Below are 48,813 nucleotides of genomic sequence, written 5' to 3'. Positions count from 1 at the left end.
GCCGCCCCCGCCACTGCCGCCCAGGCTGGGGCCGCCTTCGGCGCCTGCGCCGCCGCCGCCGCCGGCCTTGATCGAGCCGCCCTCCATGACCACCACGGTGATCGGCGCCTGGGCCACCACGGCATCGCCGCCTCGACCGCCATCGGTCGAGCCCGGCAAGTCGCCGCCATTACCGCCACGGCCACCGCCGCCATAGACATGGCCCGAGACCACCACCCAGACTTCCGCGCCATCCGGCCACTTACCCGAAACGATGGCAGCCCCGCCATTGACATTGCCACTGCGGCCGCCGGGCGCCCCCAGGATGACCACGCCTTCCGGCACTTCGAACAGGTACTCGGCCGCCGAATTGCCGTCATAACCGGCCTTGTCGGCCAGGTCGCGCAGATTGGCCGGGCCGGTCAGCTTCACCACGATCGGATCGAAATCCTCCTCGGCATCGGCCGGAGCGTCCTGTGCAAAGGCTGGCATGGCCACGGTCAGAGTGGCCAGCAGGCCGATCATTGTGAGTCGTCGTATCATCATCTCATCCTCCCTCAGTGTGAGATAAAAAAGCCCCGCTGCAGGCAGCGGGGCTTCGGTTTAGGTAAGGTCCGGCTCAGTAGCGGAAGCGGGCGCTGAGCTGGATGGTCCGCGCCTGGACCCGGATGCCTTGCGGCAGCAGGTTGTCGACGCCCCAGGTCATCTGGGTGTTGTTCTGCAGCAGGTTGGTGCCTTCCACAGACAGGGTCAGTTGCTTGATCGGCGTCCAGTTCACCGCGGCATCGAGGCGCGAGGTGGCCTCGACATAGGGCGAATACTGCGGCAACCAGTGCGTCCAGGCACGATAGCGGTCGCGGAAGTTGTAGGCGATACGGGCGCTGAGCTGCGGGGTGTCGTAGTACAGGATCGCGTTGTAGGTGTATTTCGAGTTGCCGATGGCGTTGTCGTCGTCACCGGGATAGTCGATCTTGGCCACTTGGTTGTAGCTGTAGTTGAACTGGCCGCCCAGGTTGGCGAATTTGCCCGGCAGGAAGCTGAAGAAGCCCTGGGCATTGAATTCGTAGCCCTGGAAGGTGCCTTCGCTGGCGTTATGCGGACGCCAGACATTGTATTGCTTGCCGTTGATGGTTTCCAGCTCCTGCGCATCATAGATGAAGCCGTCGGGCTTCTTCAGATACGCGGCGAAGGAGACCACACCGCCACGGCCGAAATAGTATTCCAGCGAGGTGTCCCAGTTGGTTTCCTTGTTGGCCTTCAGGTCGGCATTGCCGCCCCAGCCATTACCGATGCCCGAGGCGCCGGAGTCGAGGAAGGTAAACGACGTCGCCTGATCGAAACGCGGACGCTGGACGTTCAGCGAGTAGGCGACGCGGAGTTGCAACTTCGGCGTGAAGTGCACCACAGCGTGGGCGCTGGGCATGAAGTCCTTGTAATCGCCTTCAAATGGGGCAGGCACCATGATTTGGTCTGGCGTGCCGATGACATTCGGCGTCGCCGGATTGTTGTCGTTGTCGATCCAGTTGATGACGCGGTTGTACGAGAAGCTGGTGCCCCAGGTGTGGACCTGACGGGCGCCGATGACGCCGTCAACCGGGATGCCGGCCACGTCGAAGCCGTAGAAGACCTGGGCAAACAGGGCTGCGGTGTTTTCATCCGTGGTAAAGGTGCCCATCATGCGCTCGGTCTGAACGCCTGGGGTCGACCATTGCTGAGTCGCCGGAACGAACCCGGTCACAGGATCCCACGCGCCGCCGCCGCCGTAGGACAGGGTGGCGGAGTTGGAGGCCAGGCCGCGGATAGCGTCGAAATTGGCCAGGTAGCTGTCCAGCGACAGGCGCTTCCAGTGCAGGGAGTCGAAGCCCGGCACATCGGCATAGACGTCGGTCAGGCCGCTGCCGCCCGGGAAGTTGGCCAGCTTGATCGCCTTGGCGCCTTCAAAACCGGCATAACGGTAGCCATACAGGCGTTCGGCGTCGCGATGGCTTTTGCGGGCGCCGACCTGGACGCTGCGGATCAGCTTGTCGTCGCTGACACGGTAGGTGGTGTCGAAGGCGAAGACGGTTTCCTTGCTGTATTCGTAACCCTTGCCGTTTTCGATTTCGCGGACGTAGTAGTTATTGATGTTGTTGAAATCGAGGGGATTTCCGGCGGCGTCGAAGAAGGCGAGCGTCGGGCCGGGCTCGGCCATTTTGTCCGAGGCGAAGTCGTACTTGACGGTCGCCAGGCCGTCCATGCGCAGCATCTGCTGATACCAGTCGAGATCCAGGCGGTTTTCGTCGGTATAGGCGCTGAAATTGGTCGTCCAGCGTTCCTTGTTGTAGTGCGCTTCAAAGTTGACGCGGCTGTTGCGGGTGGTGATGACGTTGTCGCGCGCGAACGGACCGACCGGCAGGATGGCGCCGTCAGCCATGTTCGGATCGGTCTGGGTCGCGCTCTTCAGAGTTACGCCGTCCGGCATGTAGGTGATGTTCGACAGGGTGCCGACGCTGTCCTTCAGGCGGGCTTCCAGGAAGTCCGTAGAACGGTTTTCGTCGGCATTAAAGCCCGACGCTTCCAGCAGGAAGTCGAGATTGTCGGTGGCGCGCCATTGCAGGGCGACATTATAGGAGTTGCGCTCGACCGAGCCGCTTTCGATACCGTTCTGAATCTTATAGGCGGCGATGGCGCCCTTGTCAGCGGCGGGCAGGCTATCGATCTGGGCGCCCCAGAAGCCGTCAGGCGATTCCGACGTGACCCACTGTTCCTTGTAGTTGTTCTTCTGGTACGACAGGTTGGCCAGGAAGCCGATTTCACCGATCGGGGTGTCCCAACGCTTGGCGATCAGGGCGCTGGCATAGGGGCTTTCGGTGCTGCCGACATCGGCATAGACGTTACGGACGCTGCCGGCCAGGGTCCAGCCCTTGGGCAGGTCGAACGGACGGCGCAGATCGACGTTGACGGTGCCGGCGATGCCGCCTTCGACCTGGTCGGCGGTACGGTTCTTATAGATCTGCACCGACTTCAGCAGCTCGGCGGGAATGTCGTTCAGCGAGGCGCTGCGACCGACGCCGGTATTGTTCGGCGCACCGTTCAGCGTGGTCTGGACGTCTTCCATGCCGCGGATCTTCAGGCCGCTGCCTTCGCCGCGGGCGCGTTCGATCTGGACGCCGGTGATGCGGGCGATGGCTTCGTTGACGTTGTTGTCCGGCAGCTTGCCGGCGTCTTCGGCGTCGACTGAGTCGACGATCTGCGACGACTTGCGCTTGCGGTCGGCGGCGGTCTGCAGAGCTTTCCGGATGCCCTTGACGACCACGACCGTATCATCAGCGGGCGGTGCCGCCGTCGTGGTGGCCGTGTCCTGGGCGAACACCGGCGAGCACATCATAGCGACGGCGAGGCCGGACGCTGTCAGCAGAATACTCTTACGCTTCATTTTCATCTCACAAGTCCCCTTGGAAAAACCGTGTGGCCAAGTGGCCATGAAAATGCCTGTCCGTCAAAATATTTTATACGATATACGACGGTTATGTGTCGATTTCATTAGCATGACAATTGAATGTTGCAAATCAGCAACAAAGTTATTCGCAACTGCAGCAAATTTAGACACATTATAGACTCAAACCGCATTGATAAGAAAAATCATATAAATCAACAACTTCCTTGAAAACTCCGTGAGTTTCACGTGATTTCAAGACTCGCGTTCTTCGAAACACGGCAACCAAGCCCCTTTCGCGGGCGACAATCGCTTCCGTTGTGAGTCGCAATATTTCACCATGTGAAACTTTTGCCTTGTTGAAAGTTTGTATATTGTATACTAAATTGTCCGACAACATGGAGCGTTACATGGTACGGTTTTCGGGTCATCGCCGGCAATTTCTGACGACCACTGCGGCTTTCACGGGGCTGGGCTTCGCCCCGGCTGCGGTATGGGCCAAGACATCGGGGGATCGTGCGACGTCCCTTCCCCTGAGCGATGTACGCTTGCTGCCGTCACCGTTCCAGACTGCATTAGACGTCAACCATACCTATCTGCTGACCCTGGAGCCCGACCGCTTCCTGCACAATTTCCGCCTGGGTGCGGGTTTGAAGCCCAAGGCCGAAAAGTACGGCGGCTGGGAAAACGACACCATCGCCGGCCACAGCCTGGGGCACTACCTGTCGGCCATCTCGCTGATGTACGCCCAGACCGGTGACGCGACTTTGAAAGCGCGCGCATCCTACGTCATCGACGAACTGGCCCTGATCCAGGGCATCCAGGGCGACGGCTATGTCGCCGGCTTTACCCGTAAGCGTCCCGACGGCACGGTCGTCGACGGCAAGGAGCTGTTCGCTGAGATCAAGGCCGGCGATATTCGCTCGGCCGGGTTCGATCTCAATGGCTGCTGGGTGCCGCTCTATAACTGGCACAAGCTGTATACCGGCCTGTTCGACGCCCAGACCTTCTGCGGCCTGAACAAGAGCATCGTCGTCGCTACCGGTTTGGGCCACTATATCGACGGCGTGTTCGGCGCATTGAACGACGAGCAGGTCCAGCAGGTGCTGAACTGCGAATTCGGCGGGTTGAATGAAAGTTTCGCCGAACTGCATACCCGCACCGGCGACGCGCGCTGGCTGAAGCTGGCCGAACGCATGCATCACCACCGCGTCCTCGATCCGATGATCAAGCGCGAGGACAAGCTGGCCAACAACCATTCCAACACCAACATCCCCAAGGTGCTGGGTGTGGCACGGTTGTTTGAGATCACCGGCAAGGCCGACTATCAGACGGCGGCCACCTTCTTCTGGGAGCGGGTCACCGGTCACCACAGCTTCGTCATCGGCGGCAATGGCGACCGGGAATATTTCTTCGAGCCCGATACCATCTCGAAGCACATTACCGAGGCGACCTGCGAACATTGCGCCACCTACAACATGCTGCGTCTGACGCGGTTCCTGTATGCGTGGCAGCCGGACGCCTCGCGCTTCGACTATTTCGAGCGCGCGCATCTGAACCATGTGCTGAGCCAGCAGAACCCGAAGACCGGCATGTTCAGCTATATGACGCCATTGTTCACCGGCGCCGAGCGCGGCTTCTCCGATCCGGTCGACAACTGGACCTGCTGCCACGGCACCGGCATGGAAAGCCATGCCCGCCATGCCGAATCCATCTACTGGCAATCGGCCGACAGCCTGTTCGTCAATCTCTATATTCCGTCGACCGCCCAGTGGAAGGCCAAGGGCGCGGCGGTGCGGATGGATACGGGCTATCCCTATGACGGCGGCGTCAAGCTGGCCGTGACGTCGCTGCGCCGGCCGACGCGGTTCAAGCTGGCCCTGCGGGTGCCCGGATGGGCGAAGTCGGCGGCCGTGACCTTGAATGGCAAGGCGGTTCAGGCGATGCGCGACGGCGGTTACCTGGTCATCGACCGGGTCTGGCAGGCCGGCGACAAGGTTGGTTTGGATCTGCCGCTGGATCTGCGCCTGGAAGCCACCTCCGACAATCCCGGCATCGTCGCCGTGCTGCGCGGGCCGATGGTCCTGGCGGCCGATCTCGGCCCCGTCGAGACGCCGTTCAAGGCGACCGATCCCGCCCTGGTCGGCGACAATATCCTGGCCGGGTTCGAAGCGGTCGATGCGTCGAAGGCGCACTATCGGACGGTCGGCATCGGCCGGCCGGGACAGCTCGACTTCGTGCCCTTCTACAGCCAGTACGAACGCCGCAGCGCGCTCTATTTCAAGGCCTTCTCCGACGCCGACTGGAAGGTCGAGGAAGCCGCCTTCCTGGCTGAACAGGAACGCCAGCGCGACCTGGCCGCCCGGTCGGTCGACGTCATGTACCTCGGCGAGATGCAGGCCGAACGCGACCATAACCTCGAATCCGACGTGTCATGGCCCGGCACCTATCGCGGCCGCAACGGTCGTGACGCGCGCCAGGGCGGCTTCATGTCCTTCACGATGAAGGTCAAACCGGGTCCGCTGGTATTGCAGGCGAGCTACTGGGGCGACGACCGCCGCGAATACGACATCCTGATCGATGGTGAAAAGTTGACCACGGTGACGCACAAGGCGGCACCCAAGCCCGGCGTATTCTTCGACGAGGAGTATCCCGTGCCGGAGCGTTTCACCGCCGGGAAGTCCCAAGTTCTGATCCGCCTGCAACCCGGCGAACGCTCCACCGGCATGATCTTCGGTATGCGCCTGTTCACCGCCGCCCCTTTGAAAGTCGAAGCCTGATGCGTTCCCTGTTGAAGACCGGTGTTTCCCTGTCCCTGTTGGCCTTGACCGTGTCCCTGAGCGCATGCGGCGGCGGCGGTTCGGCCAATGCCCAGACACCTCCGCCCTCCCCGCCCGTGACGCCGCCGGTCACCACCGGCTGCGTTGCCGGCACCTGGACGGTGGTTTCGGGTACGCCGGAAGAACAGGCCGTGCAGTACGAGACCGACCACTTCGCCTTCCGCTGGAAGGCGGGCGACGTCAACCGCGCCGATGCCGTTGCCGCCGGCGAGTATCTCGAGATGGTATGGAAGCTCTATATGGGTCCGGTCGCCTTCCCTGAACCCTATTGCGATACGGCAGCCAAGAAGAAGGCCAATATCAATCTGGACCCGAGCTTTGGGTTAAGCGGCGGTCCGACCGGCGAACGTGATATGGGCATGTGGATCGCCCCGCCGGCGCTGAAGGACCACTGGGGTCTGTCACACGAATTCACCCACGCCCTGCAGGGCTCGACGCGTAGCCTGCGCGACGGCGTCTATACCGGCTGGCTGTGGGAAAGCCACGCCAACTGGATGTCGCACCAAATGCCGGAATACCGCGGCGAGGTCCATTGTTCGGAGTTGCTGGTCAACTTCCCGCACCTCTATTACGGCTCGACGCGCGACCGCTACTGTAACTGGCAGTTCCTCGAATATCTCAAGGACAAGTACGGCTATGCCGCCGTCAGCGCCATCTGGGCCAAGGGACTGAAGCCCGGCGAGCCCGGCTATATGGATGAGAGCTTCTTCACCATCCTGATGCGGACGCAGAAGTGGTCGGTCGCCGATCTGAACGACGAGTTCGGCGAATGGGCGATGCGTAACGTCACCTGGGACTATGTCGACGACAAGGACAACGACCAGGGACCGGTCTATCGCGCCAAATATGGTTCCTACGACGACAAGAGCGGCATCCGCCCGCTGCGCACGACGTCGTTGGAGCCGCTGGACCTGGGTAACCGCCGCTTTGCCGTACCGGCTTTGTGGGCGCCGCAGCGTTACGGCTACAACCTGGTGCGGCTGATGCCCGATGCCGGAGCGACCAAGGTTTCCGTCCGGTTCCGTGGCGTCGTCCAGACGACGGCCGGCGCGACCATGACGGGGCTTAACAACGAGCCGGCCTCTGTGCCGGCGCCAGCGTCCGACTGGCGCTGGGGGATTGTCGCGGTCCAGGCTGACGGTACGCCGCGCTACAGCCCGCTGATGGGCGGGGCGGATGGCGACCTGGCCTTCGACCTGAAGGTCGGCGACACAGCCGTCTATATGGTGGTTGTGGGCACGCCGACCGCGCATCACCCGATCATGTGGGACCAGGCCTATTATTCCATCTACCGCTTCCCGTGGATGGCCCAGTTCAGCGGCGCCATGCCGCAGGGCTTCGAAGCCGGCGCAGCCAAGCCGACGGCCGACGGCCACGTTCATCCCAATGGTGGCGGCTGGGTCGGCAAGGACGCCAAGGTCGATGCCAGCGTCTATGTCGGACCCTATGCCCAGGTGCTCGGTGGCACAGTCAAGGACCATGCCCGAATCGAGGATCACGCCATCGTCCGCAGCGGTACCATTTCGGGTGACGCCGTGGTCGGCGGCATGTCGATCATCGACAACAATGTGGTCATTAAGGACAAGGCCGTGGTTCGCACCACCTTCATGGGTATCGGCGCCTTCGAACCCGGTACGGAGCTGTCCGGTACGGCCCAGATCTGGGGCGATGCCGAGGTCCGCGGTGGACCTAAACTCAACAAGGGCGTCTATACCGGCTTTGTCGACCAGGCGTCGCAGGATGACCCGAAACAGGGCGGCGATCTGACGGCGCCAGCACCGGAAGTGACGTCGTTTACCTATACGTGGCGGCCGTGAGATGAACGAGCATACGCGTTTCCCCGAGGACAATCCCGACCTGCGGTTTATCCATGGTCATGCGGCGCATATGCTGGGCCGGGCGATCGTGGCCGGGGAATATCTGCCAGGCCGGCGGCTGCCAACCGAGATGGAATCGGCCGAGCACTTGGGGATTTCGCGCAGCTCCTACCGTGAGGCGACGCGCATCCTGACCGGCAAGGGCCTGCTAATCAGCCGGCCGCGCATCGGCACGGTGGTCAATGCCCGCTCGGCGTGGAACATGCTGGATCCGGATATCCTGGCCTGGATGTTCCAGGCAGCGCCGGTGTGCGACAACCTAATCCGTGACCTGTTCGAGCTGCGCATGGTGGTCGAACCGGCCGCCGCCGGCATGGCGGCGCGCCGGCGTTCGCCGCAGCAACTGGCTTTGATGACGGCGGCTCTGGGGGTGATGCGCGAACGCACCTTGGCCAGCGAAGACGGCCTGGCGGCCGATAAACAGTTCCATACCCTGATCCTGGAAGCGACCGGCAATGCGACCTTCATGTCGCTGGCCAACGGTATCGGCGCGGCGGCGCGGTGGGCAACCATCTTCAAGAACCAGGAGCGGGAACTGCCGCGCGATCCGATCCCGGATCATCAGCGGTTGCTGGACGCGATTGCCGCCCAGGACCCCGACGCCGCCCGCCATGCCGCGACGACCCTGCTGTTGCTGGCCCAGGAAGACGCCATGACGGCGATCAGTCCCCCCGCTCGCCATCCCTGAAAACAATCGTCGAACCCGGCGGCACCACCGTCCAGGTTTCATCGCGCGTCAGCGGCGTCGAGGCGACGATGATCACCTTGTCGTCCGGCGTGGTTTCCTGGGAGAAGTCGACTTCCAGGTCCTCATCGATCAGCCGCGCCCGGCCGAAGGGCGCCGCGCGGCGGATGTAGCACAGCTTGGTCGAACAGCTGGCGTAAAGGGCATGGCCATCACCCAACAGGGCATTGAACACGCCGAGTTCGCGCAAGGAGGCAAAGGCCTCCGACACGATGCGCTTCAGTTTGGCGTCCGACGGCCGTTTGGGACAGGCGATGCGGATCTGGTCCAGCAGCCAACAGAAGGCATGTTCGCTGTCGGTGCTGCCGACGGGTTGGTAGTGGACCAGGGGCCGCTTCTTGATGCCCTTGAGCTGGCCGTTATGGGCGAAGCTCCAGTACTGGCCCCACATTTCGCGGATGAAGGGGTGGGTGTTTTCCAGCGCCACCCGGCCGCGATTGGCCTTGCGGACATGGGCGATGACCAGGCGGCTCTTGATCGGATAGGCCTTGAGGAACTTGGCCAGTTCCGAATGGGCGCTGGGGTTGGGGTCGTGCAGGCTGCGGCAGCCCTTCTGTTCGTAGAAGGTGATCCCCCAGCCGTCCGTGTGAACGCCCGTCGCTCCGCCGCGCTGGACCAGAGCGGAAAAGCTGAACCGGATATCGGTCGGCACATTGGCGCTCATCGCCAGAAGTTCACACATTTAGGGCCGCTCCTTGTGACCCTGTCTTTGCGCATTCGCAGGGTTCAGCGCAACCGGAATTTACAGGGTCTCAGCGCGGGTGTCGTAAGCGTCCTGGGCTTGCAGGATTTCGGTAATATTGGTTTCGGCCCACAGCGATATCTGCGCCACCGTGCCCGACAGGGTCTCGCCCAGCGGCGTGGCCCGGTATTCGACCGTCACCGGCACCGTCGCAAAGGCCTGGCGCGAGATCAGGCCGTCACGTTCCAGCTTTTTGAGGGTTTGCGACAGGACCTTGTGCGAAATGCCCTGGATGTCGCGATGCAGCTGGTTGAAGCGCGTCGGCCCGTCCATCAGCCGGCGCAGCAGCAGCATGGCCCATTTGTCGGCCAGCCGGTCCAGCACCATCCGGGTCGGACAGTTGAGCGAGAAGACATCCGGAATATCGTGAAAACGCTGAAGCATGGCGGTTTCCTTGAGGTAACCTACTGAGTTTAAAGTGCATTCTTTCGCAGTTACGCGCGAATGTATATCTTCTAACTCGTGGAAAGCAGATTTCCAACAGAAACCTATGGAGATAGTCATGAGCGGAAAGATTCTTGTTGTCGGCGCCACCGGTACGGTCGGCCGTCATCTGGTAGCGGCCCTGGTGGCCAAGGGCGAAACCGTCAAGGCGGCGTCGCGGACTCCCGTTGCGATCGCGGGCGCGGAAAGCGTCGCCTTCGATTTTGCCGATCCGGCCCCGGCTCTGGACGGTGTCGACCGGCTGTACCTGCTGTCGCCGACGGGTCATCTCGATCCGGTTGGGCTGCTGACGCCGGTGATTACTGAAGCCGCCAGGCGCAAGATCAAGATCGTGTTGCAGACCGCCATCGGGGTGGATGCCGATGACAATATCCCGCTGCGCCAGGTCGAACTGGCGGTCGAGCGGTCGGGCGTGCCCTTCGTTATCCTGCGGCCGAACTGGTTCGCCGATAATTTCGAGACCTACTGGAAGGGTGATATCCTCAACGGCGCGATCCGGGTGCCGGCTGGCGATGGCGCGAGCAGCTTTGTCGATGCCCGCGATATCGCCGACAGCGCGGCAGGCGCTTTGACGACCGACCGTTTCGACGGCCAAGCCTTTGCCCTGACAGGACCGGAGGCGGTGAGCTATGGCCAGGCGGCGGAGTTGCTGTCAGGGTATTATGGCCGCACGATCAGCTATCAACCGATCGATGATGAGACGTTTGTGGCTGCCATGATCAAGGCGGGCCTGAGCGAAGGTTACGCCGGTTTTCTGGCGATCATCTTCCATCCGGTCCGCGAAGGTTGGACCGCTGGGGTGACGGATGCGGTGGAAACCCTGTCGGGTCACGCGCCACGGAGCCTGGAACAATGGGCCAGAGACAACCTCAAGGCGTCGGTAGCGGGATAAGCCTTCACCGGAAACCGGCGTCGATGTCCTGGAACAACACCAGGTCCGAAGGCGCCGGTATCTTCGTCTGGGGCAGGTCGCGGTTTGGTGGCAGGGTCGGCCAGGCCAGGGTGAAGACCCGGCCGTCCGGTCCCGTCGCCTGGACCGTGTTGGTGCGCTCACCATCGGCGACATCCAGGCGGGTCGCGGCTTTGTCCGCCACACTGGCGACCTTGCGTTCCTCGATTAGTTTCAGGGTCTTGGCGTCAAGCACGAACTCCAGCGACTGGCCCAGGCGCATGACCGGCACGATCAGTTGACCCGCCGCGCCGGGCTTAGCGCCGTCGACAAAGATTTCGCTGTTCAGCGATCCGCCGCCGCCGAAATCCCAGCGATAGTCCTTCCAGGCGCTGATCTGGCGGCGGTTCCAGGTCTTGCCTTCACGCCGGGCCAGCCAGATCTGGGTGTTACCGGCGGCGTCGTACTTGTGGTAGGTGATGGTCACCCGGCCGTCAGCGTCAAAGCCGATAATCGTGTTGTTGTTGATCATCCCGCCCTTGACCGGCACGGGATCAACAATCTCTACGTCCTTGAATTTTATGGGTAAAGGCAAGGGAGAACCGTCGGCCTTTTGCCAGGTCACCAGGTCGCGGCTTCTGGCGTAGCTGAGGTCGTGGTTGGTTTCGGCCATCGGGGTTTCACGCCACACCCAGGCGATGTGGAACCAGCCGTCGCCCCCCAGGACCGGGCCCATGAAATAGGCGTTGCGCTCGCCTTCGCCGTCGACCAGGGGCGCCGAGGTCAGGGGTTTCCAGGTCCGGGAAGCGTCGTCGTAAATGTTGTAGATCTCGTCGCCCTGGCCGCTGGAGCCGTCGCGATATTTGTAGACCAGGCGGCCCGCCGGATCCTTCATGAAAACTGGATATGTCATGTGCGACTCGCGCTCCGGCGAGACCATGACGGGGATGCGTTGTAACGTTCGTATGTCGCCGGATGGGTCGCTGCGGAAGTAGGTCAGCGGATCGACATGCATGTTGCCGGCGACATGGATCGCGCCAGCCGGATCGACCGCCATGGCAATGTAGTTGTGGCTGTCCCAGCCCAGCCAGGTATCGAGCTTATGGTAGATCCAGTGGGCGGGATTGTTCAGCGGCCGCTGGGCGACGGTGAGCTGACGGTTGGCGTCGTAATAGGCGACGTAGAGGTGGGTCTTGGTCGTCACCATGGCGAAGCGGGCGCTATGACCGGCCCAGACCTTGTCGATGGCTTCGGGCGCCGGTTGCGCCGACACGGAGGTGGCAAGCAGGAAAGCGGCGGCGACAAGACCCAGAAGGCGCATTCGGCAAATCCAAAAAAAGGGGGGCCGTCAGAGCAAACGACGGCCCCCAGGCACGGGACTTATATCAGAAGGACGCGCGGACGCTGACCTGGAAAGTGCGGCCGTCATAGTCGACGCGGCGGACCTTACGCTCATCGCCTTCGTATTCCGTCCGGCGTTCGTCGCTCAGGTTGAAGGCGTCGACGCCGAGGGTGATGCGGTCCGACAGGTTGTACGACGCCGAGACGTCGAACTGGCCGCGGGCCTTCACCGAACGGGCGGCGCCGGCAAAGGTGCCGCCTGCCGCCAGGTCGTACTTGTCGCGATAGTTATAGACGGCGCGGATGCCGAACTTCGTCGTCTCGTAATAAACGATCAGGTTGGCCGAGTTGCGCGACACGCCGGGCAGGACGGCCGAGGCGCCGGCGACGGTTCGGCCATTGACGTCGGCATAGGAGTAGTTGAACGCGCCGCCCAGATTGTTCCATGGCGCCGGCAGGAAGTCGAAGTTCTGCTGGATCGACAGTTCCGCACCGGTGACGGTCAGCGGCAGGGGCGAGTTGATGGCGCCGTTGACGTCGATACGGGCGCGGCCGCCGGTATTGGTGGTCAGGGTGCTGTAGCAGATGTCGCCGTCGACAGACCAGGTGCCCAGGCCCAGGCCGTAGCCCTCGGCCGGACACAGGACGGCGTCGCGGGTCTCCGCCTGAATCTGACCCAGGATCTCCTTCTTGTAGATGGCGAAGGCGATCAGGCCGCCCGGGCGGTTATACCATTCCAGCGACAGGTCGTAGGAGTCGGAGGTGTAGGGCTCAATATCGACCCGGCCCAGGGCCACCGTATAGCCGTCGGTCGTCGAGGTGACCGTGGTGGTCAGCGGCGAGATGTCGCGCGGATTGGGCCGCACGAAGGTTTGATAGGCGCCCAGACGCAGGACCAGCTTATCCGACAGGTCGGCGGCCAGCAGCAGGGACGGCAGGGTGTTGGAATATTCCGTCTCGCGCGTGTTCAGCTTGAAGGTCGCAGTCAGGCCCGAGCCGGTGCGGTCCAGCGAGGTGATGACCTGTTTGGTGGTTTCCTGGCGGACGCCGGCATGGCCGCGGACGCGGACGCCCAGCACTTCGGTATCGATCTTGGCCATCAGATAGGCCGAGGTGATGTCGTCCTTCTTGGTGTAGTGGCCGTTGGTGAAGGTGCCATCGGCGGGATCGTTGACCCAGCCGCCATAGGTCAGGCGCTGGCCGGGCAGGAGCGTGACGGGCTGGAGTTTCGACAGGGCGTAGTCGAAATCGACCGTCTGCCAGTTGCGCTGGTAGTTGACGTCCTCGCCGAAGAAGTCGCCGGCGAATTCGCTCTGGACGACGAAGCGGCTGTCGATGTTCTGGGCCTGGACGCCGACGACGCTGCCGCGGTAGCCGGTCGAGACATATTCGTCCTTTTCGGCGCGCAGGCCGAACTGGAGGCTCGACATCCAGGCGTTCTGGAAGAAGCGCTCGACATCGACCTGGACGTTACCGACCGAGTTGTCCGCGGCATTGTCGCTGCCGGCGACAATGAAGTTGTTGCCGTTGGGATTGACCAGGACCGGGCCTGACGGGGTGGCGTTCGGATTGGTCCACGGGCCGCTGGTGTCGGTGACCAGGGCTGTGCTCTGGTTGAACTTGAAGGCGAAGTTGTCGATGTTATCGCCGCCGCTGTAAAAGGACCCGGTCAGGCCGTTGCCGGTACCGGAGCTGCCCAAGGGCTTGGCGGTGTTGCGGACGTCGAGCTGGCTCTGGTAGCCAAAGTTCTCGGCTTCGGACCAGGACAGCGCGCCGCTGATGCGCCAGTCGTCATTGCGGTATTCGGCCGTCAGGTTCAGGCCGTTGGTCATCTGCTTGAAGGCTTCCTTGCGATAGGAGGCGAAGACGCGCGGATTGGTGAAGTTGTACTTGTCGACATAGTAGCGGCCGTCGGCGGCCAGGTAAGGCGCCGTTTGCGGGTCGATGATCGTATTGCCGTCTCGCATATCCATATCGAGGATATCGGTGGCGGTCAGCGGCATGTCGCGGTTGCTGTAGAAGTACATGGCGCCGACCTTGAGGTTGTCGGAGACCTTGTAGTCGGCGGCAAAGACGCCGGTCAGAAGGTTGCCTTCGTTATATTTAACACCCTGGCGGATGTCCGACGGCAGCAGGATGCCGGTGGTCGACTTGGCGCCTGTGCCCGAGGCTGCGCAGACCTGGCCCGAGGCGCAGGAACCGTTCGACTGGAACGGGGCGTAGTAGTCGGCAAAACGGCTGGCAAAGTTGGGCGTCGTGGTGGTGTTGAGGGTGGTATATTGCGGGAAGTGGATCGAATCGCGACGGAAGTTTTCCTCGCGATAGGCGACCGTGCCGAACACGGCCAGGCGGTCGCCGAAATGGTGGGTCCCGGACACGGTGACCGACGGGGTGAAGTACTTGCCCAGCGTATTGTATTCGCTGCTGACCTTGACCCAGGCGCCGTCCTTGCGGCTTAAGGCCGGCTGGATCTGCAGGTCGATATTGCCGCTGATCCCGCCCGGCTGGTCGGCGGCCGAGACCGACTTGATGACCGAGATGGCGCTGAAGATGTCGGAGTTGAAGGCGCCCAACGGCGCGCTGCCGCCCAGGACGGGTGAGGCGAAATTCATGCCGTTCAGAGTGATCTTGGCGTAGCTGCCCGGCAAGCCACGCAGGTTGATCGAGGCGTTGCGCGAGTCTTCTTCGCGGTTGACCTGGACGCCGGGGATGCGTTGCAGCGCTTCGCCGACGTTCAGGTCGGGAAAGCGGCTCAGGCCGTCGGAGGAGATGCTGTCGGAGACGCCGACGGCGGCGCGCTTCATGCGCAGGGCGTCGGCATAGCTTTTCTTGAAGCCGGTGACGACGATGGCTTCGTCCTTGGGGGCTTCGGTTGTGTCCTGGGCGAATGCGGGAGCGGCGATGATGGCGAACAGACTCGCGGTCGCCATAAGGGCGAGTGCGCCCTTGCGGTAGGCATGTGTCATGTGGCGTTCCTTCGGGTTATATTTTTATGAAGTTATGCTTTTTTGGGGGCTGCCTGTTTCAGCCCCCTGATGAACCCAACGGACATGCGGATTTTTTCCGCCAAAATTTTTCCTATCCTCCACCGTTTGCGGGGGAGGTGCTGAGCAAGCGAGCTTGAAAAGCGAAGCGCGTCGAAGCGGAGGGGGAGCCGGAAGCTCGGAGCTTGTAACGCCCCCTCCGTCTCGACGCGTTTCGGCCCATAGAGGGCCTCACTTGCTCGACACCTCCCCCGCAAGCGGTGGAGGATAATTTTTAAAACACCGCTCTTAGGTTCAGCGTAAACGTCCGGCCGTCGTAGTCGTTGGCGCGGGGGATGCGGGCCTCGCCCTGGAACTGCGAGCGGCGGGCGTCGGTCAGGTTATAGCCGTCAAGGGAAACCGTGTAGCGGGTGCCGATCGCGTAAGACATCGACGCATCGACCTGGCCGCGCGACTTGACCCGGCTGGTGCCGCCGGTGAAGGTCCCCGTCCCCGCCAGGGTATATTCGTCGCGGAAATTGTAGATCACCCGCACCCCGAACTTCGGCGTCTCGTAATAGCCGATCAGGTTGAACGTCGTGTCCGACACCCCGGGCAGAACCGGCTCGGACCCGTCGCTGTTGCGGCCCGATACCCGCGTATAGGCGACATTGGCCACCCCGCCGAAGTGGCGCCAGCTCTGTTGCAGGCTGAACTCGACACCTTCCAAAGTGACCGGATTGTCCTGGTTGAAATTGCCGGTGGCGGTGATTACCGCCGGCTGGCCGCTGACCAGAAGATCGCTGAGGCAGGTCTGGCCTTCGATGCGCAGATGGCCCAGGCCGAAGGCGGTGGCGTCTTCCGGGCACAGCCGGTCCTGGCGCATTTCCGGCGCCACCAGGTCGGTGACGTCCTTGCGGAACAGGGCCAGCGACACCAGCCCACCCGGGCGGTTGTACCATTCCAGCGACAGATCCTGAGACGTCGCGGCATAGGGTTTCAGGTTGAAGCCGCCATAGGCGATGTGAAAGCCGTTGGCTGTGGCGGTCACCGTGGTCGCCGGGCTGAGGTTGCGCGGCTGGGGCCGGGCATAGGTCTTGCCGGCCGCCAGGCGCAGCACGACATCGTCGCGCAGGTCGGCGGTGACCAGCAGCGACGGCAGCCATTGGCGGTAGGTCTGTTCGAAGCGCGCCGTGTCATAGGTGATGCTGCCATCGGCAGCGTTGCGGCGGTTGAGGGTATCGATGGTCTGGGTGGTGTTTTCGAAACGCAGGCCGGCCAGGGCGCGGACGGGAATGCCGGCTAGACTAGCGGTGTATTCGCCTTGCAGCCAGGCCGCCGCTGTGGCGTGACCGACGCTGAAATTGTTGGCGCTGTAGGTGTTGTTGGACGGATCGTTGATCCAGCCGGTGGCGGTGACGACGTCTCCGTTCTCGACCGTGACAGGCTGGAGGTGACCGACGGCATAGGCGTAGTCCAGGCGCATGACCCGGTCGAGGCTGCCATCTGTGACGCCGCCGAAAAAGCCATCATCCGAGATCAGGTGCAGCAGTTCCGGCCCGATGCCGTCGGCGCGCACGCCCTTGGCGCTGGTGCGATAACCTTGGGAGACGAAGCGGGTCCGTTCATAGCGGAGGCCGGCGCGCAACGAGCCTGAGGTAAAGCTACGCACGCCGTCGAATTGCGCCGCGGTCAAGCGGTTTTCGGCATAGCCGGAACTGCCGGCGACCACGATCTGGTCGCCCAGGGCGTTCTGCTGAAACGGCGGATTGGCTGGACCGACCCAGGTCCACGGTCCGGAGGTCACGTCCAGCTTTGCGGTATTGAGCGCCAGTTCGTAGTCGCGAATGTCTTCGCCGCCAGAATAGAAGCGGCCGTTGAGGCCGTTGGCGCGGGCGGCGGTACGCCAGTCGATCTGGGTCTGTTCGAGGTCGTTGCGCGCCTGGGAGGCGGTCAGTGACGCGGTCAGTTGCCATGCCGCGCCGGCCCAGTCTGCCTGGCCAGTCGCGCCCCAGGTTTCCTGCCGCGCCGGTTCCGAACGCGAGGAAATGTTCACCTGCGGCGCCGAGAAGGCGAAGCGGTCAATATAGGCCGTGCCGTCGGCGATGCGGAACACCGGCGCCGACGGCGTGACTCTGCTGTTGACCGGGCGCAGGTCGACCTCGATCATGTCGGTGGTGTTGCGGTCCAGGGTCCGGCGGGTGGCAAAGCCGTTCAGGCTGAGCCTAACCGCTTCGCGCGGGCGGTATTCGATCCCGCCCGAGGCGCTGACCAGCCAGCCTTCGTTGTATTTGACGACCTGGCGGATGTCGGAGGGGAACAGGACGCCGGTCCGGCCGGCTTCACCCGTGCCCAAAGCATGGCAGACCTGGCGCGTCGGGCAGGTGCCGTCGGCGGCGAACGGCGCGTAGTAGTCGGCATAGAGGTCGGCGAAGCCCGGGGTGTCGCCATTCAGCGGGGTATATTGGGCGAAGTTGATCGAGTCGCGGCGGAAGCGTTCCTGTTTGACCGCCACCACGGCAAAGGCGGCCAGGTCGGGCGTCGGTTTGACGTTGTAACCCAGGCTGGCGGCGGGACTGGTCAGGCCGCCCAGTTCGTTGAACTCGTAGGCGACCTTGTAAAAGCCGCCCGGCTTGCGCGCCAGGGCCGGCTGAATCTTCAGGTCGACCATACCGCTGATCCCGCCGGAGGGATCGCGCGCCTGGGGGGTTTTTTGAATAGCGACGGCGCTGAAGATATCGGAGTTGAAGGCGCCCAGGGGCGTCGACTGGTCCAGTATGGGTTCGGCGAAGACCTGGCCGTTGACCGTGGTGCGAACGAAGGTGCCAGGCAGGCCGCGCAGATTGATGGTGGCGTTGCGCGACTCGGCTTCGCGGTTGATCTGGACGCCGGCGATACGCTGGACGGCCTCGCCGACATTGAGGTCGGGAAAACGGCCCAGGCCGTCGGAGGACAGCCAGTCGCTGACGCCAGGCGAGGCCTGTTTCAGGCGGGCAGCATCGGCATAGGCCTGGCGAAAGCCGGTGATGACCACCACCGGCGGCGGTTCGGCTTCAGGCGGAGCCGAGGGTGTGACCGGTGTAGGGTAGATGAGCAGGGTGCCGCCGGGCTTCGCGCGGAAACTGAGGCCGGTGCCGGCGAGCATTCGCGTCAAGGCTTCTTCGGGAGTCATTTTGCCAGAGACCGCGCGGGTGGTGAGGCCTTCCAGCTCGGCGGTTTCGGCCAGAATCTGGGCGTCCGACTGGCGGATGAATTTTTTGACGGTTTTGGTCGCCGGGCCGGCCGGAATGTCGAACCGTTTGGCCGTGGCCGCCTGGGCCTGGAAAGCAGGCACGGCAAGGCCGGCCGCGCACAGCAGCCCAAGCCAGACCCTTCCGTCCCCGGCGGCAGTCATTCGGCCTTTCACCCCGTTTCTTTTTTATCGTTGGCCGCAGGTGGTCCTGCTGCTTTTATCTTCTTAGAGAACTATGTTTTTACCGGAAACGTGCCGTCCTGGTCCGTAAGATACCCCTCCACCGCTTCGCGGTCCCCCTCCCCACTTCGTGGAGAGGAGTAGAAAGGACGATCTCATTTCCCTTAGTTCATAAGGCTCTAGGCACCTTTCCAATCTTGATTGTGTCGGGGCCGACCGTGACCGGCACCTGCATCAGGTCCTGGACCGTCATGGCGAAATCGGCCGGCTGGTCCAGCCGGTACTGCCCCACCAGGCGGCGACCGCGGATCGCCGGATCGGCGATGGCGATCTTGACGCGGTTGTAGCGGTTGAACTCGTCGACGGCCTCGGCCAGGGTCTGGTTATCCAGCACGATGCGGCCTTCGCGCCAGGCCAGCCTGCGCGTGATCTCGGCTTCGGCGGGGGCGACTTTCACGTCCGCCTGAGCCGAAACAACAGCACTGTTGCCGGCGGCAACGCGGTGGGTGGTGATGCCCTTGCCCGAAATTTCGACCACGCCTTCGGTGACGAGGACGTCGGCGCCACCGTCGCGGCGGCGGACGCTGAACGCCGTGCCGACAGCGCGGACGCGGATATCGCCGGCTTCAACGACGAAGGGACGGTTGGGGTTCTTGGCGACCTCGAACAGGGCCTCGCCCTCAACCAGGACGATGCGGCGCAGGGACGGCGTCATCGCCACCTCCATGCGGCTGGCGCTGTTCACCGTGGCGATCGAGCTGTCTTCGAGTGGCACCTTGCGGATTTCGCCCAGGGCGGTTTCGAAGACCATGGCCGGGCGTTTCATGGCGTTGTAAGTGACCAGGCCGACGGCCGCGGCGGCAACGCCAGCCGCCATCCCTCCGAACAGGACGCGGCGGGACACGGGACGCGCTTTGACGGGTTGCGGGCGCAGATTGGGCTGGGTCGTGGCGGCATCCAGGCTGTGCCAGATGGCCTGGGCGCGCAGATAGGCGCCCTGCTGGCGCGGACCGGAGTCGTACCAGGCTTCGAAAGCCAGGCGGTCGGCATCGGACAGCTCACCAGCCGCTTGCCTTACCACCCACTCCAGAGCTTCGTCGTCAATCCCGGCCATGATCCACCACTCTATCCGCGACGTCACGTCCCCGGCCTTTTCTTTCGGCATTATAGCCGGTTACACCCACCCGCGCCACCATGTCGGAAATGACGCGCATACCCTTCATCGTCTCTTTTTCGACGACGTTTTCCGAAAGGTTCAGGTTGCGCGCCGTCTCCGCCTGGGACAGGCCGAAGATCTTGCGCAGGCGGAAGACCTCACGGCAGCGGTCGGGCAGGTTGGCGATGACGCCCAGCACCCATTTCAGCTCGGCCCGGGCCAGGGTCTGGCGTTCAGGCGACGGGCCGGTATCGGCCGCCAGGTCATCGAGATCCTGCATCGCCTCGAACCGCACGACGCGGTCGCGCCGCACCTGGTCGATGATGATGTTGCGCGCCATCTGGAACAGATAGCCGCGCGGATCGGTGATGTGATCGGTGGCCGTCAGTTTGAGCAAGCGGAAATAGACCTCCTGGATCAGGTCATCCAGCTCGTCCTGGCCGCGGCAGAAGCGCCGGACCTTTTGCCGGAGTTCTGCCTCGAAGGGCAAGATCTGGGAACTGACCCACGCAACGATTTCAGGATCGGCGCCGCGCATGTGAACACCTCCTGTATTTCGCAACGAAGGGACATGATTTTTCCGCCGTAAAAACCACTGCCCGCCCCTCTTTATTTCGGTTCGATCGTGAAGCTGTAGCTCTGGGGCTCCCGGCGGATACGATACTTCGCCAAAGGCCGGCCGTCGAGAGACCAGCCGGTATCGCCGCCAACGCCCGCCTGGGCCAGGTCGATCAGCAGCGAACCGTCGCCATGCGGCGCGATATCCGACGACTTCCAGGTACCCTGAGGCCGCAAGTAGAGGTCCTCATACGGGAAGGCTAGGGCGTTGACCGACAGGGGCTGGTCGCCGACCACGCGCACGCCCGAACCGGTGTCACCGGTCAGGGCCAGCCAGCGGACATCGGTCTTGTTGCCGCTTTCCTGGGGCCGGGAATAGTCGTGGTACTGCGCCGCCACCTTGCCTTCGTAGAGGCCGATAGCCGCGCCGGTCTGGCGGTCGACATAGGATTCCTGCGGGCCGCGGCCGTACCATTGGACGTTGCTCAAGGAGGGCGCGGTGTTAAAGCGCAGCCCCACCCGTAAAGGATCGGGCAGGTCGTCGCGCAGCGGGGTAAAGGTCGAGTCAACCTTGAGCCCGCCATGACCATCGAGCATGTAGGTGACTTCGTAATGGACCGAACCGGTGCCGAAATTGAACAGGACCGTGACGCTGGTCTCATCCGCCGTCACCGAGCGCACCTGGGGGTTTTCGGTGAATTTGCGCCAGATGTTGTGCGATTTGGCCACGCCCGTGCCTTCGTCATTGTCGGTCAGGCCGCGCCAGAAGTTGGGGGCGCCGCCCTTCAGCAGGACCTTGCCGTCGCGTTCATAGGTGATCAGGCCGGTCTTGCGGTCGATCCTCACCTTCGTGCCCTCGCCTTCGAGGGCGAAGGCGTCCGATGAGGCGATCACCGGCATAACCCGGTGCGCCGCGCGGGCCGGATCGGGCGATTTGACGATGAACTGGGTGAAGCCGACGACCTGGCCCGCCGGCACGCCGGGAATGGCGCCGGCCTTGGCCTTCGCCCGCAAGGTGATGATCTGCTCGCTGTCGGGGGAAGCCTTCAGCATCGGCAGGGCGATCGGCACATCGGCCTTTTCACCAGCCGCGACATTGACGCCGTTCAGTTGCCCGGTCGTCACGACATTGCCGTTGTTGCTGTAGACCCATTCGAAGTCGAAGCCCGACAGGTCGCGGAAGTCGTGACGGTTGACCACAGTGACCTTGCCGGATTTGGGGTCGCCTTCGAAGACGATGGGCGAGTAGACCTTCTGCAGTTCGTAATATTCCGGATCGGGGATGCGGTCGGGATTGACCACACCGTCGCCGACGACGCTGTTGTCGCCGCGTGCCGGATTGATATCGAAGCCCGAGGCCCAATAGTCGCGGCCCTGGGCGTCCTTGCCGTGGACCGTCTGGTCGACCCAGTCCCAGATAAAGCCGCCCTGCAGTTTCTTATGGGCGCGGATAACCTGCCAGTAGTCTTCGAGATTGCCGAGCGAATTGCCCATGGCGTGGGCGTATTCGCACTGGATCATCGGCTGGGTGCGGGTCGGGTCTTCGGCCCAGTCGACCATCTTTTCGATGTCGTCGTACATGGGGGCGTAGATGTCGACATAGGCGTTCGGCGCATGGCGTTCGATCAGGGTGCCCTGGCCGAGATAGCTGATCAGGCGGGTGGGGTCGCTCTTGCGGATCCAGGCGGCGGCCTTTTCGAAGCCGGGACCGGTGCCGGCTTCGTTGCCCAGCGACCAGATGATGATCGAGGGATGGTTTTTGTCGCGTTCGACCATGCGCGAGACCCGGTCGAGGTGGGCTGCCTCCCAGTGCGGCTTATAGCCCAGCTGCATCTGTTCGCGGACCGGGCTGCCCTTCTTGTCCGCCGTGTCCATGTATTCGTGCGATTCGATATCGGCCTCGTCATAGACATAGAGGCCGTATTCGTCGGCCAGGTCGTACCAGCGCGGATCGTTGGGATAGTGCGAGGTGCGCACGGCGTTGATATTGGCCTGCTTCATCAGCTCGATATCCTTGCGCATCAGGTCTTCGGAGACGACGCGGTAGGTGTCGGGATCATGTTCGTGGCGGTTGGTGCCCTTGATCATAATGCGGCGACCGTTGACCTGAAGTTCGCCGTCGCGGATTTCGACGGTGCGGAAGCCGATACGGCGCGAGGTGGCGGAAACCAGGTTGCCCTTGGCGTCCTTGTATTCGATGGCCAGGCGGTAGAGGTTGGGGGTTTCGGCCGACCACGGTTTGACATTGGGGATGGTGCCGGTCAGGCGGCCCGACGGCTTGCCGGTCCGGGTCAGGACCGCTGTGTCGCCGTCATAGACGGTGGCGGTCACCTGGCCTTTGGCGTTGCCGGAGAATTCGGTTTCGAGCGTGAACAGACCGTCCTTATAGGCCTTTTTGTCGAGCAGGGCCGTGACCGTATAGTCGCGCAGGCGCGCCTGCGGTTCGGCATAGAGGTAGACGCTGCGTTCGATCCCCGACAGGCGCCAGAAGTCCTGGTCTTCCAAGTAGGAACCGTCGGCATAGCGGTAGACTTCGATAGCGATTGAGTTGGCGCCGGGTTTGAGGAATTTTGTCAGGTTGAATTCGGAAGGGAGTTTCGAGTCTTCGGAATAGCCGACCTTTTCGCCATTGACCCAGATGTAATAGGCCGCTCCGGCCGCGCCGATATGCAGAAAGATATCCCGGTCGTTCCAGTCGCTGGGGACGTCGAAGCTGCGTTTGTAGGAACCGACCTCGATCAGATCGTGCGGGATCAGGGGCTCATTGGCCGGGAACGGGTATTTGATATTCCAGAATTCCGGCAGGCCATAGGCGCCGTTACCCTGCGCCTGGATCATGCCGGGGACCTCGATCTTGCCCCAGGCCGAGGTGTCGAAACCCTCACGGTAGAAGTCGGTCGGGCGGGTATCGACGCCCTTTGAGAATTTGAAATCCCAGGTACCGTCCAGGCTGCGGTACCAGCGCGAGGCCGCCATGTCGCCCTTCAGCGCCAGGTCGCGGCTCTCATAGTTAAAAAAGGTCGCCTTCATCGGCTCGCGGTTGACGGCGACGACGTCGGGCTGCTCCCATTCGGCGGCCCTATTCGCGTTTGTCTGGGCGAGGACGGGGGATGCGGTGGCGAGGAGGATGGCGGCGAGCGCAGTCAGGGCAGGACGTTTCGGCATGGCATTTCCAATTTACTGGATTATAGAATTTTGATTCCAAGACTGAGTGACATACCGTCTTTCGTAGGGACGCGCAGCGAAAATATGTTCAGATGTCTTGCCTGGCTTTTCGCGAAGAGTGGAGCGGCGAGGCAATCAATAAGAAACCGAGTTGAGGGCTTCGCGGGCACAGGTGTCGGCGACCTTATGGTCGGTATCGGCCACGGCCAGGCCGCCGATAATGCGGCCGTCCCTATAGATCGGCACCGAGCCGCCATGGGCGTTGTAGAGATCGGGATGGGCCTTGATTTCGGCGCCGAACACCGGATCGGTGGTTTCGCGCGGCTCCATCTCCGAGCCGGGTTGGCCGAATTTCACCGCCGTGGCGGCTTTTCGCGGGGCAGCCACGGGCGGTTTGGTGACGCCATCGCCACGGATGATGACGATCGGCACCCCGTCGGCATCGACCACGGCGGCGCTGACCGGGTTGCCACGTTCGGCGCAGACGGTGACGGCGGTACGCGCCAGCGCGATGGCAGTGTCGAGGGGAATATCGGCAAGGAACATGGGTCGCTTCCTTCGCAAAAAGACCGGTGACAGGCGCGGGGCGTGTCACCGGTAAGTCAGGTGCCTGCTCAGGAAGTCTTTACAGTCACCAGGAAGAAACCTGCAAGGCACGGGTTCCGCCTTGCAGGCTCCAGGAAGATTAGAACTTGCCGCGGATGCCGAACTTGATCGTCCGGCCATCGTGCTTGGCATAGTCCATACGGGTCTTCTTGCCGTCGCCGTAACGGCCGGAGACGTCTTCGAAGTAGTCGTAGCCCAGGGTGTCGGCCAGGTTCAGCGCATCGATGCGGACTTCGAGATTGCCGTTGATCTTGTAGCTGATATTGCCGTCCAGATAGCCGGCGCCGGCGTGCCAGCGTTGCAGATCCGAACCGTTGGGCGAGGTTTCGATGATGTTGCGATCCTTGTAATTATAGGTCAGGCGCACGCCCAGCGGACCCTTTTCGTAGTAGCCGGTCAGGCTGTACGAATATTTCGGGATGGTGTTGACGTTGAGCGTCTTGCCGCCGGTCGTCTTGAAGTCATAGCCCGACGAATTGACGTGGGTGTAGCTGGCCAGGGCGCCCAGGCCGTCCCAGGGGGCCGGCAGGAAGCTGAAGTTCTGCTGGTAGGCCAGTTCGAAGCCGTCCAGCTCGATCGTGCCGGCATTGTAGTAGGTCGCCAGCGATATCTGCAGGTTCGGATCGACGTGGCCATTGGCATCGTAGAAGATGTTGGCCAGCGAGGTGTCCGGCAACCCTAAGCTTGAGAAGGCGACCATGGTCGTTTGCGAGACAGTGGTGTCGATCAGCTTCTTCTTGAAGTAGCCGGCGCTGAGCAGGCCGCCGCGGCCGAAGTACCATTCCAGGCCGGTATCCCAGTTGGTCGAGATCTGCGGCTTCAGGTCCGGATTACCCGAGGTGGCGAAGGTGTTGTAGATGTTCGGGATCACCGTCTGGGCGGCGATCAGCGACAGCGAGGCCCGGGTGATGGTCTTGCCCCAGGACCCGCGCCAGATCAGGTCTTCACGGACGTCATAGGCGAAGCTGACCGACGGCAGGGTGTTCTCATAGGAGGACTTTTCCTGGTTCGGCTGATAGGTGCCGCCGCTGCCCGTCTTCTTGTAGTTATCGATCGTGGTGTCGGTATGCGAATAGCGCACGCCGGCATTGATGCGCAGTTCGCGGTTCAGGACCTGGCCGGTGAAGTCCGACTGGATGAACAACGAGCCGATGGCTTCTTCGGCGGTGAAGCTGGTCGACAGATCGATCGGCGAGGCCATCGCGGCGCCGATGGGATTGAGCGTGTTGTTGACATAGTCGCGCGAGAAGGTCGCCCAGGCATTGGGGTAGTCGTCGCCGATGACCAGGTTGTCGAGCGGCACGCTGCCCTGCATGGCCGAACGCAGGCCGGCGGTGCCGACGGCGTTCAGGCGGCTGGTGGCGATGGCGGTGCCGTTGCGCTTGACCTTTTCCTTGGTGGTCTGGACGTAGACCGAGCCGGCCTTCAGGTGGCCGGTCCAGCTGCCCAGGCTGTAGTCCCAGTCGGCGACCAGCTTGCCGGTCAGTTCGCGGTCGATTTCGCGGTTCCAGTCGATGGCGGTCGAGAAACCGTCATAGATGGCCGGGTTCTTGAAATCGACGCCGGCTGCGGTCAGGCCGGGATAGACGTGGTCGTCGCCCCAGTCGATGGTGGTGGTGACGCCGAAGATGTTGGAGACGATACGCTTGTTGTCGTAGAAGGCGGCGCTTTTCGAGGTCGAGACCTGGCCGGTCAGGACCAGGCTGTCGCTCAGTTCGTAACGGCCGTTCAGCGCGCCGTAGCCGAATTCGGTGTCGGCATTGTAGTAGTAGCTTTCGCCCAGATACGAGGTGTTGCCGAAGGTGCCTTCCAGCAGGTTGCCGTCGGGATCGACCGTGACATTGATCGGCACAAAGCCGTTATGGCCGCTGGTGCCCGGGGCGGCCGCCGTATTGGTGGTGCGCGAATTGCGGATCGGCAGGCCGAAGGTAAATTCGTCGCGCGAGTCGGTCAGGTGCGAATACAGCATATCGAGGCTGATATCGACGCGGTCGCGCTTGAACTGCAGCGACGAGACGACCCCATCGCGGGTCCGGGTGTTTTCGGCGCCGTAATAGCGGTAGAAGCGCGGCAAGTAGGCATTGTCGATGGCCGTGCGGTTGCTCAGCATCGGTGCGGCGCGCGGGTCGTCCCAGTCCAGGGCGAAGCTGAACGGACCGGTGCCCAGGCTGTTGGCGTGGCTGGCCAGCCAGGAGCTGTTGTAGCCGCCGGTGGCTTCGAAGCCCGACTTCATATTGACGCTTTTGGAGTGGGCCGCGCCCAGCAGCAGGCCCCAGTCGCCCCAGGTGTTGGAGACCAGGCCGAAGACGTTCGGATCCAGGCTTTGCGAGGCGGTGTTGTAGGAGGCGGTCGCGCTGTAGCGGATGACCTTCTGACCGCCGCCATTGAACGGACGCGGGGTCTGCAGGTCGACCACGCCGCCGATGCCGCCTTCTTCGAGTTCGGCCAGGGGCGTCTTATAGAAGTCGACGCGGCCGAACAGTTCCGAGGCGAAGACGTCGTAGTTGAAGTCACGCGACGAACCGCCGACATTGGTCGACGAGGTGGCGCGGACGGGGGCGCCGTTCAGGGTGGTGACGTTGAACTCCGAACCCAGGCCGCGGATCGAGATGCGCTGGCCTTCGTTGGAGGCGCCATCACGGCTCATATAGACGCCCGGAATGCGTTGCAGCGCCTCGGCTACGTTGGCTTCCGGGAACTTGCCGATGTCTTCGGCGACGATCGAGTCGCGGACGACGATGGCTTCCTTCTTCAGGTTCAGCGATTTCTGCAGCGACGACCGGAAGCCGGTCACCACCACGACGTTGTCCTCGGCAGGCGCCGCGGCCGGAGCATCCTGGGCTGATACGGAGGCGGCGCCCCCGAGACCCATGGCTAGGATGGTGGTCATCAGTAACTGTTTCTTCATTGCTCTCTCCCCGTGGCGGATTTGACCGCGCACTTATCTGTCCGGACGCCTGGGCGGCGCACGGTTTTCCACACGCCTTGGTGGCGCGTTTCATGTTTCGAATGGTGGTTTTGGTTAGACCGTTAAGTCCGTAGTTAACTGTTTCACGAGTACGCCCTGTTCTTATTGTTGGGACGACCATAGCGCATTCCGATATCATCGTACAGATATCGGAACGGTATATTGTATGACTTTTAGGCTTTACGCGCAAAAATAGGCCGAATGTAGCATATGCGCAACATTCGGCACGGCGTAGCGATTATCGGAACGATTTTAGCGGTTTTAGGCGCCCGTATAGCCGAATTGGCGGCTAATCTGGGCCGTGGTGTCCTTAACATAGGACTTTACGAGCTGAATCCGGTCGGAATCCATGTACTGGGCGGCTGAGGACACCGAGACGGCGGCGATGATCTTGCCGCTCATGTCGCGAATCGGGGCGGCGACGCAGCGGATGTGGTCCTCGTTCTCGTCGAGGTCCAGGGCGTATTGTTCGTCGCGATAGTGCTTCATGACATCGAGCCACTGTTTGATGTCGTACTTGTAGCGCGGAAAGAGGGCGGCTTCGCGCAGGTAGACTTCGCGCAGGCGGTCTTCGGGTTCGTCCAGCAGCAGGGCCTTGCCCAAACCGGTATGGCGCAGGGGCTGGCGTTCGCCGACGATGCAACGGACCTCGATGCGGCGGTTGCCGGGGATCTTGGCGATATAGTGGACCTGGTCGCGTTCCAGAATGCCGAGATTGACCGTGTCGCCGGTATCGGCGGCCAGCCGGCCGAGATAGTCCTGGCTGACCCGGGTCAGGGTGATCTGCTGTTGCGCGGCAAAGCCCAGTTCCAGCAGTTTGGTCCCGAGCGCGTAGCCTTCCTGGGTCGAATAGGCCAGGAAGTTGGATTCGACCAGCGTGGTGGCCAGGCGGTGAACGGTGGTCTTGTTCAGCCCCAGCGACTTGGCCATCTTGCCCAGGGTGTTGTCACCCTTGGCAACGCGCGACAGAACGTCCAGCCCCTTGGCCAGGGTCAGGGCGCCGGCGGTCTTGGCGCTGCCGCTCTCACCGTCGTCGGTTTCGAGAGGTTCTGTGACGGGCTTGTTCATACTGCTGATTCTCATACGCGGGGGATAACCGTTCCTCATAGTGATACGGCTATCGAAAAAAAGCAAGGGGAAGCGAACGGGTGTTGTGAAGTCCTGCGCCTATTTGTGGTCGCGGTAAGCATGAGAATGTGGGTTTTGGAAACCGCGGCGGGCCAAATCCCCCACCGTCTCATTTGCTTCCAGCAAATGATCCACCTCCCCGTATAACGGGGAGGTATAAGGCATTCATAATGCTCGCTTTTTCTGTTCTAAAGCAACTCCGCAATCTGGACGGCGTTGAGCGCGGCGCCTTTCAGAAGCTGGTCGGCGGCGACGAACATCGAAATCGACCTGCCCGTCGGGTCCGACAGGTCGCGGCGGATGCGGCCCACCAGAACATCGTCCTGGCCGCTGGCGTCCTTGGGCATCGGGAAATAGTTGTTCACCCAGTCGTCGACCAGGCGCACGCCCGGTGCTTTAGACAGCAGTTCGCGCACCTCTTCCGGTGAGATCGGACGTTCGCATTCGAAGGTCATCGACACGGAGTGCGCCCGAAGGACAGGAACGCGGACGCAGGTGGCGCTGACGGCGATGTCCTGGTCTTCGAAAATCTTCTTGGTTTCCTTGATGACTTTGGACTCTTCGTCGTTGTAGCCGGTCTCCGGGTCGATCGCCGTGTTGTGGCTGAACAGGTTGAAGGCATAAGGATATTTAACGACCTGGGGTGCGTAGTCCTGCCCGGCCAGATAGGCGCGGGTCGATTCTTCCAGTTCCTCCATCAGCGCGGCGCCGCCACCGGAAGCCGCCTGGTAGGTCGAGATGATCAGGCGCTTGACCGGGTTGACCTGATGGATCGGCCACAGCGGCACGAGGGTGGTGATGGCGGCGCAGTTCGGATTGGCGATGACGCCCTTGTGGGCCTTGATGCGGTCGGCGTTGATTTCCGGCACGACCAGCGGAATTTCGGGATCGGCGCGGAAGGCCGAGGAATTGTCGACCACGACGGCGCCGGCCTTGACGGCGATGGGGGCGAATTCTTTCGAGATGCCGCTGCCGGCCGAGAACAGGGCGATATCGACGCCTTCGAAGGCGGCTGCCGTGGTTTCTTCGACGACCAGGTTTTCGCCACGGAACGGATAGGTCTTGCCGGCCGAACGCGGGCTGGCCAGCAGCTTCAGTTGCTTGAGCGGAATGCCGCGGCGTTCGATACAGCCGATGAATTCGCGGCCGACGGCGCCGGTCGCGCCGACAATAGCGACGGTCTTGTTGTGCATTTTGGAGGTCCTTTCGGGCATAAAAAAAGCCCCGGCCGGAGGGACGGGGCGTGTACGGAGATGGTTTCAGCGAGACTGTTACGCGCGCGCGAATACCCCCGGCCCCGAGGCCATGGTTTTCGTGGTTGTTGTTGTGCGCGTAATAAAGGTCATCGCGGGTGCTTTACTCAGAGAGTTCCGCCACGTCAAGACGCCCTGTCAGGGCGTCTTGACGTGGCCATTTAGTAATCCACCGCGTAGTCCTTGGGGAAGGTCTGGTTCGAGAAGGCCTTCTTCTGTGTCCAGTCCTGCGCCGGTGAGGTCCAGAAGCTGTCGTCCTCAGCAAGGCCCAAAGCCACGAAGCCTTCCGACGTAATGTACATGCTGCCATTGTTGGAATACCAGTCGCCCAGGGTCGGCTGATGCCCGGCAAACCCGATCGTCAGGTAACCGTCAGACGTAAAGTTGCTCGGGTCGGTGAAGATGGCCTTATGCGCCGCCGTCACAGCCGCGCGGACCTGACCTTCCGGCAGCTTTTCGGGCAACGCTTTGCGCCAGGCGAGCAGGCCGAGCGGCTGGAACACCGCCGTGCGGTAGGTCAGCGACCGGCCGATCGGCGGATAGGTGCCCGTCGGCGACACGAACCGTTCCAGGTGTTCGCCGTAACGCTGCATCCGCTTCAGCCATTTCGGCAGTTCGTCGGCCGGCTTCAGGTTGTTGAACTTGGCGTCGCAGGTCTTCAAGACTTCGAGGATCTCGACCATCATCGGGTAGATGACGTAGGAATTGTAGTAGTCGAAGTGGAACTTGACGCCATCGGCCACCCAGCCGTCGCCGGCGTACCATTCTTCCATCTTCTTGATGGCCAGGTCGACCCGCATGGGATCCCAGGCCTCGCCGATCATCAGCAGGAAGGCTTCGTTCATGGCGGCGAACAGCAGCCAGTTGGTATAGGGCGGCGACACCCGGCGCAGGCCCTTGACCTCCTCGACGATGCGCGCCTTCGTGGTCGCATCCAGCGGCTCCCACAATTGTTTCGGGGCGCGCATCAGGGCGTTGGTGAAATAGGCCGAGTCGACGAGGGCCTGGCCGTGGCCGCGCCACAGCAGGTAGTCCGGGCTGTTCGGGTCGACCGAGTGGACATAGGCCTGGACGGCGGCGTCGGTCAGGCGTTTGCGGACCTGGCCTTCGGGCGTGGCGGTTTGCGGCAGGCTCAGCCACGGCGCCGCCCCGGCGATCAGGCGACCGAAGGCTTCCATATAGCTGACGTTCTTGTCGCGGCCGTCCCAGTTGGGGGCGACCTCGACCGGGAAGGTCTTTTTCAGCTCGCCCTTCGCCATGGCGGTCAGGACCGGATCGGCCATTTTTTGCAGCAGGCCGGCCATATAGGCGCGGTCGCTCACGGCGGCGGTTTTGGGCGTCTTGGCCGCGGTGGCAGCGCCGGCCGCTGTCAGGGCCGCGGTGCCGCCGGCCATGGAGAGGAGAAAGTTACGGCGTTGCATGGTCGGTTTCCTATTATTCTTGTGCGACATCACATGAGACGGAAGAGGCTTTTCCACTGACAGCAAAGCCCCTCCCACCGCTTCGCGGTCCCCCCTCCCCGTAAACGGGGCGGGAGAAGAAAAGCGAATCCTTCAGTTGTTGTTTTTGGCCAGTTCGGCCTGGCGGGCGGTCAGCCACGATTTGAACGCGTCCAACGACTTCACACCCTGCTGGTCCTGGGTCCAGGCGATGCCGAAGGCGTAGTCGATCGCCGCCGGATCCTTGAAAGTGACATAGACCGTGGCGTCATCGTCCCCCGTACCGGTAACGCTGCCTGGCTTATAGAAGACGGCGATGCCGAGATCGTCCTCGGCCAGGGACTGTTTGCCCCATGACGCGATATAGGCCCAGCCGCCGGCGCCGGCCTCGCCTTTCAGTACGGTGACGCCGGGATGCTTGATCAGGCCGGTGACCAGGGGCTGGGTCGCACCTGTCGCGGTAGCCTTGACCCGGGTCAGGGCCGAGCCCTGTCCGATGTCCAGCGTGGTGACCAGTTTGGATGCCGCGCCGTCGAAACCCGTATTGGTCACCTGCGACACGGCGTGGCCGGAGCCGCTTTCCAGTACCTTGACCGAGATCACCGCCTTGCCCAGTTGCGTTGCCTTGCCGGCCCGCAGCACGCCGATGCCGCCGATCCCGACCGTTTCGCCGACCTTGAAGATGTCCATGCCCCACAGGGCCATCTCATGGTAGTTGTCGACGCCCTGACCGATGGTCTGCAGAACCGGGCCCGGCGTCTTCTTGCCGAAGATGTCGATGGCCATGCGTTCGTCGAGATAGAGGCGATAAGCGACCAAGTCGTTTTCCCAGCCCAGGCCTTCGAAGGCGATGCGGCCGTCGTGGATGAAGTGATCGGCCGTCACGGTATATTCGCGCTCGGGCCGGAAGACGCCGCCCGTGATGACATTGTTGACCAGCCGGCCGCCGTCCTGGACGTTCAGCACCGCCTGGACGGTGACCACTTCGCGCTGGACGGTCAGGTCCTTGCCCGGTTTCAGATCGAGATCGGCCACGGCCGTCGCCGCCAGCAGGAAGGCGCCGACGCCGTAGAATTGCGTGTCGTCATAGGAGACGCTTTCGGGACGGTCGGAGACCGGCTGAACCCAGCCCAGCTTGCCGTTCGGGTGCACGGCGCGGACCATGGCGGTCCAGCCCTTGCGCACGGTCGGCTCGTATTCCTTCTGATCCAGCAGGCCGGCCTTGATGCCCCAGGCAAAGCCGTAGGTGAAGAAACCGGTGCCACTCGATTCGGGGAGCGATTTCGACGGATCAGACAGCAGGGACGGCGACCAGTAGCCGTCAGGCTTCTGGATGGTTTTCAGGCTGGCGGCCATCTCCTTGAAGACGGTTTCCATGCGCACGCGGCCGGGATCACCTTCGGGCAGCAGCGGGATCATCCGCGCCAGGCCGGCAAACACCCAGCCGTCGCCGCGCGACCAGAAGACCTTTTCGCCATTGGGACCGCGACGCGGGAAGAAGCGCGAATCGCGATAATAGAGGTGTTCGTCCTTGTCGTAGAGATAGTCGGTGGTGGCGATGAATTCCTTCTTGGCATAGTCAGCGTATTTAGCATCACCCGTCACCTTGGACAGTTCCAGCCAGGCGGCCGGCGCCATGAACAGGGCGTCGGACCAGCACCAGCGTTCGTCGCAGTCAACGCCGCGCGGGTCGGAATATTCGCGGTGTTCCAGGCCGACCTGGGGCGGGAAGGCCAGGATGGAGTCGAAGCGGGCCTTCAGCGGTACGATGGCGTCCGGTCCCGCGCCATTCTGCGATGCCCACAGATAGGACTGACCGATAACATGGTCGTCGGCATGGTAAGGTGTCGGTCCCAGTTGCCAGTTGTTGGCGACGCCGCGCGCCAGGATGGTTTCCTTGTAGATCGGGTTCGACGAATGGTCGGCCATCTCGGTCAGGCCGACAAACAGGGCGCCCTGGACCCAGCCGGTCTTGTTCGGCGTATCGGGCGAAGCCTTGTTGGGGATGGAACCGCCGGCCATGGTGGCCAATTGGTAGTTGGCGACCTTTTCGGCCAGGGTCATGACATCGGCCGAGCGGAAGGGGATGGCGTCGGGTGCCGCCGCGGCGGGCTTGGGCGGAGCGGCAAAGGTGGCGGCCGGTACGGCGCCCAGCAGGGCAGCGGCGGCGACGGTAGCGAGAATCCGGGCTTTCATGCGTAAGGTCCCTGTAGTTTCTGGTTATGTCAGCTGACAGATATCGAGATTGTCCATGTCGTCATAGTCGAGATTCTCCCCGCCCATGGCCCAGATGAAGGCGTAGCTGGACGTGCCCACCCCGGTATGGACCGACCAGGGCGGACAGACCACGGCCTCTTCGTTGCTGGCCACGATGTGGCGCATCTGCTCCGGCCGGCCCATGAAGTGGAAGACCCGTGACTGGGGCTCGACGTCGAAATAGAAATAGACCTCTGACCGGCGGTCGTGGGTGTGCGGCGGCATGGTGTTCCACACGCAGCCGGGCTCCAGGATGGTCAGGCCGACCAGGAGCTGGGCGGATTCGCAGACCCCCGGCACGACCAGTTGGTGGATGGTGCGGGCATTGGCAGTTTCCAGCGCACCGCGTTTGATGGGGTGGGCGGCGCGGATGGCGATATGTCGGGTCGGACAGGTGCGGTGGGCCGGGGTCGAGGCCAGGTAGAAGCGCGCCGGATGCGACGGATCGGGCGAGGCAAAGGCGACGTCGTAAGCGCCGCTGCCAATATAGACGGCGTCATTGGGTTCCAGGTCGTAGGCGGTTCCATCGACAGTAACACGGCCGGTTGCCGTACTGATATTTACAACGGCCATTTCGCGATGCGCCAGAAACGGCTGGCCCTGCATCGACGGGGGATCATCATGAACCGGCAGACGAAGGGTCTGCGACACCGGCGCGGCGCCGCCGACGACCAGGCGTTCCTGATGCACATAGGTCAGGATCACGGCGTCGGGACGGAAGATATCCTTTATCAGATAACGGTCGCGCAGCTCACACTGAGAGGCGGCCGGCACCGAATCCGGATGCGTAGCGTAAAGAACCCGGTCGTACATTGTCCCCGTTACCACCCCAAACTCTTCGATCTGGCTGTTATGTGTTGTTTTATAAGCTTTTGGATCGTGTATCATTTAATGACGATATGGTCCATCTATAGAAACGTAAAAGATCGCATTTTCCGCAGCCGCCGTTTCCGAAAGCGACGGAAGCGGTTCCAAGATTGTCACGAATGGGCCCGGCACAAAAGGCCTGTGGCCAGACGCGAAAAACCCCGTTAACCTCCCGCCCAAGCTCTGGGGAGATACGAATGTCGGATAACGACACGGACGGCGGCGTCGAGGCCTTGTCGGCACGCCAGAAAGAGATATTGCGGTTGGTGGCGGCGCATTTCGAGCGCAAGGAGATCGCGCGCCAGCTCAATATCAGTCCGCATACGGTCAAGGCCCATATCGACGCGGCCCGTAAGCGGCTGGGCGTTGCAACCGATCGCCAGGCGGCGCGGCTTTTGACCGAACAGGAGGGGGTCGCTCCCCTGTCGTCCGTGACTGCCGTCCCGGAAAAGGTCGCAACCCCGCCGGACCTGGCGCAGCGCCTGAAGCAACTCCACCCGGTCCAGGCCCTCGGTTTGATCGTGGTGCTGGCCATCGGCTTGGCCATCGCTTTCTTGTTCCTGATGGCAGGCAGCATAACCACCATGCAGGCCATTCAGAGCCTCACCGGACAGACCCACTGAGCCCAACGCCGTGAAAATTACCTTCCTTTATGTGCTGTGGCTCATCTGGATCTATGGCGGCTATGTCGCCGTGACGGCGTGTTGCGCATGGGCATTCCGCTCCGGCGGCGTCACGGAACGGCTGGGTGCTGCCCTCATCGGTATGGGATGGGTGGTGACGGGCATACTGGCGAAGAGAGGCCAAGGTCCGGGCGCAGAAATCGTTGCCATCGATGTCACGGTGCTGCTGCTCTTCATCGCCCTGACCCTGAAGTCGCGGCGATTATGGACCTTCTTCGCTTCTGCCTGCATGCTCAATGCCGTGTTTACCCACATCGCGCACCAGGTCACGGCGTTCGGCCTCTACAGCTATTCGACGGCGAACGGCTTTTGGGGCGGTTGGGCCCTGCTGGCCTGTCTGGCGGCAGGCGTCGCCGGCCACAGGCGGGCAGAGAATTGCCGGCTATCTTAACCCGGCCTGGCGTTTCGCGCGCACGATAACCTGATCCAGGGTTTGGAGGAATTGCGACCGGTCAGCGCCGGAAAAGGGCGCCGGCCCGCCGGTGATTTCACCCGTCGAGCGGATATGTTCCATCAATGCGCGCTGGGCCAGGGCGGCGCCGATCGAGTCGGGGGTAAAGGCGCGGCCGTTCGGCGCCAGGGCGTGGCCGCTTTTTTCCAGCACGCGCCCGGCCAGGGGTATGTCATTGGTGACGACGACATCGCCGGGAACGACATGATCGGCAATCCAGTCATCGGCGATATCCGGGCCGGCATCGACGATCATGCGGGTGATCTGGGGCGACTTGGGGATCTGGATGAAGCTGTTCGACACCACGAAGACCGGCAGGCCGTAGCGCGCGGCGACCTTGTAGGTCTCGTCTTTTACCGGGCAGGCGTCGGCGTCGATATAAACGGTGATGGTCATCCGGGTCCTGACTTTTTCCAAGGCGGCTGCTATAGCATGGCAAATGAGTGTTGCCTTTACCAAAGACGAAGACCACGAGGCGGCCGCGGCCAACCTGCCCGATCGTCCAATTTCTCCGCATCCGAACCTGGTCACGCCTCTGGGCCTGGCGCAATTGCAGGTGGCCTTCAGTCAGGCGAAAGCCGCCTATACGGCCGCTCAGTCTTCCGGCGAAGTCAGCGACGACCGCACCGCCATGGCAAGGGCGACGCGCGACCTGCGTTACTATACGGCCCGCCTCGCTTCGGCCCAGCCGATTGAACCGGTGGTCGCGCCGCAGGCCGTTGTTTTCGGCTGCACGGTGACGATCGAGCGCGCGGATGGCCGGACGCAGACCTTCTGCATCGTCGGCGAGGATGAAGCCGATCCGAAACAGGGCAGCATCTCCTATGTTTCGCCCCTGGCCCAGGCGATGATGGGCAAGACGGTGGACGACGACGTCCGGCTGGACAGCGCGGAAATCGCCATCGTCGCAATCGCGTAGAACTGCCGCGCTCGGAATCGCCAAGCGGAACGCAGGACGCTCGGCTTTTCGCCGGCACGCGGCGTACGCTTGCGAGAGGATTCCTGTAAAAACCTACTTTGCCGCGGGGCTTCGGTAAAGGACAGCCAGAAGTCCCAACAGGCAGACCAGGCCCGGCAGCGACCCTTCCAGGCCGACCGTACCACCCGTCAGCCAGTCCGGCGCCGTCGCGAGCCGCGCGATCAACCAACTCTGGCTGTCTGTCCCGCTGACCGCAAAACCCAGGATATTTCCCTGCATCACGTTAGCGCCGAGGTGGATGCCGATCGGCAGGGCCAGGCGCCGGGTGCGCAACCACGCCTGCCCGAACAGAACCCCGGCCAGAAAGATGTTGATCGTAGCCAGAAGAGCTGCCGGGCCGTGTAGCCCGCTGTTGCCGAGGTGAGTCAGCAGGAACAGACCAGCCATCATCAATTGAGTCGGCCACACCCCCACGCCAGCGATCAGGCGCTGAAACAGGAAGCCGCGGAACAACAGTTCCTCCGCGATGGCAACACCCAGCATGGTCAATACTGCCATGGCAAATGTGGCGGGCGCAATCGCCGTAAGCTCGAACCTCACCCAGCCACACAGCAACAAAACCAGCGCCGGCAAGGCCATCAGGGCCGCGCCGGCCGCCAGACCCACGGCCAGGTCCCGCCACCACGCTGCGTCGAACCGGCCGGTCACCTCGGTGAAGGGTTGCCGGCGCAGAACCTGGCACAGCCATGTAACGGCCAGCAGCAGGGCGGCCTGTTCCCAGATGCCGATCGTATAGCCATAGTGCGCCGAAATCAGCAGAATGGGCAGCAGACAGACGAAGAGGATAAGCAGGAAGGCAGCAGCCCACCATCCGTGACGAAAATGGCCATCCGCGCGCCGGAAAATCGTGGTCAGGTTAATCGGCGGCATGGGTCAGGTCCTTCGATGCGGGATATAATGATAAGGCAAGGGCCGTTAAGATCAAACCCACGGCAACCGCCAAGGTGACACGCAGGCCGGTCGATACGGCGTCCGGCCCGGTAGCGCCACCCGAGGCCAGAGCGAAGATCGCCCCCATGGCAGACGCGCCGGTGACCAGGCCGAAATTACGCGACAGGTTGACCAGACCGGACATGACGCCGCGATTGTCTGCTGCGGCCGAGGTCATGACGGCCGTGGTGTTGGCGGCCTGGAACAGGCCATATCCAACCGTCAGGACCGCCAGCGGCGCCAGATAGCCGGTCAGTCCCGGCAGCAGCACCATCAGCCCTGCGCCGGCGACCATCACCGCCAGGCCGATGCGTGACATGGTCATGGCGCCGTAGCGGTCGGCCAGACGACCGGCCGGAATCCCGGTCAGGGCCGTGACGACCGGCCCGATGGACAGGGCCAGACCGGTGGTCGCAGCCTTCAGACCAAGGGCGTGGATGAGGTAGAAGGGACCAATGACCAGAGTCGTCATCATCACCGCGGCGACCAGGGCGTTCATCGCCAAACCGGCGCTGAGACCCGGCAACCGGAACAAGCCGAGTTGCACCAGGGGTGACGACACGCGTGTTTCGATGCGTACGAACAAGGCCAATCCGGCGGCTGCGAAGATGAGCAACGCCAGATTCACGGCGCCCAAGCGGCCCTGGCCCTGGGTCACGCCCAAAGCATAGGCGGCCAGGGTCACGGCCAGGACGATGGTTCCGGCAAGGTCAAAACCGGCTTGCTCCGTAGACGGACGATCGGCCGCCACGCCGCGCCAGACCAGCCCGCCGGCGATCACGGCCACCGGGACCTGAATGAGGAAGATGGCGGGCCAGCCGAAACCAGCGATCAACATGCCGCCCAGCGATGGGCCGAGCGCCGTGCCGACGGCCGACAGGGTTCCCAGCAGGCCCATGGCGCTGCCGGTCTTGGCCTTCGGGACGATGTCGCCCACAAAGGCCAGGCTGAGCGCCATCATCACCGCCGCGCCCACGCCCTGAACGGCACGAGCGGTCACCAGCAAGGTCAGGGACGGCGCGGCGGCACAGGCGGCCGAAGCCAGGGTGAAGACGACGATACCGGTCAGCAACAGCTTGCGGCGCCCCAGGCGGTCGCCCAGCTTGCCGGCCGCGATGATCACCGTGGTCAGGCCCAGCAGATAGGCCAGGACCACCCACTGAACGTGTTGAAACGACGCCGCGAAGGCCTGGGACAGGACCGGCAGGGCGATGCTGGCCGTGCTGGTGGCCAGGGAGGTGACCAGGACCGAAAGTCCCAGTCCGGTGAGGGCAAGGTTTGATTTTGTCATGGCGCGAAGCCTAGCGCCACGCATCATATGTCGGAAGACGCATGCTTTGCATTGTATTCGTGCGTTTAACGCCATGTCATGATAGGCTGGCTGGATGAGCCGGCCTGACCTCAATCAACTGATCACCCTGGATATCCTGCTGGCAGAAGGCAGTGTCGCCCGTGCGGCAAGGCGGTTAGGACTGAGCCCATCGGCGATGAGCCGGGCGTTGGCACGGCTACGCGACACCTTGGACGATCCCTTGCTGGTGCGCGCCGGCCGCGGCCTGGTGCCGACGCCGCGGGCAGTGGCGTTGCGCGAACGGACCGCCCACATCGTCGAAGCGGCGCAGGGTCTCTTACGGCCGGCGGAGGTCCTGGATCTGAAACGGCTGTCGCGGACCTTCACCTTGCGCACCAGCGACGGCTTTGTCGAAACCTTCGGACCCGAATTGATCCGGCGGGTGGCGGCGGAAGCACCCGGCGTGCGGCTGCGCTTCGTGCAGAAACCCGACCGCGACAGTGCCCCCATGCGTGAGGGCTCGGTTGATCTGGAGACCGGGGTGGTCGGGGCGATGACAGGACCCGAGATCCGCGCCCAGGCTTTGTTTCGCGACCGGTTTGTCATAGCCGTGCGGGCGGGCCATCCCGTGACGGCGATGACGGTCGCGGCCTATACGGCCGGCCAGCATGTCGGCGCTGTGCGAAGCGGGTCCGACAGGAACCCGATCGACGCCGCCCTGGCGGCGCAGGGGCTTGAGCGCCAGGTGGTGGTGATGGCAGGCGGCTATTCGGCCGTGCTGGCTTTGGTGCGTAGCTCCGACCTGATCGCCACGGTGCCGGAGCGCCATACGGCCGGCCTGCGAGACGGCCTGATAATCCTTCCCCTGCCCTTTGCCATGGACGCCATTACGATATCCCTGCTGTGGCATCCGCGGCTGGACGCCGATCCGGCCCACCGCTGGCTGCGCGACTGCGTTCGTGCGGCTTGCCGTGAAAGCTGAACCGGCTGCGTCCATCGGGCACATGGACGGCGGCCATATCCGGCGTGACATTACGGACCGCTATCGGGGATGATCATGACACTGGAACAGCTTTTCCTGCTGCCGTTTTTCGGCCATTTCGGTCTGGTGGGCTTTTTGTATGCCTGGCTGACCGTCGAGCGTCAGGTGGCCATGTGGAAGCGCGAGGTCAAGGCCAGTGACTTCGTCAGGGCCGGCGCCGATCCGGAACGATCGCTGAGAGTCGCGCGGAACCTGTCCAACCAGTTCGAACTGCCGGTCTTCGCTCTGTTCGCGGCGGCCCTGCTCTATTTAACCGATCATATCGCGATGATCGATGTCGCCGCGGCGTGGCTCTTCCTGGCCGGGCGACTGATTCATAGCTTCGTGCAGACCCTGACCCGGAATGTGCCGCTGCGCGGCCTGGTGTTCACGATCAATTTCGTCGCCGTGGTGATCTTGATGGCACGGGTGGCTCAGCAGGCGTTTCCACAGATCTTAGCCTTATAAAAGATTACGGCGCCGGACCGGGGTCCGACGCCGTAAGTCTCAGGTTTGCAGGCGGCCTCAGAACTTGAACTTCACCGCCGCGCTGAAGGTCTGCTGGCTGTAGCGCTTGCCGGATTCGTTGGCGACCGACAGGTTCAGGCTGGTCCGGTCGTTCTTGCCGGTGACCTGGACATTGGCGCCCATCTTGATCGTGTCGCTGTCGAACTCGGTGCTGATCAGCGCCGGATCCGAGCCCTGGTTGGAGCCGACCAGGCGGTACGGCATCTCCAGACGGTCGGTGGAATGGACCACCGCCCCGACATTGAACGAAAACGCCGTCGTCTGGCCAGAGCTTTCCTGGACCTTGTAGCCCACGGTCAGCTCCGGCGTCAGGGTGGCGAAGGTCTGGGTATGGGATACACCCACCGCGCCCTGGCCTTCCAGGCCTTCTTCGGTGAAGGCGCCCTGATGGATCGAGGTCACCGCCAGCGCCGCCGACGGCTCGAAGAACCAGGCGCCCTTGTCAAAGCGGCGGCTCAGCTTCGCCTGGGCCGAGACATAGGACGAGTGCGGCGTCGCCGTGCCCATCAGCGGTTCGAAGATGTTCTGGAAGCGCTGGGTTTCGACGGTTTGCAGACCACCGGTCACAGCCAGGCCCAGCTTGACGCCGCCGAGGGTGCGGGTGGCGCCGACGCCGGCATGGAGGCTGTCGCCTTCCATGCTGGCGCGGCCATTGCCGACATAGAGGCGGTTGATGTGATCGAAGCCGATGGCGCCGGCGATCGACCATTTGTCGTCGACGCGGCGTTCGAAGCCCGTGGCCAGGCTGTCATAGGCGCCCGTGTAGTCCAGGTTCTCGGCATCGCCGGCGCGCTCGACGTCCGTGCCCCCGACGCGGGCCCAGACACAGGTGTCCTGACCGGTCGCGCCGCAGTGGTTGAGATCGGCCGTGAACTGCCGCGCAGCGCCGAGCTGGATCGTCTGGGGCGCCAGGAAGGGCTCCGGATTCAGCTGATCGAAGACGTAGGCATAGGCGTCTTCCTCGCCAGCCTGCATGTTGCCGAGCAGGGCCATGACACGACCGATGCCGCCGGAGCCGCCCAGCGCGATGGCCGAGTCCATGTGACGGCCCAGTTCACCCTGGTTGCGGTTCAGGAAGGGCTGGGCGAAGTCGGAGGTGAAGGCGAGCTGGATGCCGTTGCTGTTGGCCAGGATGCGGTAATCCAGCGCGATGGTGTCGGTGATGTCCAGACCGTTGTCGGTGGCCGTGCCGGCCGTGGCGAACAGGGTCACCGGCGCGGCGTTTTCCAGCCAGGTCAGGGTGACATCGCCGGTGCCGTCGACCGTGGTGTTGCCGGTGACATTGACGCGGTCCGACGCATAGGGACCGTAGGCGACATCGAACGCCATATGGCCGGTGTCGCTTTGGACGAAGTGGCCGTCCAGGGCGACCGTGTTGATGACCCGCGAACCGTACATCAGGTTGTTTGCCGGGTTGCCGTTGGCATCGAGGTTGGCGAAGGTCGCGCCCTTGGCCAGGTCGATCGGCCGCGGCGAGGCCGACAGGCCCATCAGGAAGTCACCGTCATTGGCGAAGGTGCCGCCCGGCGCCGGGATAATGGCCGCGGTAGGCAGGGCGCTCTGGATGGCCAGGGCCGAGCTGGAGATCGCCGGGTCGCGCAGATCGATGGTCGAGAAGGCGACGAAGGTCGAACCGGCGCGGTTCTCGAAAGCGTTGCTGCCGCTGCCGAGATCGATATTGCCGACGACCAGACCGGTATTGATGACACGGTCATTGCCCGAACCGGCCGAGATGGTCACGCCCGACACGGCCGAGACCGAGCCTGAGGTGGTGACCGTATTGGTCGCGCCGCCGTCGACGCGGATGCCGGCGGCATAGCCGCGCACCGTGCCGCCGCTGACGATCGAGATGTTGCCCGCGCCGCTCTTGCCCAGGCTCTGGGCCAGGACGGCGGTGCCGCCCGTACCGGTGGCGAAGGTGCCGCCGGACAGGTTCAGGGTGATCGCGCCGCCCTTGCCGTCGCCGCCGGCCGAACCGGCGAAGACACCGTCGACCCAGCCGCCGCCGCCGCCCAGGCTCTGGGCGATCAGGCCGTTGGCCTTGGCGCCCGTGGCGACGATGTCGCCAGTCTGGGTGAACTGAACCAGGGCGCCGTCGCCGGTATTTCCGCTGTTCAGATGGGTGGTGATGGTGGTGGCGTCGGTCAGGACCGCGCCGCCGCCGCCGCCGATCGATTGCAGCAGTACGGCGTGCGAGCCGATGCCCGAGGTCTGGATCGTGCCGGTATTGGTCAGATTGATCTCACCGGCATTGCCGGTTGCGCCATTCTTGGCGCCCAGGGTGACGTCGACGGCATTACTGCCCGAGGTCAGGACCGAACCGCCGCCGGCGCCGATGGACTGCGCCAGCAGGGCGACGGCGTGATTGCCTTCGGTCTGCAGACCGTCATAGGAACCGGTGACCGAACTGCTGCCCAGGCCCGTGCCGCCATCGGCGCCCAGACTGGTGCGGACAAGCAGGTTGGTCTGGTCGGCGGCATTGATCAGGACGGTGGAGGTACCGCCGCCGCCGCCGATGCTCTGGAGCTGGACGGCGGTCGAATAGTCGCCGCCCGTCGCGATGGCGCCGGTCTGGATGCGCTGGACCGTGCCGGCAGCCAGGTTGGTGCCGTTCGTGCTGCCCTGGTTGATGTCGACCGTGCCGATGGCCGTACCGGTGGGCGCGGTCAGGTCGGTCAGGCTGTCGCCGCCGCCGCCGCCGATCGACTGCATGCGCACACCGGCCGAGTTGCGTTCGGTGGTGACAACCATGCCAGCCTGGGTGGTTTCGATATCGCCGCCCTTGCTGTTGCTGCCGTTGAGGCTGCCCAGGCTGATGGCGAAGGTGACCGGCATGATGGTGTTGGGCGCCGGGTTGGTGGCCGTGGTCGTCAGGACCGTCTTCAGGGTCAGCTTGCCGCCGCCGCCGCCGATCGCCGTGATCGCGTTGCCGACGCTGTTGGCGCCCCGTGTGACGATGGTGCCGGTATTGATCAGGGTGATCTTGCCGGCATTGAAGTCGTCGGAATCGGTCGAGCCGATCCGCGTCGAATACAGAGGCGCGCCTGGCGGACGGTCGCCCGTCTCACCGCCGGTGCCGGGGATACAGGTCCCTCCGGCATTGGGGATGGGAATACAGGACAGGTTGAACAGCGCTTCCACGCTGTCGAAATTGAGCGACAGGTGGCCGCCGCCGCCGTTGATGCTTTCCGCCATGATGCCGTACGAGCCGGCACCCAGGACGGTGATGTTGCCGGTATTGGTGACCTTGACCTCGCCACCGATGCCGCCGTTGCCGGAGGTCAGTGCGCCGATCAGGGCCGCCAGGGCGTTTGAGCCGACCAGGGTGTAGGGGTTGCCCGAGGCGCTGAAGCCCATGCTGGAATTGCCACCGCCGCCGCCGACCGATTGGGCGAAGATGCCGTGGGCCTCGACGCCGCGGGTGACGATGGTGCCGTTATTGGTCACGGTGACGGTATCGGAATTGCCGCCGTCGCCGCCGGAACCGCCGATGGCGATCAGCGGGCTCTTGGTCGGCGCCTTGATCAGCACCGCGGCGGCGATGACCATGCCGCCGTTACCGCCGCCGCCGCCGATGGACTGGGCCAGGATGCCGTGCGAGTACTTGCCTTCGGTATCGATCAGGCCGTCATTGGTGACGTTGACCTTGCCGCCGGTGCCGCCGGTATCACCCAGCCCGCCAAGATTGAAGCCGAAGGAGAAGCTGTCCTCCTTACCCTTACCCGCCAGGGCGGAGACCACCGCGCCGCCGTTACCGCCGCCACCGCCCAGGCTTTGGGCGAAGATGCCGTAGGCATTGTCCTTCTTGGTGACGATCTGGCCGGACCCGACCACGCCCGCCACCGGCTTGTTGGTGACGATGACCTGGCCGCCCTTGCCGCCCTTGCCGCCCTGTCCGCCGAAATTGAGGGTGACATTGCCGGAAGTGCCGCCGCCGGAGATGGCGGTCGCCATAAAGTCGGCCACGCCGCCGCCGTCGCCGCCGCCGCCGCCGATGCTGGTGGCGCTGATGCCGATGCCGCCTTGACCGGTGGTCCAGATGCTGCCGGTATTGTGGACGGTAACGAGCCGGGCAAAGCCGCCCTCGTCGCCCTGACCGCCGGCACTGATGCCCACGGTGGCGCTGCTGCCCTTGGCCGTATCGGCGCGGACATTGAGGATGGTGCCGCCGAAACCGCCGCCGCCGCCGATTGACTGGGCTCGGATGCCATAGGCCGTCTTGCCGCCGGTGGTAATGATGCCGGAATTCTCGACATAAACTTCGTTGCCGAGGTTGGCCACGCCGCCCTTGCCACCCAGGCTCATGGTGACGTTGCTGTGCGGCGTCTGGTCCTTGGGACCGCCGATGGGCAGGCCGATCGCACCGGCATTGCCGCCGGTACCGCCGCCGCCGCCGATGGATTGCGCCAGGATGCCGTCGGAATTATCGCCGCCAGTGGTGATTTCAGCTGTGTTATAGACCTTGACCAGGCCGCCGACGCCACCGGTGCCGCCCTTGCCGCCGACGCCGACATTCAGCGAGGCGGTGGCGCGCAGGACGGTGTTGCTGGCCAGGCCGCCGACCCCGCCGCCGCCGCCGATCGACTGGGCCAGGATGCCGTAGGAATCGCTGCCGCGCGTGGTGATATAGCCCGCGGCATGGACTTCAACCTTTTCGGCCGTGGCGCCGCTGCCGCCTTCCAGGCCGACCGCGACGCGGGCGTTGACGGAGGTATCGCCGCTGTCGTCCTTGTACTGGGCGCCGATCGCGGTGGTGCCGCTGACGCCGCCGCCGCCGCCCAGGGATTGCGCCAGGATGCCGGAGGAGCGGTTGCCGCGGGTGTCGAGCGTGCCGCTGGACCAGACCGTGACCTGGTCGCCCGTGCCGCCGGCGCCGCCGCGGCGGCCGATATTGACCTCAATCTTGTCGTTGGACAGGAGCGGAATGGCGAGCGACGTCGAGGCATTGCCGCCGCCGCCGCCGATCGACTGGGCCATGAGGGCCGTCGCATCGTCGCCATTGGTGAAGATGCCGCCGGCGTGGGTGACGTTGACCTTGCCGCCCTTGCCCGCCGCGCCCGTGGCGCCGCCGACCGAGATGCCGAGCGCCGTGGCGTTACGCGCTACGCCGAGGCCGAGGTTCAGGTCGGCATTGCCGCCGCCGCCGCCGACCGATTGCGCCAGGATGCCGCCGCTTTTGTGGCCGCCGCTGGCGACCAGGCCCGCCGCCGTATCCTTGTAGCCGGTGATAATATTGCCGGTGTGATCGACCGTGACCGTATCGGCATAGCCCGCGCCCGCGCCACTGCCGCCGACCGCGACAACAGCTGCAAAGGAGGGATTTTCGCCCGCCTTGGCGCGATAGGTGACCGGCACCACGACGTTCATGCCGGCGTCACCGCCGCCGCCGCCGACCGATTGCGCCAGGACGGCGATCGAACCGTCGCCATAGGTGCGCAGGGTGCCGCCGGCCGCCGTCTTGACGCCGTTGATCCAGTCCCAGCCCTGAGTCAGTTCGACGACGCCGCCATTGCCGCCCGAGCCACCGGAGCCGCCGACGCCGAGCGCCAGGGGCTGGCCTTCCTTGGGCGTGATGGCCGTGGTGACGTTGACACCACCCTGGCCGCCGCCGCCGCCGACGCTCTGGACCAGGATGGCGTGCGAGTGGTCGGCCAGCTTCATGGCCGAATCGGCATCGATCGTGGCGGCCAGGATATTGTCGAGATCGCTGGACGGGGCCTGAGCGTTGACGAAGACACTGCCGCGGTTGGTCAGGCTGGCCTTGCCGGCATTGGCGCCGTCGCCGCCCGTGCCGCCGACGCCGACAGCGATGCCCTTGCCCTTGGTTTCGAGATTGACCTCGAAAGCGACGTTCAGGCCGCCGTCACCGCCGCCGCCGGCGACGCTCTGGACCACGATGCCCGAGGCATTGAGGCCGTTGACATTGACGTCGCCAACGTGCCAGGCGCCGGCATTTCCGCTCTTGTTGCCGTCGCCGCCGAAGCCACCCAGGCCGAAGGCGATGGAGAATTCGGTCGACTTGTTGGCCGCGCCCGAGAAATTGATGCCGCCGGAGCCGCCGCCGCCGCCGACCGACTGGACCAGCAGGCCGCGCGCCGCGTGGCCGTTGGCGAACAGGTTGGCCTCGACGCGGCCGAAGGCGTCCTTGCCCTCACCGCCGTCGCTGCCGAAGCCGCCAATGCCAACGGACAGGGTTCCCTTGCTGGCGACGCCGCCGGTAATGTTGATGGCGCCGTCACCGCCGCCGCCGCCGACGCTCTGGACCTTGACGGCCGCGCGTTTGTCGCCCCTGGAGACGACCTGGGCGAGTTGCGTGGGCGAAACGCCCTGCAGTTCCAGCCAGGCGGAGTCGGCATTGCCGCCCTCACCGCCGAAGCCGCCGATGCCGAAGGCAATACCACGACCGGAGTCGCTGCCGAGATTGAGCTGGCCGGTGATATTGATAGCGCCCGTGCCGCCGGCCCCGCCGACGCTCTGGACCGCCACGCCGTCGCCGTCGCCACGGACATAGACGTCGCCGGTTACGTCGGCCAGGACGCTGCCGGCATTGCCCGCCTTGCCGCCGAAGCCGCCGATGCCGATCGACAGAGAGCCGGCATCACCCTTGGACAGGGCGACGTCACCGGTAATGTTGAAGGCGCCGTTGCCGCCGCCGCCGCCCAGGCTCTGGACGAAGACGCCGGTTGAATTCTTGCCGGTGGTTTCCGTGTCGCCGACACGGGTCAGGTCGACCTTGCCGGCGTTGCCGCCACCGCCGCCGAAACCGCCCAGGCCGAAGCCAAAATTGCCGGCCGTGGCGCCGGATCCCAGCGCAACCGCCACATTGCCCGTGACGTTGAAGCCGCCATTGCCGCCGCCGCCGCCCTGGCTGACCGCCGAAACGCCGGTCGAGTCATCGCCATTGGTCTGGTAGGTACCACGGACATCGCCCCACACGCCGGAGGCGTTGCCGCCCTTGCCGCCGAAGCCGCCAATGCCGATGCCCACACTGCCGCCGCCCGAGGTGCCTGTGCTGACGGCGATATTGCCGGTGACGTTAAAGCCGCCTGTGCCGCCGCCGCCGCCCACGCTTTGCAGCGCCGCGCCGTAGGATTCCTTGCCGAAGGTCTGAACGTCCCCATTCAGGGTGCCCCGGACCGCGAAGACCGAGTCGACCGTGGAATCGGCCACCGAATGACCGGCCTTGCCGCCGAAGCCACCCAGACCGAAGCCGATCGAGGCCGCCGGGCCGGCACTGCCGGTGATGTTGCCGGTGACGTTGAAGCCGCCATTGCCGCCGGACCCGCCCAGGCTCTGGACCAGGACGCCGTGGGCCTTGTCGCCATAGGTGCGGACATTGCCGGTCAGGCTGCCGACCACGGCGCCGGCATTGCCGCCGCCGCCGGCAAAGCCGCCGACCCCGACGCCGATACCGCCGGCGACCGAGTCGCCGAAGCTGAGCGCTATGCCGCCGGTGACGTTGAAGCCGCCATTGCCGCCACCGCCGCCCATGCTCTGGAAGGTGATGCCGGACGAGCCGTTACCACCGCGCGTGTAGATGCCGTTGACCGTGTCGGCCCAGCCCGTCTGGACGTCGCCGGTGACGGTCGCGCGGACCAGGCCACCACTACCGCCCGCGCCGCCGACGCCACCAACACCAACCAGCAGATTGCCGGCGCCGTTCGAGGTTGCAGCGATGCCTCCACTAACGTTGAAACCGCCATTGCCGCCGGTACCGCCCAGGCTCTGGATCATGATGCCGTCGGCATCCTTGCCGCGCGTGACGACGTCGCCCTTGATGACGGCCGTGACCGCCTTGGCGTCGCCGGTGCCGCCGCCAGCGCCGCCGACGCCGACCATGATATTGCCGCCCGCTTCGGACGAGACGGCCAGGCCGCCAGCGACCGAGATGCCGCCGTTGCCGCCGCCGCCGCCGATGCTCTGGGCGATGATGCCGTCGGATTCGTCGCCCTGGGTATAGGCCGCCAGCAGGGTGTTGGTCGGGTCAGCAACGCTTTCGTTGACCTTGAGCAGGACCGTACCACCGTTGCCGCCCTTGCCGCCGGCGCCACCGATCGACACGCCGAGATTGCCGGTGTGCTGCCCCAGGAGGGCGATGCCGCCGGTGACGTTCAGCCCGCCTGCGCCACCTCCGCCGCCCAGGCTCTGGGCGATGATGGCGTCGGATGAGTCGCCCGAGGTGCGGACCTCGCCTACGACTGTGCCGTCGACGGCTTCCGAGGCGCCACCGCCGCCGCCCGCGCCGCCGAGGCCGACGCCGATATTGCCGCCCATTTCTCCGCTGAAGGATATGCCGCCGGTGATGTTCATGCCGCCGACACCGCCGCCGCCGCCGACCGATTGCGCCAGGAAGCCCGGCGACTGGTCGGCGTGGGTGGTGATGTTGCGCGCCGACGCATGGACGATACCGCCATTGCCAGCCGTGCCGCCGCTGCCGCCAAGGCCTACGCCGATATTGCCGCCCTTTTCGACTCCGCCGGCGATACCGCCAGTGATGTTGAAGCCGCCGGAGCCGCCGCCGCCGCCGACCGACTGGACCACCAGGCCGGCCGACTGGATCGACTTCAGGTTATCCAGCGCCTTCTGCAGATCGTCCTGCTGGGTTACGCCGGTCGGTGCGGGCGCCGCCGCCACCAGGCCGGTGACGATATCGCCGTTGATGATACCCCAGACTTCCTTGCCGTGGCCGCCCTTGCCGCCCGCGCCGCCAACGCCGACGCCGACCGTGACGGCGTTGGTGCCGAAGGCCACCTGGGCCGAGACGTTGAAGCCGCCGTTGCCGCCGCCGCCGCCGACCGACTGGATCAAGGCGCCGGTCGAGCTGTAGCCTGCCGTGGTGATGTCGCCGGTATAACGGGTATCGACCACGCCGCCGTCGCCGCCGTCA

Annotated in this window: 29 protein-coding genes and 1 pseudogene; 9 read left to right on the top strand and 21 right to left on the bottom strand. The window is 63.9% G+C overall.

What is annotated here, in order from left to right:
- Both ABAC460_RS47355 and ABAC460_RS47350 read right to left on the bottom strand, forming a co-directional pair.
- Positions 1-522 (bottom strand): annotated as a pseudogene (locus tag ABAC460_RS47355) (hypothetical protein); the annotation flags it as partial.
- A 76-nt stretch (positions 523-598) separates the two neighbouring features.
- On the bottom strand, positions 599-3,394 hold the full coding sequence (locus ABAC460_RS47350; protein ID WP_235075863.1) for a TonB-dependent receptor: 2,796 nt from the start codon (positions 3,392-3,394) through the stop codon (positions 599-601).
- 410 nt (positions 3,395-3,804) lie between these two features.
- Between ABAC460_RS47350 and ABAC460_RS47345 the strand changes: the two genes are divergently transcribed.
- Genes ABAC460_RS47345 through ABAC460_RS47335 form a run of 3 tightly spaced genes read left to right on the top strand, consistent with a single transcriptional unit; the run spans position 3,805 to position 8,799 of the window.
- Positions 3,805-6,174 (top strand): glycoside hydrolase family 127 protein, encoded by a 2,370-nt coding sequence (locus tag ABAC460_RS47345; RefSeq protein ID WP_023455932.1) that lies wholly within the window; start codon positions 3,805-3,807, stop codon positions 6,172-6,174.
- Positions 6,174-8,051, top strand: a complete 1,878-nt coding sequence (locus tag ABAC460_RS47340; RefSeq protein ID WP_023455931.1) for an Svx/AvrXca family virulence/avirulence protein — start codon at positions 6,174-6,176, stop codon at positions 8,049-8,051. Before ABAC460_RS47345 ends, ABAC460_RS47340 begins: the two co-directional genes overlap by 1 nt.
- Before the next feature lies 1 nt (position 8,052).
- Positions 8,053-8,799: a FadR/GntR family transcriptional regulator gene (locus ABAC460_RS47335; RefSeq protein ID WP_023455930.1), complete on the top strand. Its 747-nt coding sequence runs from the start codon at positions 8,053-8,055 to the stop codon at positions 8,797-8,799.
- Here ABAC460_RS47335 and ABAC460_RS47330 read toward each other — a convergent pair.
- Both ABAC460_RS47330 and ABAC460_RS47325 read right to left on the bottom strand, forming a co-directional pair.
- Positions 8,774-9,538, bottom strand: coding sequence for a class II glutamine amidotransferase (locus ABAC460_RS47330; RefSeq protein WP_023455929.1), 765 nt, complete (start codon positions 9,536-9,538; stop codon positions 8,774-8,776). The two genes, ABAC460_RS47335 and ABAC460_RS47330, sit on opposite strands and share 26 nt — an antisense overlap.
- Before the next feature lie 60 nt (positions 9,539-9,598).
- Entirely contained in the window at positions 9,599-9,982 is a 384-nt protein-coding gene (locus ABAC460_RS47325) for a winged helix-turn-helix transcriptional regulator (protein ID WP_023455928.1), read from the bottom strand.
- A 118-nt stretch (positions 9,983-10,100) separates the two neighbouring features.
- Here ABAC460_RS47325 and ABAC460_RS47320 point away from each other — a divergent pair, with 118 nt between their 5' ends.
- A complete protein-coding gene (locus ABAC460_RS47320; RefSeq protein ID WP_023455927.1) occupies positions 10,101-10,934 on the top strand; it encodes an SDR family oxidoreductase in 834 nt (277 codons plus the stop codon).
- Between the two features lie 4 nt (positions 10,935-10,938).
- On the opposite strand, the gene ABAC460_RS47315 is transcribed toward ABAC460_RS47320, so the two are convergent.
- The 13 genes from ABAC460_RS47315 to kduI form a co-directional block, all read right to left on the bottom strand.
- On the bottom strand, positions 10,939-12,252 hold the full coding sequence (locus ABAC460_RS47315; protein ID WP_023455926.1) for a BNR repeat-containing protein: 1,314 nt from the start codon (positions 12,250-12,252) through the stop codon (positions 10,939-10,941).
- 64 nt (positions 12,253-12,316) lie between these two features.
- Complete coding sequence (locus ABAC460_RS47310) at positions 12,317-15,238, bottom strand: TonB-dependent receptor (RefSeq protein WP_023455925.1); 2,922 nt, start codon at positions 15,236-15,238, stop codon at positions 12,317-12,319.
- 292 nt (positions 15,239-15,530) lie between these two features.
- Positions 15,531-18,629: a TonB-dependent receptor gene (locus ABAC460_RS47305; protein WP_023455924.1), complete on the bottom strand. Its 3,099-nt coding sequence runs from the start codon at positions 18,627-18,629 to the stop codon at positions 15,531-15,533.
- Positions 18,630-18,816: 187 nt separating this feature from the next.
- Positions 18,817-19,788, bottom strand: a complete 972-nt coding sequence (locus ABAC460_RS47300; RefSeq protein WP_235075862.1) for a FecR family protein — start codon at positions 19,786-19,788, stop codon at positions 18,817-18,819.
- A complete protein-coding gene (locus ABAC460_RS47295) occupies positions 19,748-20,341 on the bottom strand; it encodes an RNA polymerase sigma factor (RefSeq protein WP_023455922.1) in 594 nt (197 codons plus the stop codon). The genes ABAC460_RS47300 and ABAC460_RS47295 overlap by 41 nt, the downstream gene beginning before the upstream one ends.
- A 71-nt stretch (positions 20,342-20,412) precedes the next feature.
- Entirely contained in the window at positions 20,413-23,526 is a 3,114-nt protein-coding gene (locus ABAC460_RS47290; protein WP_023455921.1) for a glycoside hydrolase family 2 TIM barrel-domain containing protein, read from the bottom strand.
- A gap of 135 nt (positions 23,527-23,661) precedes the next feature.
- A complete protein-coding gene (locus ABAC460_RS47285) occupies positions 23,662-24,072 on the bottom strand; it encodes a heme-binding protein (RefSeq protein ID WP_023455920.1) in 411 nt (136 codons plus the stop codon).
- A gap of 139 nt (positions 24,073-24,211) precedes the next feature.
- On the bottom strand, positions 24,212-27,040 hold the full coding sequence (locus ABAC460_RS47280; RefSeq protein WP_023455919.1) for a TonB-dependent receptor: 2,829 nt from the start codon (positions 27,038-27,040) through the stop codon (positions 24,212-24,214).
- A gap of 321 nt (positions 27,041-27,361) precedes the next feature.
- The gene (locus ABAC460_RS47275; protein WP_023455918.1) at positions 27,362-28,168 is read right to left on the bottom strand and encodes an IclR family transcriptional regulator; all 807 of its coding nucleotides are present in this window, start codon (positions 28,166-28,168) and stop codon (positions 27,362-27,364) included.
- Positions 28,169-28,416: 248 nt separating this feature from the next.
- Positions 28,417-29,421: an aspartate-semialdehyde dehydrogenase gene (locus ABAC460_RS47270; RefSeq protein ID WP_023455917.1), complete on the bottom strand. Its 1,005-nt coding sequence runs from the start codon at positions 29,419-29,421 to the stop codon at positions 28,417-28,419.
- 221 nt (positions 29,422-29,642) lie between these two features.
- Positions 29,643-30,902, bottom strand: a complete 1,260-nt coding sequence (locus ABAC460_RS47265) for a DUF2264 domain-containing protein (RefSeq protein ID WP_031237599.1) — start codon at positions 30,900-30,902, stop codon at positions 29,643-29,645.
- Positions 30,903-31,034: 132 nt separating this feature from the next.
- Positions 31,035-33,116 carry a glycoside hydrolase family 88 protein gene (locus tag ABAC460_RS47260; RefSeq protein ID WP_023455915.1) on the bottom strand — a complete coding sequence of 694 codons (2,082 nt, stop codon included), beginning with the start codon at positions 33,114-33,116 and terminating at the stop codon, positions 31,035-31,037.
- Positions 33,117-33,140: 24 nt separating this feature from the next.
- A complete protein-coding gene (gene kduI / locus ABAC460_RS47255; RefSeq protein ID WP_023455914.1) occupies positions 33,141-33,989 on the bottom strand; it encodes a 5-dehydro-4-deoxy-D-glucuronate isomerase in 849 nt (282 codons plus the stop codon).
- 251 nt (positions 33,990-34,240) lie between these two features.
- On the opposite strand from kduI, the gene ABAC460_RS48710 reads away from it, so the two are divergent.
- Entirely contained in the window at positions 34,241-34,666 is a 426-nt protein-coding gene (locus tag ABAC460_RS48710) for a response regulator transcription factor (RefSeq protein WP_023455913.1), read from the top strand.
- A gap of 10 nt (positions 34,667-34,676) precedes the next feature.
- A complete protein-coding gene (locus ABAC460_RS47245; protein ID WP_023455912.1) occupies positions 34,677-35,117 on the top strand; it encodes a hypothetical protein in 441 nt (146 codons plus the stop codon).
- On the opposite strand, the gene ABAC460_RS47240 is transcribed toward ABAC460_RS47245, so the two are convergent.
- Entirely contained in the window at positions 35,109-35,573 is a 465-nt protein-coding gene (locus tag ABAC460_RS47240; protein ID WP_023455911.1) for a YaiI/YqxD family protein, read from the bottom strand. The two genes, ABAC460_RS47245 and ABAC460_RS47240, sit on opposite strands and share 9 nt — an antisense overlap.
- Before the next feature lie 43 nt (positions 35,574-35,616).
- On the opposite strand from ABAC460_RS47240, the gene greA reads away from it, so the two are divergent.
- Positions 35,617-36,096, top strand: coding sequence for a transcription elongation factor GreA (gene greA / locus ABAC460_RS47235; protein ID WP_023455910.1), 480 nt, complete (start codon positions 35,617-35,619; stop codon positions 36,094-36,096).
- A 93-nt stretch (positions 36,097-36,189) separates the two neighbouring features.
- Here the strand turns inward: greA and ABAC460_RS47230 are convergent, their stop codons facing one another.
- Complete coding sequence (locus ABAC460_RS47230) at positions 36,190-37,026, bottom strand: CPBP family intramembrane glutamic endopeptidase (RefSeq protein WP_023455909.1); 837 nt, start codon at positions 37,024-37,026, stop codon at positions 36,190-36,192.
- Positions 37,013-38,377, bottom strand: a complete 1,365-nt coding sequence (locus ABAC460_RS47225; protein WP_023455908.1) for an MFS transporter — start codon at positions 38,375-38,377, stop codon at positions 37,013-37,015. Before ABAC460_RS47225 ends, ABAC460_RS47230 begins: the two co-directional genes overlap by 14 nt.
- 94 nt (positions 38,378-38,471) lie before the next feature.
- Between ABAC460_RS47225 and ABAC460_RS47220 the strand changes: the two genes are divergently transcribed.
- Together ABAC460_RS47220 and ABAC460_RS48705 are read left to right on the top strand one after the other, a co-directional pair.
- Positions 38,472-39,359 (top strand): LysR family transcriptional regulator, encoded by an 888-nt coding sequence (locus ABAC460_RS47220; protein WP_031237594.1) that lies wholly within the window; start codon positions 38,472-38,474, stop codon positions 39,357-39,359.
- Between the two features lie 75 nt (positions 39,360-39,434).
- Positions 39,435-39,866: an MAPEG family protein gene (locus ABAC460_RS48705; RefSeq protein ID WP_052012834.1), complete on the top strand. Its 432-nt coding sequence runs from the start codon at positions 39,435-39,437 to the stop codon at positions 39,864-39,866.
- 57 nt (positions 39,867-39,923) lie between these two features.
- On the opposite strand, the gene ABAC460_RS50275 is transcribed toward ABAC460_RS48705, so the two are convergent.
- Complete coding sequence (locus tag ABAC460_RS50275; protein ID WP_235075861.1) at positions 39,924-48,794, bottom strand: autotransporter outer membrane beta-barrel domain-containing protein; 8,871 nt, start codon at positions 48,792-48,794, stop codon at positions 39,924-39,926.
- Between the last annotated feature and the right edge of the window lie 19 nt (positions 48,795-48,813).

This window comes from Asticcacaulis sp. AC460 (assembly GCF_000495795.1).
In the GTDB taxonomy this organism is placed as follows: domain Bacteria; phylum Pseudomonadota; class Alphaproteobacteria; order Caulobacterales; family Caulobacteraceae; genus Asticcacaulis.
The sequence above is the reverse complement of the archived record's forward strand: the minus strand, read 5'-3'. Positions and strand labels throughout refer to the sequence as shown.

Bases quoted from the DNA above. Each gene is read 5' to 3' on its own strand.
- ABAC460_RS47350 (WP_235075863.1), bottom strand. From the start codon at position 3,394: ATGAAGCGTAAGAGTATTCTGCTGACAGCGTCCGGCCTCGCCGTCGCT.
- ABAC460_RS47345 (WP_023455932.1), top strand. From the start codon at position 3,805: ATGGTACGGTTTTCGGGTCATCGCCGGCAATTTCTGACGACCACTGCG.
- ABAC460_RS47340 (WP_023455931.1), top strand. From the start codon at position 6,174: ATGCGTTCCCTGTTGAAGACCGGTGTTTCCCTGTCCCTGTTGGCCTTG.
- ABAC460_RS47335 (WP_023455930.1), top strand. From the start codon at position 8,053: ATGAACGAGCATACGCGTTTCCCCGAGGACAATCCCGACCTGCGGTTT.
- ABAC460_RS47330 (WP_023455929.1), bottom strand. From the start codon at position 9,538: ATGTGTGAACTTCTGGCGATGAGCGCCAATGTGCCGACCGATATCCGG.
- ABAC460_RS47325 (WP_023455928.1), bottom strand. From the start codon at position 9,982: ATGCTTCAGCGTTTTCACGATATTCCGGATGTCTTCTCGCTCAACTGT.
- ABAC460_RS47320 (WP_023455927.1), top strand. From the start codon at position 10,101: ATGAGCGGAAAGATTCTTGTTGTCGGCGCCACCGGTACGGTCGGCCGT.
- ABAC460_RS47315 (WP_023455926.1), bottom strand. From the start codon at position 12,252: ATGCGCCTTCTGGGTCTTGTCGCCGCCGCTTTCCTGCTTGCCACCTCC.
- ABAC460_RS47310 (WP_023455925.1), bottom strand. From the start codon at position 15,238: ATGACACATGCCTACCGCAAGGGCGCACTCGCCCTTATGGCGACCGCG.
- ABAC460_RS47305 (WP_023455924.1), bottom strand. From the start codon at position 18,629: ATGACTGCCGCCGGGGACGGAAGGGTCTGGCTTGGGCTGCTGTGCGCG.
- ABAC460_RS47295 (WP_023455922.1), bottom strand. From the start codon at position 20,341: ATGCGCGGCGCCGATCCTGAAATCGTTGCGTGGGTCAGTTCCCAGATC.
- ABAC460_RS47290 (WP_023455921.1), bottom strand. From the start codon at position 23,526: ATGCCGAAACGTCCTGCCCTGACTGCGCTCGCCGCCATCCTCCTCGCC.
- ABAC460_RS47285 (WP_023455920.1), bottom strand. From the start codon at position 24,072: ATGTTCCTTGCCGATATTCCCCTCGACACTGCCATCGCGCTGGCGCGT.
- ABAC460_RS47280 (WP_023455919.1), bottom strand. From the start codon at position 27,040: ATGAAGAAACAGTTACTGATGACCACCATCCTAGCCATGGGTCTCGGG.
- ABAC460_RS47275 (WP_023455918.1), bottom strand. From the start codon at position 28,168: ATGAACAAGCCCGTCACAGAACCTCTCGAAACCGACGACGGTGAGAGC.
- ABAC460_RS47270 (WP_023455917.1), bottom strand. From the start codon at position 29,421: ATGCACAACAAGACCGTCGCTATTGTCGGCGCGACCGGCGCCGTCGGC.
- ABAC460_RS47265 (WP_031237599.1), bottom strand. From the start codon at position 30,902: ATGCAACGCCGTAACTTTCTCCTCTCCATGGCCGGCGGCACCGCGGCC.
- ABAC460_RS47260 (WP_023455915.1), bottom strand. From the start codon at position 33,116: ATGAAAGCCCGGATTCTCGCTACCGTCGCCGCCGCTGCCCTGCTGGGC.
- kduI (WP_023455914.1), bottom strand. From the start codon at position 33,989: ATGTACGACCGGGTTCTTTACGCTACGCATCCGGATTCGGTGCCGGCC.
- ABAC460_RS48710 (WP_023455913.1), top strand. From the start codon at position 34,241: ATGTCGGATAACGACACGGACGGCGGCGTCGAGGCCTTGTCGGCACGC.
- ABAC460_RS47240 (WP_023455911.1), bottom strand. From the start codon at position 35,573: ATGACCATCACCGTTTATATCGACGCCGACGCCTGCCCGGTAAAAGAC.
- greA (WP_023455910.1), top strand. From the start codon at position 35,617: ATGAGTGTTGCCTTTACCAAAGACGAAGACCACGAGGCGGCCGCGGCC.
- ABAC460_RS47230 (WP_023455909.1), bottom strand. From the start codon at position 37,026: ATGCCGCCGATTAACCTGACCACGATTTTCCGGCGCGCGGATGGCCAT.
- ABAC460_RS47225 (WP_023455908.1), bottom strand. From the start codon at position 38,377: ATGACAAAATCAAACCTTGCCCTCACCGGACTGGGACTTTCGGTCCTG.
- ABAC460_RS47220 (WP_031237594.1), top strand. From the start codon at position 38,472: ATGAGCCGGCCTGACCTCAATCAACTGATCACCCTGGATATCCTGCTG.
- ABAC460_RS48705 (WP_052012834.1), top strand. From the start codon at position 39,435: ATGACACTGGAACAGCTTTTCCTGCTGCCGTTTTTCGGCCATTTCGGT.